Genomic DNA, 56,492 nt, shown 5'->3' on the forward strand with positions numbered 1-56,492 from the left:
CTGCCGGGTCGTGGTTGACGCCCGCGCCGCCCGCCGTCCAGAGGAACTCGTGCGTGGGCAGCCCGGACACGACCGAGTCGGCCTCGCCGTCGAGCACCTTGCGCACCGCCGCCGACAGGTCGGCCGGGTCGATGAACGCGCTGGTGCACTGCACGAGCACGACGACCTCGGGGTCCTCGCCGAGGGTGTCGAGCGCGTGCAGCAGCGCGGACTCACTGGAGGCGGTGGCGCCGCTCAGCTCGGCGGGGCGCTCCACGACCAGCGCGCCCGCCTCGCGCGCGGTCTCGGCGATCCCGTCGTGATCGGTGCTGACCACGACCTCGTCGATCAGCTCGGCGCGCCGGCACGCCCGCACCGCCCGGGTGACCAGCGGAACGCCCCCGACCAGGGCGAGGTTCTTCAGGGGTACGCCCGCCGAACCTCCGCGGGCGGGAACTACGGCCAGGACTCGCAAGGTGTCTCCTCAGTGCATCGGATTGCACCCAGAAGCTAGAAGGCCGGATTGAACGCCCAGCGTCACCCTCATTAACTTTCCATGGGGATCCGGTAGAGCAACTCTGGCCGGCCCACGCCGCCGTACTGCGGGATGCGGACCGCCACCCCCAGCTCCACCAGGTATTCCAGGTAACGCCGCGCCGTCACTCTGGACACGCCGACCGCGTCGGCCACGGCCTGCGCGCCGGCCCCGCCGGGGTGCTCGCGCAGCCGGGCGACCACGCTGTCGAGGGTGTCGCGGGCCATGCCCTTGGGCAGCTCGGACGAGCCGCGCAGGGTGCCGAGGACGCGGTCCACGTCGCCCTGCCCGACCGCGGTGGCGCCGCCGCCCGCCTCCTGCTTGAACCGGGCGTAACGGGTCAGCTTCTCGGCGAGTGTCGCGTACGTGAACGGCTTGAGCAGGTACTGGGAGATCCCCAGCGACACCGCCGAGCGCACCATGGCCAGGTCGCGCGCGGAGGTGACGGCGATGACGTCGCACATGAGGCCGCCGGCCCGGATCGCCCGGCACACCTCCAGCCCGTGCATGTCGGGCAGGTAGAGGTCGAGCAGCACGAGGTCCACCGGCCGCCCGCGCAGGAAGCGCAGCGCCTCCCCGCCGGACCTGACCACGCCGGCCACCGCGAACCCGGGCACCCGCTCCACGTAGATGCGGTTGGCCTCGGCGGTGATCTCCTCGTCCTCGACCACCAGCACGGAGATCGTCATGGGACCGGCAGCCTCACCGTGAACTCCGAGCCGGCCACCTCGATGGAGCCGCCCAGCCGCCGCACCGCCTGCCCGACCAGCGCCAGGCCGAGCCCGTGCCCGTCGCCCTTGGTGGTCCAGCCCTTCTCGAACGCGGCCTGGTCGGCCAGCCCGGGCCCGTCGTCGGCCACCCTGATCACGACCTCATCCTCCCCGCCGCGCAGCCGCACCTCGACCCGTCCGGCCGCGTCGAGCGCGTTGTCGATCAGGTTGCCCACGATCGTCACCAGCTCGCGCGGGTCGAGGCCCGGGTCGTCCAGCTCGCTGTCCTGGCTGATCACCAGCTCGGCGCCGCGCTCGGCGGCCTCGGCGCTCTTGCCCAGCAGCAGCGCGGCCAGCACCGGCTCGCGTACCGAGCCCACCACCCGGTCGGTCAGCTCCTGCGCCGCCCGCAGCTCCGCCGTGCCGAGCGCCACCGCCTGCTCCGTGCGGCCCAGCTCGACCAGCGTGATCACCGTGTGCAGCCGGTTGGCCGCCTCGTGCGCGGCCGAGCGCAGCGAGTCGGCGAAGCCGCGCTCGGCGTCGAGCTGGCCGGTCAGCGCCTGCAGCTCCGTGTGGTCGCGTACGGTGACGACCGTGCCCAGCCTGCTGGCGGCGCCGTTGACGGCCAGCACCCGGTCGCCGACCAGGTGGACCCGCTCCTCCGCGCCGGTGAGCAGCTCGCCCAGCCCCAGCTCGCCCACGTGACGGCCCTCGGCGTCGGCGGGCAGGCCCAGCAGCTGCCTGGCCGCGTCGTTGCACAGCGTCAGCGTGCCGTCCTTGCCGACCAGCAGCAGGCCCTCCCTGACCGCGTGCAGGACGGCGTCGTGGTGCTCGTGGATGCGGCCCAGCTCGACCGGTCCGAGCCCGTGCGTCTGGCGGCGCAGCCGCGCGGTGACCAGCCAGGTGCCGGCCGCGCCCAGCGACAGCGCGAGCGCGATGACGAGCGCTCCCCACGCGAACTGGTCGCGCAGCCTCGCGCTGATCTTGTCGATCGTGATGCCGGCGCTGACCAGGGCTCGCACCCGGCCGCCCGCCACGACCGGCGTCACGGCCCTCCTGGACGCGCCGAGCGTGCCGGTGTAGGTCTCGGTGAACGTCTCGCCCGCCAGCGCCCTGCCGGTGTGCCCGAGGAAGCGCTTGCCGATCTCGGCCGGGTTGGGGTGGGTGTAGCGGGTGCCGTCCGGCCGCATGATGGTGATGAAGTCGACCCCCGTCACCAGGCGCACCCGTTCGGCGTACGGCTGCAGCCGCACGCTCGGGTCCGGCTCGTCCAGGGCGGCCAGCACGTCGGGCGAGACCGCGACGCTGAGCGCCACGGCGCTCGCCGTGCGACCCGCGTCCTCGGTCAGCACCTGCCTGGCCTGCACGAGCGCGAGCACCGCGCCGCCCGCCACCGTGACGGCGACCACGAGCAGCTGCAGGACGAGCATCTGCCCCGCCAGGCTCCAGCGCCGCATCTGAGCACTCTCCCGTGAACGAAACTTACGCAATGGTGACCTGCATCACTCGTGAGGCGCATATTCGCACATCAAGAAGGTCCCTCCAAAACGCCGGAGCAGCCCCCTATGCGCGATCGCACTCGTTATCTCTACCTGGCCGTCATCGTGGCGGTCCTGCTCGGGATCCTGGTCGGCTTCATCTGGCCGGACGTGGGCAAGGAACTCAAACCGCTCGGCACCGGATTCGTGGCACTGATCCAGATGGTGATCGGCCCCATCATCTTCTGCACCATCGTGCTCGGCATCGGTTCGGTGCGTCAGGCCGCCCAGGTGGGCAAGGTCGGCGGCCTCGCCCTCGGTTACTTCATCGTCATGTCCACGGTAGCGCTGGTCATCGGCCTGGCCGTCGGCAACGTCATCGACCCGGGCTCCGGCCTGCAGCTCACCGACACCGCCAGGCAGGCGGCCGAGGCCGAGGCGGCCAAGGGCGCGGACGCGAGCACGGTCGACTTCCTGCTCGGCATCATCCCCAAGACGGTGGTGTCGGCGCTGACCGACGGCTCCGTGCTGCAGGCGCTGCTGGTCGCGCTGCTGACCGGGTTCGCGCTGCAGGCCATGGGCCCCAAGGGCGCGCCCATCCTGCGCGGGGTCGAGCACTTCCAGCGGCTCGTGTTCCGCGTCCTCGCCATGATCATGTGGGCCGCGCCGGTGGGCGCGTTCGGCGCGATGGCGGCCGTCGTGGGCGCCACCGGCATCGAGGCGCTCAAGAGCCTGGCCATCATCATGATCGCCTTCTACGTGACCTGCGTGCTGTTCGTCGGCGTGGTGCTGGGCGCGCTCCTCTGGGCCGTCGCGCGGATCAACCTGTGGTCGCTGCTCAGCTACCTGGGCCGCGAGTTCCTGCTGATCCTGTCCACCTCGTCGTCGGAGACCGCCCTGCCCCGCCTCATCGCCAAGATGGAGCACCTGGGCGTGAGCAAGACCGTGGCCGGCATCACGGTGCCGACCGGCTACTCCTTCAACCTCGACGGCACCGCGATCTACCTGACCATGGCCACGCTGTTCATCGCCTCGGCGACCGGCTCGCCGCTGGAGTTCGGGGAGCAGGTGGCGCTGCTGCTGTTCATGATGATCGCCTCCAAGGGCGCGGCGGGCGTGACCGGCGCGGGCCTGGCCACGCTGGCCGGCGGCCTCCAGGCGCACCGGCCCGAGCTGGTGGACGGCGTGGGTCTCATCGTGGGCATCGACCGGTTCATGTCCGAGGCCAGGGCGCTGACGAACTTCGCCGGCAACGCCGTGGCCACCGTGCTCGTCGGCACCTGGACCGGGGAGTTCGACCGGGAGCGCGCCGGACGGGTGCTGGCCGGGCAGGCGCCGTTCGACGAGGCCACGCTGCTGGACGACCACGACGACACGCCCGCCGCCGAAGGTCCGCGCGGGGAGCCCGAGAAGGAGATGTCGCCCGCCTAGCCGTACCGGGATCCCGGACGGGACACCGGGACGGGACATCTAACGCGGCTGCCGGTTCACGGCCGGCAGCCGCAGCACGAATCTCGCGCCTCCCGCGAAGTCCTCCACGCAGATCTGGCCGCGGTGGGCCAGCGCCACGTCCCTGGCGATGGCCAGGCCCAGCCCCGTGCCGCCCGAGTCGCGGTCGCGGGCGGCGTCCAGGCGGGTGAAACGCTCGAAGATGCGCTCGCGGTCGGCCACGGGGATCTCCACGCCGTCGTTCTCGACCGCCAGCACGGCGGTCCCCGCCCCTGGGCCCGGCTGGTGGCCGACCTCCACCCGTACCGTGTGCTCGGCGTGCCGCTGGGCGTTGTCCAGCAGGTTCGTCAGGACCCTGGCGAGCTGGAGGCGTACGCCCTCGACCGTGACCCCCTCGGCCAGGTCCGTCTGGACGGGCAGTTTGTCGCTGCGCACGGCCAGCTCCTGGCGCACCAGATCGGCCAGGTCGACGCGCTCCTTGACCAGGTCCACCCGGGAGCCGATCCTGGCCAGCAGCAGCAGGTCGCTGATGATGGCCTCCAGCCGGTCGGTGTCGCGCAGCGCGCTGTCCACCAGCGCCTCGATGTCGGTGTCGTCCGGATAGAGCTGGGCGCTCTCCAGCTGGGCGCGCAGCCCGGCGATGGGGGTGCGCAGCTCGTGGGAGGCGTCGGAGGCGAACTGGCGCTGCTGCTCGGCCGAGTGTTCCAGGCGGGCCAGCGTGCCGTTGATGGAGCGGGCCAGTTGCGCCACCTCGTCGTCGCCCGGCGGCTCGGTCACGCGGTGGCTGAGGTCTCCCGCGTGCACGGCGTCCAGCTCGGTCCGCATGGTCGCCACCGGCCGCAGCGCCTTGCCGGTGACCAGCCACGTCGCCCATCCCGTCAGCGCGATGAGCAGGGCGACCTCGCCGAGCACGACGATCTCGAGTATCCGGCTCGACAGCACCTCGGGCGTGCTGCGGCCGGCGTAGACGACAGGGGAGTCGGAGAACAGGCTCACCCGCACCGCCGTCACGTGCACGCATTCCGTCGGCAGGCAGGTGGTGGTGTTGATGATCCGGTTCTGGGGGGTGGGGCGCACGTCGCTGAGCGGCGGCAGGTTCCTGGCCGCGTCGCTGGTGGCCATCAGCTCCCCTTCCGGCCCGACGATCTGGATCAGGTCGACGGACGGGTTGGGCACGGGGATGGCGGCGCCGGTGGGCAGGGTGCCGCCGCGCATCTCGAACGCGATCCGCTCGGCGGCGTCCCTGGTCTGGCCGAACACGCTGGCGGCGACCAGGGAACGGGCCGCGACGACGCCGACCATGCCCACGGGAATGAGCACGAGGGCGGCTACGGCCGTCGCGATGAGGGTGACGCGTGCGCGCAGGGACCTGGCCCACCAGGGTGCCATCCCCCGAGGCTACCGAGAGTGATTGCTCCGCTATGTCGGGTATATACCGTGAAAAGGGAAAGATTGCGCCAACCGTCAGCGTCGGAGCTTGAGCCGGGCCGGTTCCTCGGCGCCGGAGCTTGAGCAGGGGCGCATCCTCGGCGCCGGAGCAGCGCCGAGGTGAAACCGAGGCGGCATCTTCAGCGCTGGAGCCAGACCGTCGTGTCCGGCGGGAGCGATCCGTCGGCGGCCAGCGGGCCGCTGGACAGCAGCACCTCGCCGGACACGGCGAGCCGCACCGGCGTCTCGCCGGTGTTGAGCGCCACGACCAGCCCCGGATCGCGCTCGATGACCAGCACGTCCTTGGGGGAGTCGAGCCACGTCAGCGTGCCGTCGCCGAGCGCGGGATGCGTCTTGCGCAGCTTCAGCGCGGCCCGGTAGAGGTTCAGCGTCGAGGCGGGGTCGTCCTCCTGGGCCTCGGCCGACAGCGCAGCCCACCCGGCCGGGATCGGCAGCCACGGGTCGCGCCAGCCCAGGTCGCCCGTGGAGATCCACGGGATCGGCACCCGGCAGCCGTCGCGGCTCTCGCCGCGCCGCAGGAACGCCGGGTCCTGGCGCAGCTCGTCCGGCAGGTCGAGCACCTCCGGCAGGCCCAGCTCCTCGCCGTTGTAGAGGTAGGCCGAGCCTGGCAGCGCCAGCATGAGCAGCGTCGCCGCGCGGGCGCGGGCGAGCCCGCCGTGGCGGGTGACGTGCCGCGGCTTGTCGTGGTTGGACAGCACCCACGTGGTGGGCGCGCCGACCAGGTCGGCCTCCTTCAGCGACTTCTCGATGACGGTACGGAACGACTTCGCGTGGAAGTCCGCCATCATGAACTCGAAGTTGAACGCCTGGTGCAGCTCGTCGGGCCCCACGTAGCGGGCCAGCCGCTCAGGGGAGGAAACCCACGCCTCGGCCACCGCCATCCGTCCGCCGGGGTAGGAGTCGAGGATCGGCCGCCACTCGCGGTAGATGTCGTGCACGCCGTCCTGGTCGAAGTAGGGCACCTGCTCGTCGCCCAGCATCTCGGCCTGCGGCCCGTCCTTCTGCCCCACGTCGGGCAGGCCCTCGGCCTTGATCATGCCGTGCGCCACGTCGACGCGGAATCCGTCCACGCCCCGGTCGAGCCAGAAGCGCAGGATGTCGCGGAACTCGGCCCGTACGTCCGGGTTGTCCCAGTTGAGGTCGGGCTGCTCGGGGGCGAACAGGTGCAGGTACCACGAGCCGTCCTCGACCTGCGTCCACGCCGGGCCGCCGAAGATCGACTCCCAGTCGTTGGGGCGGTCGCGGAAGACGTACCGCTCGCGCAGCCCCTCCTTGAACCAGGGGTGCTGGTCGGAGGAGTGGTTGGGCACCAGGTCCACGATGACCCTGATGCCCCGGCCGTGGGCGTCGGCGACCAGCGCGTCGAAGTCGGCGAGCGTGCCGAACATGGGGTCCACGTCCCGGTAGTCGGCCACGTCGTAGCCGCCGTCGGCCATGGGGGAGGTGTAGAAGGGGCTCAGCCAGATGGCGTCCACGCCCAGCTTCGACAGGTATCCCAGGCGCTCGCGTACGCCGGCGAGGTCTCCCATGCCGTCGCCGTCGGAGTCGGCGAAGCTGCGGGGGTAGACCTGGTACACGACGGCATCACGCCACCAGTCGTCATTGCCGAGCATGTTTGTCCTTCTTCTGGGATGACCCGGATGCCGGGGGATTTTCTGGTCAACGATGTCGCGATCACCTGCGAGTGGTCAAGTGTAAGTTGCGGAAAGTTGCAGATCTCCCCATGAGGGCCGGCGGGGAGGCTGAGCAGGTCAGATGAGCGCTCGGTGAGGACCTTCTTTCGCAAGTTCTTCCACAGCTTTCGCCTACGTGTTCGTCATGTGTACGGAGAGTGTGTGCACCATGCACACCCCGTACCGGCGGAGCCGCCCTTCCGTCCCCGCGTCCACAGGGGCTCCCGCCGTCTCTCACGACTGCGTCATGCCAAGTGAACACCTTCGTAACGTCTGTGGCGCCTCCCACACCCATCACGCTACGGTGGCGTCTGCTGATCCTCCGTGTCCCCCAACTAGATAGTGGTGTGCCTGTTATGAGGTTGCTGTCCGTAGCCGTGATGGCCACGCTCCTGCCTGCCGTTCCGTCCGCGGCCCTCGCAGCACAGGCGGGCACCACCTACTACGTCGACTCCCGCGCGGGCGACGACGGCGCGGCCGGCACCAGCGCGTCGAGCGCCTGGAAGTCGCTGGACAAGGTCAACGCGGCCGAGTTCAAGCCCGGCGACACCGTCCTGTTCAAGCGCGGCGGCAAGTTCACCGGGCCGCTCACGCTGGAGGCCAGCGGCACCGCCGGGCAGCCCATCACCGTCAAGGCGTACGGCAAGGGCGCCCTGGCCACGATCACCGGCACCGAGGCCGACTGCGTCAGCGTCAAGGGCAACCACTGGCGGATCAGCGGCCTGCGCGCCTCCGGCTGCCGCTGGGCCGGCTTCGCGATCGGCGGCGACTCCAACGAACTGATCGGCGTACAGGCCGACCGCAACATCACCGGCGTCTACGTCCCGGCGTCCGGCTCGCGCAACACCATCCGCGACAGCGTCCTGACCGACAACAACCGGATGAGCGTCAACGACGAGGGCGGCGACAACGACTCCGGCGCCTTCGGCGTGCTCCTCAACGGCGACGACAACGTGGTGACCGGCAACACCATCTCCGGGAGCTTCGCCAAGAGCAAGGACTACGGCACCGACGGGGCCGCCGTCGAGATCTTCAACGGCGACCGCAACCGCATCACCCACAACGTCTCCAGGAACAACGAGACCTTCACCGAGCTCGGCGCCCAGAAGGGCAAGACCGCCACCGGCAACGTCTTCGCCTTCAACGTCGTCACCTCCTCCCGCAGCCGCGGCTCCTTCCTCATCACCCGCGGCCCCCGCCACATCGTCGGCCCGGTCAAGGGCACGGTCGCCGTGCACAACTCGGTCTACCTGCCGGCCAGGGACACCATCGGCTGGTCCTGCCACGACGGGTGCGCGCCGTCGATACTCAAGCTGCGCAACAACGTGATCGCGGTGGGCGGGGAGGCCGGCTGGGAGGACGGCTCGGGCGCCGACGAGGACGGCGGCGTCTACAAGGGCCGCAGCGCCAGGTTCAAGCTCGGGCCGAAGTCGGTCATGGCCGACCCGAAGTTCGTCTCCCGCACCGACCTGCGCCTGCGTCCCGGCTCGCCGGCGCTCGGCCGCGGCCTGGTGCTCACCCCGAGGTGGTACGGCGGCAAGGCGTTCGGCAAGGACGTCAAGGGCAAGGCCCTGCCCGCCGCGCCCGACGCCGGCGCCTACCAGCGCTGAGGCCCGCTCCCGGTCGCTCTGCCGCCCCCTCGTTCTGCCGCACCGTCGTCCTCTCGTCCTGTCGTCCTGTCGTCCTGTCGTTCTAGAGTGGGCCCCGTGGTTCCAGATCTTCGCCAGCCGCTCGTGCGGCAGCTCGCCGAGTCCGACAATCCCCGCCGCTACTGGCACATGGGCGACGAGGACGGGCGCGCCTGGCTGTTCGAGAGCGTCGAGGGCGACGGCGAGCAGTGGGCGGTGCGCCAGGTCGAGGTGGGCACCGACCGCGGCGCCCGCCGTTACTGGTGGCGGCATCTGCAGGACGAGGCCGGATTCCTCACCGATCAGCCGCTGGAGATCTGGGAGCTGACCGAGATCCCGCGCGAGGCGTTCGAAGCGGTCTGGGAAGCGACGGGCTGACCCAGGCGGTCGGTCAGGGGCCGAGGTCGTGGCTGTCGCGGGCGTCGTGGGCCAGGATCGCGAGCTGGGTGCGGTTGGTCAGCCCGAGCTTGGTGAGCGCGCTGGAGATGTGCGCCTTGACCGCTCCGACCGACAGGTGCAGGCGTGCGGCGATCTCGGCGTTGCCGGCCCCCTCGGCCACGGCGAGCGCGACCTCGCGCTCCCGCCCGGTGAGCCGGGCCAGATGGTCGCGGGCCTGCACGGTGCGGCGATCCGCGCCGCCGGTCACGTGCGCGATCAGCGTACGGGCCACGCCGGGTGACAGGACGGGCTCACCCGCGGCGGCACGGCGGACGGCCTCGACGATCTGCTCGGGCGGCGTGTGCTTGACCAGGAACCCCGACGCGCCCGCCCGCAGCGCTTCGATCACCGTCGCCTCCGTGTCGAACGTCGTCAGCACGATCACCCGCGGGGCGCGGCCCGTACGGGCGGCCACGGCCCGGGTGGCGGCGATGCCGTCCACGTACGGCATGCGGATGTCCATCAGCACCACGTCGGGGGCCAGCCGCTCGACCGCCCCCGGCACGTCGGCCCCGTCGGCCGCCTCCCCGACCACGTCCACGCCGGGCGCGCCACGTAACATCATCCGCAGCCCGGCGCACACCAGCGGATCATCGTCCACCAGCAGGACCCGGATCGGCGGCTCATCCATCGGGCCTCCAACGGCTCGTCACACCTGCCACGGCAGGCGGGCCGACAGCACGAACACGCCGTCGCGTACTCCATGCTCCAGACTGCCACCGTCGAGCGCCACCCGCTCACCGAGCCCGGCCAGCCCTTTGCCCGCTCCGCCCCCCTCTCCCCGCACGCCACCCGCCCCGCCGGCGGGGTTGCCCACGGTGACGATCAGGTCGGAGCCGGGCCTGCCCTCGATCCGCACCCGCACCGGTGCCCCGGGGGCGTGCCTGCGCGCGTTCGTCAGCCCTTCCTGAACCGTCCGGTACGCGGTGCGCTGCACCTGCGCCCGCACCGACCCACTCGGGCCCGCTCCACCCTGCCTCGCCCCTGTCCGCCCTGAGTCCGCCCGTTCGGATACGGCCCCCTCAGACCCATCCTCCTCAGGTCCGGACTCGTTCAACCCGGCCCGAGCGCGTCCGGTCCCCTCCGCGGCGCCGGTCAGTGCCGCCACCTCGTCCCCGACCGAGTAGTCGACCCGCTGGCCCGCCGCCTCGGCCTCCGCGACGAGGCGGGGCAGGTCGGCCAGGCCGGGCTGGGGCCGGGTGGCGGCGGGCTCGCCGTCGCGCAGGACCGCCAGGACCTCGCGCAGCTCGTCCAGGGCCAGCCGGGCGTTGTCCTGGATGACCTGTACCGCCCCGCCCACCTCGGACGCGTCCACCGGCGGGCCCGTCCCGGCCGCGGCCTGCGACGTGCGGTAGGCCAGCGCGCCCGCGTGCACGCTCAGCAGTGACACCCGGTGGGCCAGCACGTCGTGCATCTCCCGGGCCAACCGCTCTCGCTCGGCCCGGCGCGCCTCCCGCAACGCGAGCCGGTGCTCCCGTTCGGCCCGCTGCGCCTCCGCCAGTTCCAGCCGGCGTTCGCGTTCCGCTCGTTGCGCTTCGGCCAGCTCCAGGCGGTGTTCGCGGGACCGTACCTCGGCCTCCCGTCGCAGGCCGAGGAGCAGGAGGCGGCGGGCGCGGACCGCCATGCCCAGGCAGAGGGGCCCGCCGAACATGATCAGCAGCGAGGCGATCAGCACCGGCCGCTCCACCCCGGGCGGTTCGGCGAAAAGGCCGTAGTAACCGCATATCGCCAGGTACGAGCCGGAGACCGCCGCCGCCCGGCCCCACGGCCGGTGTATCGCCACGGTGAGGCCCGCCACCATCGCCGCGCCCACAGAAGAGGCCGAGAAGGACAGCGCGACCATCATCACGACGCCCAGCACCAGGGGGAAGCGCCGCCGCCACCACAGGGCCAGGCACGCGGGCCCCGCCACCCAGAGGTTGATCGCGACGAGCCAGCCGGGCACGAACTCGGCGCCGGGCGGCGGATAGGCGGCGGCCTGCTCGATCGCCATGATCACCGCGAACGCGAACAGCCCCGCGTCGGCCGCCCAGTCGCGGGCCGTACGGCGCCCGGCGGGCCGGCCGTCCAGCGCCGCGAGCTGGGCCGGCAGCAGCCAGCGGGGCACGACCGTCATGCCGGGGAGCCTAATCGAGCACAGGCCCGCCTATCCCTGGCCGATCGGCCACGGATCGTGTCCGTCCGGCCAGTGCGCGACCCCGATCGGCTCTGCTGGGCTGACAACCCCGGCCACCATCGCCGCCCGGATCCGTCTGAGACCCAGGACCCCGGCCACCATCCCCGCCCGAGGCTCAGAACCCGGCCACCATCCCCGCCCGATCCGCCCGATCCGCAGGAGAGATTCGATGACCACCAGAAGGCTGCTGTTCTGTGGTGCGGCAGGCGCGCCGCTGTTCGTGATCGTGCTGCTCGTCGAGGGGGCCCTGCGCCCCGGCTACGACCCCTTCTACCACTCGGGCAGCCAGCTCAGCCTCGGTGAGCGCGGCTGGATCCAGATCGCCAGCTTCGTCGTCAGCGGCCTGCTCATCACGGCCTTCGCGGCGGGCGTGCGCCGCAGCCTGGCGTCGTGGTGGGCGGCCGTGCCGATCGGGCTGATCGGTGCGGGCCTGATCGGCGCCGGCGTGTTCGTGATGGACCCGATGCAGGGCTATCCGCCCGGAGCCCCGGAAGGGGTCGTCCTGACCGGCAGCTGGCACCACACCGCGCACGACCTGGCGTCCCTGCCGGTCTTCTTCGGACTGCCCGTCGCGTGCGTGGCGGTCGCGATCCGGCTCAAGGGCTGGTGGCGGCTCTACTCGGCGGTCACGGCGGTGGCGACGCTCGTCCTCTTCCCGGTGTACGGGCAGGCGTTCACGGACGACGCCGCCAACGCGGGCCTGCTGCAGCGGGTGCTCATCGTGACCGGCTGGACCTGGCTCACCCTGCTCGCCGTACACCTGATCCGCCGGGAAGACACAGCGGATCAGGCGGGCCCGGTCAGCGACCGGGTCGGGCGGGAGCGTCCTGAGGGGGAGTGACGAGCTCCGGATACAGCAGCTCCAGGCCGCCCGACAGGCCGGCCCTGACGTTGCGGCTGACGTCGTCGGCGAGCACCTCGTACGCGCCCGCCTCCAGCCCGTCGAGCGCCTGCACCACCACGTCCTCCGGGCTGATCTTGGGCCCGGTGATGCCGGCGGCCATGTCGGTGTCGATGTAGCCGGCGTGCACGCCGAGCACGTGGGTGCCCTGCTCGCGCAGCTCCAGCCGCAGCGCGTTCGTCAGCGACCACGCCGCCGCCTTCGACGCCGCGTACGTCTTGGGCCTCGGGAACGTCACCCACGACAGCACCGACAGGACGTTCACCAGCGCGCCGCCGCCGTTGGCGGCCAGCACGGGGGCGAAGGCGCGGCTCATGGCGAGCGGGCCGAAGTAGTTGACCTCCATCTCCGCGCGGGCCGCCTCCGGGTCGGAGCCGCCGATGGACACGCCCGCGTTGTTGATCAGAAGGTCGACGTCGGCGTAGCGTTCGGCGGCGGCCACCACGGAGACGGGGTCGGTGACGTCGAGCGCGATCGGGGTCAGGCCCGGGCCGGTGATCGTGGCCGGGTTTCTGGCGGCGGCGTAGACCGTGCGGGCTCCGCGCTCCAGGAGGGCGCGGGCGAAGACGGCGCCGAGGCCGCGGTTCGCGCCGGTGACGAGGGCGACACTGCCGGAGATCTTCATGAGGTTCGCTCCAATATGAGGGCATTTGCCAGACCGCCCGCCTCGCACATGGTCTGCAGGGCGTAGCGGGCGCCATGCTCACGCATGGCATGGACGAGAGTGGTGGTGATGCGGGCGCCGCTGGCGCCCAGAGGATGGCCGAGGGCGATGGCGCCGCCCTTGACGTTGACCTTGGCCGGGTCCGCGCCGGTCTCCTGCTCCCAGGCCAGGACGACGCTCGCGAACGCCTCGTTGACCTCGAACAGGTCGATGTCGGCCAGCCGCAGCCCCGCCCGGCGCAGGACCTTCTCCGTGGCCGGGATGACGCCGGTGAGCATGAGAATCGGGTCGGACCCGGTGACGGCGAAGCTGTGCAGCCTGGCCAGCGGCTTGAGACCGAGGCGGGCCGCCGTCTCCGAGGTGGTGATGAGCACGGCCGCCGCCCCGTCGTTGATCGGGCTGGAGTTGCCCGCGGTGACCGACCAGTCGATCTGCGGGAACCGCTCGGCGTAGCCGGGGTCGGCGAACGCGGGCTTCAGCCCGGCCAGGATCTCCTCCGTGGTGGAGGGGCGTACCGACTCGTCCCGGTCGAGGCCCGCCAGCGGGACGAGCTCGGCCGAGAAGGAGGCGGCGGCGGCCTTGGCGTGCGAGCGGGCCGAGAACGCGTCGAGCCGCTCGCGGCCGAGCGACCACTTGGCGGCGATCAGCTCGGCGCTGATGCCCTGCGGCACCAGGCCCTCGGGGTAGCGGGCGGCCAGGGCGGCGCCGAACGGATCGGCTCCCGGGGGCACGTTCGACCACATCGGGACGCGGCTCATCGACTCCACCCCGCAGGCCACGACCAGGTCGTATGCACCGGACAGCACCCCCTGTGCGGCGAAGTGCACCGCCTGCTGGGACGAGCCGCACTGGCGGTCCACGGTGACCGCCGGCACGGACTCCGGCAGGCCGGCGGCCAGCCAGGCGTTGCGGGTGGTGTTCATGGCCTGCTCGCCCACCTGGTCGACGCAGCCGCCGATCACGTCGTCCACCAGGGACGGATCGATTCCGCCGCGCTCGATCAGGGCGCGCAGGGTGTGGGCGAGCAGGTCCACCGGATGCACCCCGGCCAGGGCGCCGCCGGGCTTGCCTTTGCCGATCGGGGTGCGTACGGCCTCCACGATGACGGCGTCGCGCATCGCGCCCTCCTTGTCAGTTGGAAAACCAGACCCACTCTAGGTGGGTTGGATTTTCCAACGCAACTCCGGAGCCTGGAGAGCCGCGTCACACCGTGCCGCGCCGGGCGGACGGGTTCGCGCGGTTGTGGGGTCGGTCGGTGTCCTGGCGTAAGGGCTCGGCATGGGGGATGACCACCCGTTGGCCTGCGAAAACCACAACTGCCCTTTATCGACAATACGGACTTAACGCTTCATCCTGGGATATAAGCGCATCATGTGCGACATATGCATGGAACATCCTGGAAACCTTTGCGCGGCAATCTGGGAGCCTTCGGAGGGGAGGCGGGAATGCTGCTGCGACTGAGGGTGTCGTTGCCGGACCGGCCGGGCGGTCTCGGTCAGGTCGCGAAGGCGCTGGGCGCGTTGGGGGCGGACATCCTCCAGGTCACCGTGCTGGAACGGGAGGCCGGCCGGGCCGTGGACGACTTCACCGTCTCCTGGCCTGGGCAGGTGAGCGCGGCCGAGGTGCGCGAGCGGATGTCCGCCATGCCGGGCGTGCGCGTCGAGGGAGTCTGGCCCACCAAGGAGATGCCCGGCTCGGCGCCCGACTACGACCTGCTCATGCACGTCGCGGCCGAACCCGCCAGGGGATACGCCACGCTGGTCGACGCGCTGCCGGGGCTCTGCGGCGCCGAATGGTCGCTGGCGGTGGCCGACGGCGCCGTACAGCATGCCTCCATGACCGCGCCCGCCGAGTTCGAGCTGCCCGAGCAGCCCCCGCGGGCGATCACCGTGGACGCCAAGGAGATGCAGTTGCTGCTGCTGCCCGTCGTCACGGCCGGGATGCACGTGGTGGTCGCCCGCGCCGACGGGCCGGTGTTCCACCGGGCCGAGGTGGAACGTGCCGCCCGCATCGTGGACGTGGTGGCGAAGCTCGCGGCCCGCACCTGAGGGCTCGCCACCGACGTGCGGGGTGATTGACCGAACAATCATCTGGTCACTAACGTGAACGGTCTGATCGTGGTGAACAGGAGCCGCCCGTGACCGTCCACGAGCCCAGCATCGGCCGCTACTACGAGGACTTCACCATAGGGGACGTCTACCAGCACCCCATGGGGCGGACGATCGGCGAGTCGGACAACACCTGGTTCACGCTGCTGACCATGAACACCAACCAGAACCACTTCAACGCGCACTTCGCCGCCAGGGCCCCCACCGGCAAGATCATCGTGAACTCCGGGCTGAGCGTGGCCATCGTGCTCGGCCTGTCGGTCATCGACGTCAGCCAGACAGCGATCATGAACCTGGGCTGGGACGGCATCAAACTCACCCATCCCGTCTTCGTGGGCGACACCCTCTACGCCGAGTCGAAGGTGACCGGCAAGCGGGAGTCCAAGTCGCGGCCGTACGCAGGGATCGTCACCTGCTACACGCGCGGGCTCAACCAGGACGGCGACGAGGTCATGTCGTGGACGCGGACCGTCATGGTCTACAAACGCGATGCCCCGTACGACAAGGGCTATTTCCCCCAGGCCAAGACCGGCCCGCTCTGAGAAGAGGCACATGGACTTCGAGCTGACCGACGAGCAGAAGGCGTTCCGCGAGACCCTGCGCGCGTTCGTGGACAAGGAGATCGTGCCGGTGGCCACCGAGTGGGAGCACTCCGGCCGCTATCCCACCGAGATCGTCGACAAGATGAAGCAGATGGGACTGTTCGGGCTGTCCGTGCCGGAGGAGTACGGCGGCATGGCGGCCGACATGGTCTCCTTCGCGCTGGTCTTCGAGGAGATCGCGCGCGGCTGGATGGGCGTGGCCGGCACGATCGGCTCCCACTCGCTGGCCTGCTGGATGATCGCCCGCCACGGCACCGAGGAGCAGAAGCGGCTGCACCTCGCCGACCTGGCGAGCGGCGCCCGCCGTACCGGGATCGCGCTGACCGAGCCCGGAGCGGGCACCGACCTGCAGGGCATCCAGACCAGGGCGGTACGCGACGGCGACCACTACATCGTCACCGGCACCAAGACGTGGATCACCAACGCCCGCCACGCCGACCCGCTGCCCGTGCTGGTCAAGACCTCCGTCGCCGAACCCGCGCACAAGGGCATGTCGGTGCTGCTCGTCGACCCCTCGTCGGCCGGCTTCGGCGTCAGCCGCGACCTGCCCAAGCTCGGCTACAAGGGCACCGAGACGTGCGAGGTGGTGCTCGACGAGGTACGCGTGCCGGTGTCGTGCCTGCTCGGCGGCGTCGAGGGGCGCGGCATGCAGCAGGTGCTCGGCGGGCTGGAGATCGGGCGGATCAACATCGCCGCCCGCGCCGTCGGCGTGGCCCAGGCCGCATACGACGCCGCGCTGGCCTACTCGCGCGAACGCACCGCCTTCGGCCGGCCGATCGCCGACTTCCAGGCCGTCCAGCTCAAACTCGCCGACCTGGCCACGGAGATCCAGGCCGCCCGGCTGCTCACGTACTGGGCCGCCTCTCAGGCCGACGGCGGCAAGCGGGTGGACATGGAGGCGGGCATGGCCAAGTACTTCGCCTCGGAGGTGGCGCTCAAGGCGTCCCTGGAGGCGATGCGCATCCACGGGGGGTACGGGTACTCGCAGGAGTTCGTCGTCGAACGGCTCTACCGGGACGCGCCGCTGATGGCGATCGGCGAGGGCACCAACGACGTGCAGCGGCTGGTCATCGCCCGCGCGCTGATCTCCGGGAAGGGGAAGGTGGGCTGGTAGGGGACGTACGCGGGTCCTTCCGTTGGTACGCGGACATGGCTGCATATCCTGCTCGAAGGGATGAGGTGCGTTAGCGGGGGATGCCATGGGTGACCAGCGGGACTCCGACCCGTCGAAGCACCACGACCACGACCACGACCACGACCACGGGCATGGGCATGGGCACGGTCATCAGCGAGGGCGGGGGATCAGGGCGGTGCTGGGGTGGGTCGCCCACGCCGTGACCCCGCACAGCCACGACTCCGCCCGCAAGACGGACACCGCGCTGGAGTCCAGCAGTCGCGGCATGCGCGTGCTGGCCGTCTCGTTCGCCGCCCTCATGCTCACCGCCGCCGTCCAGGCGGTCGTCGTCGTCGCCTCCGGCTCGGTCGCGCTGCTCGGCGACACCCTGCACAACCTGGCCGACGCGCTCACCGCCGTACCGCTGGCCATCGCGTTCTCGCTCGGCCGCCGCGCCGCCACCCGCCGCTACACCTACGGTTACGGCCGGGCGGAGGACCTGGCGGGCATCGTCATCGTGCTGCTCATCACCGCGTCGGCCGCCCTGGCCGGGTACGAGGCCGTCCGGCGGCTGCTGGACCCCCAGGAGATCAGGGCCGTGGGCTGGGTGGCCGCGGCGGCGGTGATCGGGTTCGCCGGGAACGAGTGGGTGGCCCGTTACCGCATCAAGGTGGGCAGGGAGATCGGCTCGGCAGCGCTGGTCGCCGACGGCCTGCACGCCAGGACGGACGGTTTCACCTCGCTGGCCGTCCTGCTGGGCGCGGGCGGCGCCGCGCTCGGGTTCCCGCTCGCCGACCCCGTCGTGGGGCTGCTCATCACGGTCGCCATCTGTTACGTCCTGCGCGACGCGGCGCGCGAGATCTACCACCGGCTCATGGACGCCGTTGACCCCGCGCTCGTGGACGCCGCGGAAGACGTACTGGCCGGGGTGGAAGGAGTGCGGCGGGTGGAGTCGGTGCGACTGCGCTGGATCGGGCACGCGCTGCACGCCGAGGTGGAGATCCTCGTCGATCACGACATGTCGGTTATACGCGCGCACGAGGTGGCGGTGGGGGCCGAGCACCGGCTCATCCACGGCGTGCCGCGCCTGAGGGCCGCCACCGTTCACACCGACCCCGATGGCCCCGACGGCGCCGACCACCACGCGCCCCTGGCCGACCATCAGTCCCCGTAGCCGGTCGAGGGCCGGAATCCGGCGCCGGCCAGGGAAAGACGCCCGCATCACTCACCCCGTTACGGGTAGGTTGGGCCGGGTGTCCGCAGCCGCCCCGCATCCCGATTCCACCCATCCGCGCGCTCCCGCGTCCGCCCCTGCCCCGGCCTCCGCGCCTTCCCGCACCGCCACATCCGCACCTGCCACGGCACCCACCCAGACCGACGCGTCCACCTCCGCCACGAGGCTCGCCTGGCTGGACGCCCTGCGCGGCATCGGCGCGATGGCGGTGGTGGCCGAGCACCTCCTGCCCTGGTTCCTGCCCGGCCTGCGCCCTTACTGGTTCAACCTGGGCGTCTACGGCATCCTGGTGTTCTTCCTGGTCAGCGGCTACATCATCCCGACGTCCCTGGAACGCCACGGCGACGTACGCGCCTTCTGGATCAGCCGTTTCTTCCGCCTCTACCCCCTCTACTTGGGCGTCATCGTCGCGGTGCTGGCGCTGTCCTGGTGGGTGCCGGTGCGGGAGGCCGTCCCCCGTGACGGGAGCGCGGTGGCGGCGCACGCGACCATGCTGCTCGACGTCGTCAGCGTGGGCGGCGTGGCCGACACGATGTGGACGCTCTCGTACGAGATGGTGTTCTACCTGCTGGTCACGGCGCTGTTCCTGACGCGCGGGCACGATCGCAGCGGGCTGCTGTCGGTGCTCTTCGCGGTGGCCGCGGTCGTGGTCGGGCTGATCGTGTCGGGGGCGGTGCTGAAGGGGGCGTGGCCGGCGTACGTGTCGTGTGCGGTGTTCGTCGTCGGGCTGACGGGCGTGGTGGCGGGCCGGTTCCGTACCGCCTCGGCCTGCGTGCTGGGCGTCATGGCGGTGGTGCTGCTGCTGATGAGCAGCCGGGTGCCGTGGCTGGGCGCGGCGGTGCTGGCGGTGATGTTCGCGGGTACGGCCGTGCACCGGTGGGAGCGCGGCACCGGCCGGCTGTGGCCGGTGGCGGTCACCGTCGTCCTGGTCGGCATCGCGCCGCTGTGGGCCATCGAGAGCGGCTGGTGGTGGGTGCAGGCCGACGTGTGGTTCACCACGATCGCGCTGGCCGGGGCCACGTTCGCGGGCGGGATGGCGCTGCGCGGCAGGCGGCTGCCCCGGGTGCTGGTCTGGTTCGGGCTGATCAGCTACTCGCTCTACCTGGTGCACCATCCGGTGCTGAAGTACTTCGTGCAGGTCAGCGGGGATCTGCGGCGGGCCGAGCCGGCGTACCAGATAGCCATGACCGCCCTGGCCCTGGCGCTGCTCGTCGGCGTCAGCGCGCTGACCTACCGGTACGTCGAACGGCCCATGCAGGACCTCGGCCGGCGGATCTCACGCCGGTGCCGTGACCGGCTCCAGGGCGGGGCCGATGCGCGGGTGACGGGACAGGGCGCGGGCGACGACGGGGTCCTCGGCCAGGAGGAAGGCCAGATGCCTGACCGCGTGCGCGACCACGTTGGCCAGGGTGACGCCCTGCGGTGACGGCGTCGCCGGCGCCCGCCCTCTGGCGATCTCCAGCGCCGGCACCTCGGTCGCGGGCAGCCAGGGCGACGGATCGGGGCAGACCGCGTACGTCAGGACGATCTCGCCGTCCGGTTCGTAGCGCCAGCTGGTGGAATGCAGCACCGTGTCGGGGTCGCCGGGCGCGACCCCGCTCAGCCGGCGCGCTGTCTCGTCGGGGCTCTCCCCACGTAGCGGCCGGGTAAGGGCATGCCTGTACGCCCAGCGATTGTCGGTGCCCACCCGTAGCATGAGCGTTTCAACCGAGACCACGTGTCTTCCCGTCACCACCCACAACTTACTGCCCATCATGTGCAGGTGCGTCTCATAGGCATGTCGTCGGCGCTCTTGCACCAGCGTGGTGAGCCGGGTTGTAGTCGATGGCGTGGGAGAGAGAGGCCGACGTTCATGCCCGGTGTGCTGGTGCTGATGGGGTCGGGCGAGACGAGCCCGACCATGGTCGAGATTCACCGCGCCGCGGCGCGGACCCTGCGCGCGGGGGCGCGGGCCGTGCTGCTCGACACTCCCTACGCCTTCCAGGAAAATCGCGCCGACATCTCCGCCCGCGCCTGCGGATACTTCTCCCACAGCGTCGGCCTCGACGTCGAGGTGGCTCCCGCGATCACCGGCGCCGACTGGGTGTTCTCCGGCCCCGGCAGCCCCACCTACGCCCTCGACCGATGGGCCGGCTCCGGCGTGGCCGGCGACCTGCGGGCCAGGATCCGGGCCCGCGAAGGGGTGACCGTGCTGGCCTCGGCGGCGGCCTGCACGGCGGGCCTGGCCACCGTGCCGGTCTACGAGATCTACAAGGTGGGCGCCGAGCCCCACTGGCGCGAGGGCATCGACCTGCTGGAGCCGCTGGGGCTGCAGGCCGTGCTGATCCCCCACTACGACAACGCCGAGGGCGGCACCCACGACACCCGCTACTGCTACCTGGGCGAGCGCCGGCTGTCACGCATGGAGCGCGAGCTGCCGCCCGGCACCGCCGTGCTCGGGCTCGACGAGCACACGGCGCTGGTCATCGACCTGGAGAGTGAGTCCGTACGGATCGCGGGGCGGGGCGGCCTGACCGTGCGCAGGCCCGGCACGCAGACGGTCCTGCCCACTGGCACTCGCCTCGACCTGGCCGAGCTGCGCCGCCTGGCCGAAGGCGGCTCGGGCGGTCCCGTCCCCGCCCCGCCCGAGCCGGAGACGCAGCCCGCCGAGGTGACGCTGGAGGAGTCGATCCGGTCCTGCGAAGAGCTGTTCAAGGCCGCCGCCGACCGGACCGACATGGTGGCGGCGGCGCAGGCCGTGCTCGACCTGGAGGCGGAGATGGTCAAGTGGGCCGCCGACACGGAGGAGGACTCCGGCGGGGTCGAGCAGGCCAGAGAGCTGATGCGGCTGCTGATCGCCCGCCTCGGCGAGCTCGCCTCGACCGCCGCCCAGCGCTCCCAGGCTCTCCCGTCCTTGGTGGAGCCCCTGCTCGCGCTACGGGCCGAGCTGCGCGGCCAGGGCAGCTACGACGTCGCCGACGCCCTGCGCACGGCATTGACCCGCGGCGGCGTCACCATCGAGGACACCCCTGACAGCTCCCGCTGGACGATCTCCTGATGGCCTGCGGATGACTGCGCACCTCGGCAAAGGCAGGGCAATGTGGTGTCGCCACTCTAGGTAGTTGAATTGCTACCCTTCGCCTAGGAGTGGTGCACTCCCCTTTCTTCGACCGTGCCACGTCTGCGCCGGGCGGGGGTTTGGGGGGTGCGCCGACGCCTCTCTTAAGGGAAAGGATGTACACCATCATGTACACTGGCGCTATGAAGGTGATGACCATGTCTGAATCGCGGGCCAACTATGCGGCAACTCTCGATGCCGTCATCGACGACCAGGAAGAGGTCCTCATCACGCGCCCGGGCGGGGAAGGAGTGGTCATGGTGTCTCAGCGCGAGTACGAGTCGATGCGCGAGACGCTCTACCTGATGGCTTCTCCCGAGAATCGCAGGCGGCTGTCGGAGGCGATCGCCAGCCTGGAGGCTGGCGGCGGCACCATCCGTGAACTGGCTGATGAGGACCTCGCTTCGTGAAGATCCTCTTCGCCGAGCTCGGCTGGGAAGATTACTGCTACTGGCAGCGGGAAGACCGGCGCATCCTCAAGAGGGTCAACCAGCTGATCGCCGACATAACCCGGCACGAGAACGAAGGCATCGGCAAGCCGGAACCGCTGAAGTATGAATGGTCCGGCTATTGGTCCCGGCGCATCACCTCGGAACACCGGCTCGTCTACCGCGTCACCGACGACACCATCATGATCGCCGCCTGCCGCTTTCACTACGAGAAGTAGCGTCCGTCTGGCCGAGGACGTCCCGTGCGGAGTGTGTTTCGGTCAGCGGCGCGGGGGGTCGATGCGGGCGCCGTCCGAGGTGAAGATCATGATGCGGGAGAGGTCCACCGCCACCTTGGCGGCGTCGCCGGTGCGCCAGACGGGGCGGTTGCCGAGGCGGACGATCAGGTCGGAGCGGCGGTGGATGCCGCTGTTGCCGTGCGCGCCCACCTGCTCCTGGTCCTGCGGTTCCGGCACGCGCGGCGAGAAGAGCCGCCGCATCATGCCCGACACCTTCCCCGACCCGTTCCTGGCGCCGTTGACGCGCCGGCGCGGGTCCGGCGGCTCGGGCACCGGTACGGCGGGCATCCCGCACTCCAGGTACGCCAGCCACTCGTGCCCGTGATACTCAAGAGCCCGCACCCGTCCGTAGAAGGACGGCCCCTCGTACGACTCCGGCACCGGAGCCAGCCCGTCAGGGCGCAGCCCGACCAGGACCTGCCCGCCGGTGTGCTGCGAGATCGCGTACGCCCTGGGATCGCTCCACGGCAACGTGAGACGGTGCGGGCCGAAGTCGAGCAGCACGTACTGGTTCTGTGGCGTCCTGACGCCCGCCGTCAAGAGGTTCAGCTGCTGGGAGTTGAGGAAGGCCGCCACGAACGCCGTCGCTGGATCGTTGTAAATCTGGGCCGGAGTGCCGACGTCCTGAAGAACGCCGCGGTTCAGGATCGCGATCCGGTCCGCCAGGGTCAGGGCCTCCACCTGGTCGTGCGTGACGTAGATCGTGGTGACGCCGAGCGACCTGACCAGCGAGGAGATCTCCATCCGCAGCTCGGTGCGCATGCCGGCGTCCAGGTTCGACAGCGGCTCGTCCATGAGGAAGAGCTTGGGCTGGCGCACGATCGCCCGGCCCATCGCGACCCGCTGGCGCTGGCCGCCGGAGAGCGTGCCGGGGCGGCGGTCGAGGGTCTCGTCGATGTGCAGCGCCTTGGACAGCTCGGTGACGCGCTCGCGGACCATCGACGGGTCTGACTTGGCGATCTCCAAGGGAAAGGCGATGTTCCCGCGTACGGTCCTGTGCGGGTAGAGCGCGCCGTTCTGGAACACCATCGCCACGTCACGGTCGCGCGGGGCCAGGTGGTTGGCCATCTCGCCGTCCAGCCACAGGTCGCCCTCGGTGATCTCCTCCAGCCCGGCGATCATGCGCAGCAGCGTGGACTTGCCGCATCCTGAGGGGCCGAGGAGGACGAGGAACTCGCCGTCATCGGCCCGAAGGCTCAGCCGGTCGACTGCGAGGTAGTCGCCCGGATACACCTTGGTCACTTTGTCGAGAACGACCGAGCTCATGGGCCCACACCTTGCGTGTCACCTGTGACGAGGCTGATTGAAGAGGTAGTACATCGCGGTTTAACGCTGCATGTCCACCCTGGAGATAAAGAATCTCATTCGGCAGTGTTTCGGTCAGGAGTTTTGGCGGCCCGTAACCGATATTTCCGTATTTCGAGTTAGAAAGGGCTTGCGTAAACTTGCGGAAAGAGATTTCATGTGGGGGACGTCCGGGGGAGGCACGCGGTGCGCGCAGGGGAGACGATGGCCGCTCGGAAGCCGAACCCGATGATCCACCAGGCCGGGAGTCTCTGCGCCACGACGTCGAAGGAGAGCTCGTGATCGCCTCCGATGTCCCCGTAGCAGCGGATTCGGCGGCCCGGCGGAAAGTAAAGTAAGGCCCATGAACGGTCACGCTCGTCTCGCCGACATCGCCGCCCAGGCCGGGGTGAGCGAGGCCACCGTCAGCCGGGTGCTCAACGGCAAGCCCGGAGTCTCGGCCGCCACCCGCCAATCGGTGATGACCGCGCTCGACCTGATGGGCTACGAACGCCCGCCCCGGCTGCGGCAGCGCAGCAACGGGCTGGTCGGTCTGGTCACGCCTGAGCTGGACAACCCGATCTTCCCCGCGTTCGCGCAGGCCATCGAGAAGGCGCTGACCCAGCACGGCTACACGCCGGTGCTCTGCACCCAGCTGCCCGGCGGCGCGCCTGAAGACGAGTTCACCGAGTTGCTCGTCGATCGCGGCGTCAGCGGCATCGTCTTCGTCTCCGGGCTGCACGCCGACACCACCGCGCGGATGGACCGCTACACCCGCCTCACCGACCGCGGCCTGCCGATCGTGCTGGTCGACGGCTACAGCGAGCACATCGACGCCCCCTTCATCTCGCCCGACGACCGCCTGTCCGCGCGGCTGGCCGTGCAGCACCTGGTCGACCTCGGCCACGAGCGGATCGGCATCGCGCTCGGGCCGCCCAGGTTCGTGCCGGTGATCAGGAAGATCGAGGGCTACCGGCAGGCCATGGCGCAGCTCCTCGGCGCGGACGACGTGGACGACCTGATCGCCCACTCGCTGTTCTCGGTCGAGGGCGGGCAGGCCGCCGCCGCGCAACTGCTCAGCCGCGGCTGCACCGGCATCGTGTGCGCGAGCGACCTGATGGCGCTGGGCGCTATCCGGGCGTGCCGGCAGAAGGGGCTGTCGGTGCCGGGCGAGGTGTCCGTGGTCGGGTTCGACGACTCGCCGCTGATCGCGTTCACCGATCCGCCGCTGACGACCGTGCGCAAGCCGATCGGGGCGATGGCGTCGGCGGCCGTGCAGACCCTGCTCGAAGAGGTCAACGGCGCCCCGGCCAAGCACGTCGAGCTGATCTTCCAGCCCGAACTGGTCGTCCGCGGCTCCACCGGCTCAGGCCCGCTGGTCAACCGGTGAACGGGTACCGGCGTCCTCGTCCACGGCCCGCTGGTCAACCGGCGGGCGGTCATGACGCCCTCATCGTCGGTTCCCCGGGCTCGCCGGCCGACCGGTGAGCGGCCACGACGTTCTCGTTCTCGGCGGGGCCGGGGTCGACACGACGGTCTACGTGCCCGAGTTGCCGCTTCCGTACCGCGACACCTATCAGGTGCCGCCGGTCACCGACCGGATCGGCAACACCGGCGCGGGCGTCGCGCTCGGCTGCCACGCGCTCGGGCTCGGCGTCGCCTTCGCCGACCTCATCGGCGACGACCCGCAGGGCGCGCTGATCCGCCACGCGCTGCGCGACGTCGACTGCCGCTGGGGCACCGCCGTGGCGGGCACCCGGCGCAGCGTCCTGCTCGTGGGTCCCGACGGCCGGCGCACGTCCTTCTACGACGCGAAGGCGACGCCCGGCGAGCTCATGCCCAGGCAGCTGTACGCGGACGTGCGCACCCCCCACGTCCACCTGTCGATCATGGACTTCTGCCGCCACCTCATCCCCGAGTTCGACGGCGTGCCGCTCTCCACCGACCTGCACGACTGGGACGGCGCCGCCGGCTACCAGAAGGACTTCGCCTACGGCTGCGACCTGGTCTTCCTGTCGGCCGCGGCCCTGTCCGACCCGATCGCCGTCATGCGCGACATCATCGCGCGCGGGCGCGCCCACACGGTCGTGTGCACGCGCGGAGCCGACGGCTGCCTCGTCCTGACCCGCGAGGCCGAGACCCGCGAGGCCGAGAGCCGCGCGGGAAAGGCGTGCGCCGGCGAGGGCGGGACGCGGGCCGGCGAGGGCGAGACGTATCCCCGCGAGGGCGGGACGCGCGTCGGCGAGGTGCGCGCGTTCCCGGCCGCGCCGCTGCCCGGCCCGGTGGCCGACAGCAACGGCGCGGGCGACGCGTTCGTCTCCGGGTTCCTGTACGGCAGCCTGCGCGGCGAGCCCCTGGAGCGATGCGTCCGCCTCGGAGCGATCGCGGGCGCCCACGCCTGCACGGTCACCGGCACTCACGAGTCCCCGATCACCGAGCCGCTCCTGCTCGCCAGAGCCGCCGGCTGAGCCCGTTCAGGCGTCGGCCGGGTGGCCGCTGTCCAGTTCCCGCCAGGTCCGCAGGACGAATGGTGGCACCGAGATCAGCACGTACACCACGGTGAAGGCGAACAGCGTGGTCCCGAGGCCGGTCAGTGTGGACAGCGTCCCGGCCAGCAGGCCGCCCACCGGCATGCCCGCGTACGCGGCGGCCGTCATCGCCCCGATCACCCGCGCCCTGAGCCGCACCGGGATCCGGCCGTACTGCAGGATGGCCAGGATCGGGTTGATCGCGCCCGCCGCGAACCCCGACAGGGCGGTGGCCGCCATCGCGACGGAGAACGGCACGTCCAGGGCCAGCACGAGCACGCGCGGCACCCCGGCGATCAGGAAGCACAGCCCGAACGTCAGCCGCATCGACAATCGGCTGCCGACGGCCCCGTACACGACCGTCCCCGCCACCGCCCCGGCGCCCACCGCCCCCGTGAGCAGGCCGAACGCACGGGGATCGCCGACCACGTCGCGCGCGTACAGCGCCAGCAGCACCTGCGTCACGCCGGTGTCGAGCAGGTTGACCACCACGATCATCGCGGTGGCGCTCAGCTGCAGCCGGTCCCGCCACAGGAAGGCCAGCCCCGCCCGCAGGCCGTCCAGATAGCCGCCGCGCTCCCGTTCGCGCCGGGCCACCCGCGGCACACCGCCCGCCACCAGCAGCGCGGACAGCAGGAACGTGACCCCGTCCAGGAACAGCGGCAGACTCGGCCCGAGCCAGAGGATCAGCACCCCGGCCAGCGGCGCCCCCACCATCGCCGACCCCCGGTACACCCCGTCGTAGGCGGCGGTCGCCCGCTCGATCGGCACGCCGGCCAGGGCCGCGAGGTCGGGCAGCATGGCCTTGCGCGCGGTCTCCCCGGGGGTGGAGGCCATCCAGCGCAGGAACAGCAGCACGAGGAGCAGCGGATAGCTCAGGCCGCCGGTCAGGAACAGGATCGGCAGCGCCAGCACGAGCAGGCCGCTGACCAGGTCGGACAGCACGCTCGTGACCCGGAACCCGAGCCAGTCCACCAGCGTGCCGCCGAAGGCGGCGGAGATGACGATGGGGAAGGTCATCGCGAACGCGGCCAGCCCGGTCAGGGCGGCGCTGCCGGTCGTGTCGAGGACGAACCACGGGACGGCGAGGATGGAGAGCATGTTGCCGGTGGTGGACAGGGCGTTGGCGGCCAGCAAGGTGATGAATGGACGCCTCACGAGTGATGCCCCCGCACTGTTCTCCTGGTTCAGCGTCACTCAGGGGCGGCTCGTGGTCAAGGGAACCGCCTGCGGGGCTGGTGACCGATAAGTCGTAATAAAGGTGATTTGATAGTACGGTTCACCGCCCCTGGTGGAGCAGAGACGATCGAGGAGCTCGAAGCGTGAGTGTCGTGGTGTGCGGTGAGGCGATGCTGCTGATGCTGGCCGAGCCGGGCATCCCGCTGGAACGCGCCACCACGTTCCGCCGCTCGGTCGCCGGAGCGGAGACCAACGTGGCCGCCGGCCTGGCCCGGCTGGGCCACGAGGTGCGCTGGCTCGGCCGGGTCGGCGCCGATCCGGCCGGCGCGTCCGTGCTGGCCATGCTGCGCGCCGAGGGCATCGACACCCGCCACGCCGTCACCGACGCGTCCGCGCCGACCGGGCTGCTGCTGCGTGACAGCCATCCGGCCAGGGCCATCGACGTGCAGTACTACCGCGCCGGCTCGGCCGCCTCCCGGCTGGAGCCTGAGGAGCTGACGCCGGAGACGGTGAACGGGGCGCGGCTCGTCCACGTCACCGGGATCACGCCCATGCTGTCCGATTCGGCGCACCAGGCCACGCTCCGGCTGCTCGACCTGGCCCGGGAGGCGGGCGCGGTGGTCTCGTTCGACCCGAACATCCGGCTCAAGCTGGGCACGCCCGCGCTGTGGCGCGAGCGGGTCGCGCCGCTGCTCGGCCGCGCCGACGTGGTGCTGGCCGGGGCGGACGAGCTGGAGCTGCTGCAGGTGGATCCGGCGAGCCTGGACGGGCTGGTCGTGGTCAAGCACCGCGACAAGTCGGCCATGTGCGGGGCGTTACGGCAGGAGGCGTTCCCGGTGCCCGTGACCGATCCGGTCGGCGCGGGGGACGCCTTCGCCGCCGGGTTCCTGTCCGGGCTGCTGCGGGGGATGCCGTACGAGGTGTGCCTGCGCGAGGCGGCGGCCGTGGCCGCGCTGGTGGTGCAGTGCGCCACCGACACCGACGGTCTGCCCGACCGAGCGGGGCTGGACCGCGCGCTGGCCGCTTTCACCGAGGCAGGAGAGACCGTGCACCGCTAGCCACCACCTGCTACCCGGGGAGACTGTTTACGGCTGGCCGCCACCTGCACCGGGGAGACCGTTACCGCAAGCCGCCACCTTCACCGGGGCGCGATCGAAGGGGAGTCATGTACCGCTGGGAGATCGTCGAGGCCGTCACCGCGCAGCGGGTGTTCGGGATCGTCAGGAGCGCGGGGCCGCAGGAGGCGGTCGCCGCCGCCGAGGCGGTGCTCGACGCCGGGCTGCGCGCGGTGGAGGTGGCGCTCACCACGCCCCGCGCGCTCACCGCCGTCGCGCGGCTCACCGAGCAGCGGCCCGAGGCGCTGATCGGGGCCGGCACCGTGCTCGACGCCGCCGCCGCCCGTGCCGCCGTCGAGGCGGGAGCGCGGTTCCTGGTCTCGCCCAACCTTCACCCCGAGGTGATCCGCGCGGGCCACCGCTACGGCGTGCCCGTCTTCCCCGGCGTGGCCACGCCGAGCGAGATCGTCCGGGCTCTGGAGGAGGGGGCGGACGCGGTCAAGATCTTCCCGGCGTCCGCCGTGTCGCCGTCCTGGCTGCGTGACGTACGCGCCGCGCTGCCGCAGACGCCCGCGATCCCCACCGGCGGCGTGACGATCGACAACGCGCCCGACTGGATCGCGGCCGGCGCCGTCGCCTGTGGCATGGGCTCGGCGCTGACCTCGGGCGGCGCCCAGGCGGCGGGCGAGCGCGTGACCGCCCTTCTCACCCGCCTCGCCCAGGCCCGCTGAACACCCGCGCCGGGGCCGTCGAGGTGTGCGATATATGCTCACCCGTGATCAATGAGTTACGACCGGAAGGCCGCCCTCGATGACCGTCGCCGTTCACGTCGGGCCCGAGCCCGTGCCCGCGCTCATCGACGCCGTACGCCGCGCCGGCGGGCGCGTCGTCCCCCTGGAGGAGGCCGAGGCGATCGTCTACTACGGCAGCGACGACCCGGCCGAGCTGCGCTCGATGATCCACGAGGGCATCTCCTGGGTGCAGCTGCCGCACGCGGGCGTCGAGCGCTGGGCCACCGCCGGGGTCATCACCGACGACCCCGTCTTCACCGCCGCCACCGGCTCGTACGGCCCGCAGGTCGCCGAGCACGCGCTGGCCATGATGCTGGCGGCGGCCAAGGGGCTCTACCGGTCGGCCAGGATGAAGAGCTGGGGACCGAACGAATCCACGGAGCTCGCTCGCGCGACGGTCGCGATCGTCGGCAGCGGCGGCATCGGCCAGTCGCTGATCCGGCTGCTGGAGCCGTTCGGCTGCACGGTGGTGGCGGTCAGCGACCGCGGCGAGGTGCCCGGCGCGGCCAAGGTCGTGCCGCGCGCCCGGTACCGCGAGGTGCTGCCCGAGGCCGACTACGTCGTCGTCGCCGCTCCGGCCACCCCGCAGACCGCCGGCATGTTCGGGGCGGGCGAGTTCGAGCTCATGCGCGGGGACGCGTGGCTGGTGAACGTGGCCAGAGGCAGCCTCGTCGTCACCGACGACCTCGTACGGGCGCTGCGCGCCGGTCTGATCGGCGGGGCGGCGCTGGACGTCACCGACCCCGAGCCGCTGCCGGACGGGCATCCGCTGTGGGAGCTGGACAACGTGCTCATCACGCCGCACAGCGCGAACCCGCGCCCCGCCTACTGGCGCGGCCTGACCGAACGCGTCATCTCCAACGTCCGCCGCTTCGGCACGGGCGCGCCGCTGGAGGGCGTGGTCTCCCCGAAGCAGGGCTTCTAGCCTGACCACCGCCTCCGCCGGTCAGTGGGTCCGGCGGCGTTGGGGTTCGGTGGTGCCGGCACCGTCGCCCTCGGCCGGGCGGTTATGTGCCCAGGTTGACCCTGGCTCCGGCGCTCAGCCCCGAGTCGTGCACTTCGAGGCTGGTCACCTCCAGGCCCTTCGGCAGCTCGAAGATCAGGGTGCCGGCGAACGACTGGCCCGCCTCGATGCGGATCGGCGTGATCTGCTTGCCGTCCTTGTCGAGCAGCTCGGTGCCGCCGTGCTGCGCGTCGTCCTCGTCGATCAGCTTCTGCTGGCCGGGGTAGAGCACCCTGGCCTCCTGGCCGACGTTCCTGACCTGTACGCCGACCCGGCACGTGCGCTTGGCCGCCGTCTTGGCCGGCTTGGGGCAGGTGGTGCCCGTCACGGTGAAGCGCAGCTTGCCGTCCTGCACGGGCCCGTCGTCCCCGGCGGCCGGCGAACGGAACACCCACGCCAGCACGGCCAGCACCACCACCATCAGCACGACCGCGATCACCAGGGCGGTCAGACAGCCGGCGAACAGCCCCCGTTTGCGCTTGGCGGGCGGATAGCCGGGCAACCGTCCCGAGCCGGTGGTCGAGTGGTGCGGCGGCACCTGCCCCGTCTGGTGGGGGAGCGGCACCTGCCCGGTCTGGTGCATCGGCACAGGCCCGCGCGACGACCCGGCCGTGGGCCCGGTACGTTCGGCGGGAGGCGGCTGCTGTGGCCCGCCCGGCACCCTCGGCATGGGCCCGGTGCGCTCGATGAGCGGCGGCTGGTGCGGCATCCGCGATGACCCGGGCGTCGGTCCGGTTCGCTCGGCCGGCGGGGGCTGGTGCGGCGCCCGCGATGACCCGGGCGTGGGTCCGGTGCGTTCAGCGGGTGGTTGCTGGTGGGGCATGCGCGGCGACCCCGTCGGCGATCCGGGGGTCGGTCCGGTGCGTTCGGCGGGCGACGGTTGGTGCGGCCCATGCGAAGAGCCCGGCGTCGGTCCCGTACGTTCGGCAGGCGGCGGCTGAAGGGGTGCCCGCGAAGACCCGGGTGTGGGCCCGGTGCGCTCGGCCGGCGGGGGCTGCTGCAAGCGCGCCTCGGGAGCCAGCGGCGGCTGGCCGGAGGCGGGGCCGTGGCTCGGCCCGGCATGGCCCGGTGCGCCCGGACCAGGGACGGCGTGGCCCGGGACGGCCTGGCCTGGCGCCGCGTGGCCGGGGGTGGGGCCGTGGCCTGGGGCGGCGCTGTGGGTTGGCGCGGGGCCCGGCGCGTGGCCCGGTGGCGGGCCGGGGAGTTGGCCGGTGCGGTCGGGAGGGGTCAGGGGGCCGAACTCCGACGGGTTCCACGCGCTGGTCAGATGCTTGGTCGCGGCGAGCTGGGCGGCCGGCTCGTCGGCGGCACCCACCAGTTCGAGCAGCAGCTGCTTGGCCGCCGGTCGGCGCGCCGGGTCGGGGTGGATGGCCGCGGCGACCAGCCGGTCGAGCGGCGCGGGCAGCCCCCGCAGGTCCGGTGGCGCCTGGCGGGCCCTGGCCGCCATTACGTACGCGTCGCCCTCGCCGAACGGATGCCCGCCCAGCCCCGCGTACGCGATCAGCGACCCCCACGCGAACACGTCGCCCGCCGGGCTGGTGCGCCCCTCGAAGACCTGCTCGGGAGCGATCCAGCCGGGCGTGCCCATGACCATGCCGGCGTTGGTGTGGCGGGAGTTGACGTGGGTCGAGCGGGCCAGCCCGAAGTCGATCACCCGGGGCCCGGCCAGCGTCAGCATCACGTTGGCCGGCTTGAGGTCGCGGTGCACGAGCCCGGCCGCGTGGATCGCGGTCAGCGCGGCGGCCACGCCCACGGCCGCGGCGTGCAGCACGGACGGCGACAGGGCGCCGTGCTCGATGAGGTGGTCTTCGAGCGAGATGCCGTCGATGTACTCGGTGACGAGGTAGAGGACGCCGCGGTCCTCGCCGTGGTCGAGCACGCGGGCGGTGCAGAACGAGGCCACCTTGCGCGCGTTGGACACCTCTTCGTGGAACCGCGCCCGGTAGACGGGGTCGGCGGTGTAGTCGCGCCGGATGGCCTTGAGCGCCACCCGGGCGCCGTCGGCCGCCTTGGCGAGGTAGACCACGCCCATGCCGCCGGAGCCGAGGCGGCTGATCAGCTCATAGGGGCCGATCGCCGGCGGATCTTCCGGCTGCAGAGGAGTGCCTCCCGAGCGCCCCAACGTCGCCGTCCTCTCGCCGTCGTCATCCCGTCGCAAACCGAACCGTTCCTCCCGCCGGTTCGTCCCTGTGACAACCCGAACCGTTCCGCCGCCCGGCATCCCGTTTGTACCCCAGACTCTAACGGAGGAAGAAGCCGCCCGTTGGCCACTAGCCCTGAGCAGGGTCGCGTCGCAGCGGGCGCATCGAGACGCGCAGCCGCGTGAGGTCGATCGCGTGCGGGAGCGGGCGATGCGGCGACAGCAGCCGCCCGATCGGCTTGGGGCGGGAGGTGCGCAGGATCCCGCCGAGGAAGGCCGTGCCGACGGCGAGCATCAGGCGCAGCCCGTCGCAGCCGGACATGGCCCACCACTCGTCCGCGGCGGTGCCGTCGATCCAGATCTCGGGCGCGAACGTGTTCGCGTACGGCAGGCGCGGGCTGCGCTGGTGGGCCGCGACCGGGACGAGCACGGTGGTGCCCGTCGGCAGGGTGGTGCCGTACCAGTCGGTCTCGGTCGTGGTGACCCGCGACAGCACCGGCACGGGCGGCCACAGGCGCAGCCCCTCGCGCAGGCAGGCGCGCAGGTGGTCGTGGTCGGCGCGGGCGGCCTTGCGGTGGGCCGGGTGGGCGGCGAGCAGCGCCAGGGTCTGCGTCAGGCCGGGCGCGGTCGAGCCCAGACCCATCAGCCAGTACGCGGCCTGCATGAGCCCGCGCGACTCGTTCTCCGGCGTCTCGGCGATCAGCCCGGCCAGGCTGCCCGGCTCGGCTCGGCGCAGGTGGTCGATGACGCGGGTGTCGTAGCGGCCGGAGAGGATCTCCTGGCGCCGCCTGGCCCGCCAGCGGCCGGCCCGCGTGAGGTCCTCCAGCAGCCGGGTCAGCTCCTCGTCCCTGGCCGCGCCGTCGCCGTACACGCAGCGCCTGGCCACGCGCCGCCAGCAGGCGTCGAGGCGGGCGTGGTCCACCACGCCGCCACTCAGCTCGGCCGCCTCCTGCGCGGCGATCTCGATGAAGCGCGGGCGCAGCACGTCGATGGGCAGCTCGAAGGCGTGCTGCTCCAGCACGGGGGTGTAGGCGGGGTCGTCGCGGGCCAGCACCCGCAGCACGTCCCGCTTGGACATGATGAGCAGGACCCGGCCGCGCAGGCCGCGCACCAGCACGGGCCGGCCGCCGTAGCGGGACTCCAGCGCGGCCAGCAGCGCCCGGCAGTGCAGCGGGTCGCGGCCGTGGGTCAGGTGCGCCGAGCCGGGCGGTACGAGCGTCGCGGCCAGACGCAGGTTCTCCAGCACCGTGGCTCTGGGCAGCCCCCTAGGCACGGGTGACCTCCCGCGATCCGGCCCGCGCCCGCGCATCCTGGGCTCTGCGGTCCAGGACCCGGCGGGCCTCAAGCGCCTTCTCGGTGGCCGGAGCGAGGGGGACGTTCATATGCCGATGTGATCGTCCCGGGCCCGCGTCCGCAATCGAGGGTTTCGGTCAGTGGAACACTTCCGGCCTCAAGATCTGCCGCCGTTCCGGTGGCCGGAACGGCGCCTCACGCCGAGGAAGGCGGAGGCGATGGCGCGTCGGAACGGGGTCACGCGCCGAGGAAGGCGGCGGAGATGGCCTGGGCCGCGCCGCGTACGGACATGCCCAGCTTGGCCAGCGGCGCCGCGTGGGCAGGCGCCGCCACGCCGACCGCCATGCGGATGCGCCCGCAGGGGCCGAACACCGGCGCGGCCACGCAGGCCACGCCCTCGGTGAACTCCTCCTGGCTGTAGGCGACGCCGTGCCTGCGGACCTGGGCCAGCTCGCGTTCGAGCCCGGCCAAAGTGGTGATCGTGCGGCGGGTCATCCGTTCGAACGAGCCGCGCGCCAGCACCTCCCTGCGCAGCCTCGGGTCGTAGGCCAGCAGCGCCTTGCCGGTCGCCGTGCAGTGCAGCGGCGCCCGGTCGGAGCAGTCGGAGCGCGAGCGCACCCGGTCGTGGCCGTAGAGGCGCTCGACGTAGCGGGCCTCCAGGCCCCAGGGAACGGCCAGGTTGACCGTCTGCCTGGTGGTCTCGTACAGGTAGAGCAGGTAGGGGAGCACCACCGTGCGGGTGCCGGGGACGCGGGCGCGCGTGATGCCCGCCATCGACTCCAGCAGCTCGCCCGGCAGGTACGCGTTGCCCACCCGCCGCGCCAGCTCCCGCGAGCACAGCACGCCCAGGATGCGGTGCGCCGTCGACTTGGGCAGGCCGGTGCTCCGGCACAGCTGCGACAGCGTGACCGGCCGCGAGGCCGCGCTGAGCGCGAGCAGGAGGTCGATCCCCCGCTCCAGGCTGCCCGGCTGGGACCGGACTTGGTCCGCGGCGGGGCGTAGGTCCGTCACCTGAAGTGCTTGACCGGCCGTTTCCGTCGGCATCGACATCCTTTCGGTCGCCGAGGAGCGGCAGGGAGCTTCCCGGGGCTGCGTTTTACCTTGCATGACGTACCCGGACCGTCACGCGCTGATACCACCGCTCAGCGAAGTGCGATGACCTCCGCGTACACGGAGACCGCCACCTCCCCTGGCGTTCTCGCCCCGATGTCCAGACCGGCGGGAACGTGCACCCGCTCGCCTCCCTCCACCCGCGCCAGCACCGCCGCGCCGCGCCTGCGGCTGGCGATCAGCCCGACGTACGGCACGCCGCGCGCCAGCGCCTCGCGCAGCACCGGCTCCTCGCCCACGCCGTGCGAGGCCACCAGCACGGCCGAGGTGTCGGCGGCGATCGGTCCAGCGACGGACCCGCCGGCGGACCCGGTGGTGGACTCGACGGTGTAGCCGAGCGCCGCGCCGACCGCGGCGAGAGCTCGCGCGATGGGTCCTTCGCCGTGCACCCGCACCAGTACGGGCGGCAGCACGGCCTCCAGGAAGATCTCCAGCGTGCCGCCGGACAGGCACGGCTGGCCCACCGCGACCAGGCCCTCCTCCTCGTGCGGCGCCTCGGCCTCGGGCGTGATGCGCAGCAGCGTGGAGTCGCCGGTGCGCAGCAGCCGCAGGCCCTGGGCGCGGACGGTGTCGGTGGCGCAGATCCCGCCGACGAACCCCTCGATGGTCCCGTCGGACAGCACCAGCGCGCGATCTCCCGCCTTCGCGCTCGTCGGCCGCTGCGCCCGCACGACCGTGGCCAGCACGTACGGCTCCCGCCCCGACCGCAACGAGGCCACCCTGGCCTCCAGATCCCGGGCCCGGCCGGCCCCGGTGCCCGGGGACTGAGCGGCGTGCGGGCCCGGGGAACCGGCCGCCTCCGGGCCCGGCGCCCGGCCGGAGGGGCGGGGCGCCGGCATGCCCAGGAACTCGCTCACGGCTTCTCCTCCACGGGGCCGCCGCGCGCGCGGGCCCGCCCGCTCACGGGATCGCCAGGTCCGTACGGAAGGGATCGCCGTTGACGACCCGCCACACGTTCGCCGGAGTGAGCGGCATGTCCGCGTGCCGCACCCCGTACGGCCCCAGCGCGTCCACCACGGCGTTGACCACGGCCGCCGGCGACCCGACCGTGGCCGACTCCCCGACGCCCTTGGCCCCGATCGGATGGGTCGGCGAGGGCGTCACGGTCTCGCCCAGCTCCCACGACGGGCACTCCATCGCGGTCGGCAGCAGGTAGTCCATGAACGAGGCGCCCAGGTGGTTGCCGTCCTCGTCGAACGCCATCACCTGCATGAGCGCCATGCCCACGCCGTCGGCAAGACCGCCGTGGATCTGCCCCTCGACGATCATCGGGTTGATCCGCACCCCGCAGTCGTCCACCGCGACGAACCTGCGCACCTTCACCTGCCCCGTGCCGGGGTCGACGTCCACGACGCAGATGTAGGCCCCGAACGGATAGGTCAGGTTGGGCGGGTTGTAGACGGTGACCGCGTCCAGGTGGCCCTCGACGCCCTCGGGCAGTTCCAGGCTGGAGTGCGCGGCCAGCGCGATCTCGGCCATCGACCGGCCGGCGGACGGGTCGCCCACCACCGACCACTTCCCGTCGGCCCACTCCAGGTCGTCGGGCGACGCCTCCAGCATGGCCGCCGCCACGATCTTGGCGCGGTCGCGCACCTTCCGCGACACCAGGGCCGCGGCGGCGCCGGAGACGGGGGTGGAGCGCGAGCCGTAGGTGCCGAGGCCGAACGGCGTCTGGTCGGTGTCGCCGTGCACGACCTCCACGTCGTCGGCCGGGATGCCCAGCTCCTGCCCCACGATCTGCGCGAACGTGGTCTCGTGCCCCTGGCCCTGCGACTGGCACGACACCCGCAGCACCGCCTTGCCCGTCGGGTGCACGCGCAGCTCGGCGCCGTCGGCCATGCCGAGGCCGAGGATGTCCATGTGCTTGCGCGGGCCCGCCCCGACGGCCTCGGTGAAGAAGCTGACGCCGATGCCCATCAGCTCGCCCCTGGCCCGCTTGTCGGCCTGCTCGGCACGGAGCTTGTCGTAGCCCGCCATGTCCATGGCCAGGCGCAGCGCCTTGGGGTAGTCGCCGGAGTCGTACTCCCAGCCGGTGGGCGAGGTGTAGGGGAACTGGTCGGGTTTGAGCAGGTTGCGCATGCGTAGCTCGGCCGGGTCCGCGCCGAGCTCGGCGGCCAGCACGTCCACCATGCGCTCGACCAGGTAGACGGCCTCGGTGACGCGGAAGGAGCAGGCGTAGGCGACGCCGCCGGGGGCCTTGTTGGTGTAGACGCCGGTGACCTCGCAGTGGGCGGCCTCGACGTCGTACGAGCCGGAGAAGACGTGGAAGAAGCCGGCCGGGAACTTGGTCGGCTGCGCGGTGCCGTTGAACGCGCCGTGGTCGGCCAGCACCTTCACCCTGATCGCCTGGATGCGGCCGTCGCGGGTCGCGGCGACCTCGCCGCGCATGTGGTAGTCGCGGGCGAAGGCGGTGCTCATGAGGTTCTCGGAGCGGTCCTCCATCCACTTGACCGGCTTGCCGGTGACGATCGAGCCGACGATCGCACAGACATATCCTGGATAAATCCCGACCTTTCCGCCGAAGCCGCCGCCGATGTCCGGCGAGATCACCCGGATCTTGTGCTCGGGCAGCCCGGCCACCATCGCGTACAGCGTGCGGTGCGCGTGCGGCGCCTGCGTCGGGCACCAGACCGTGAGCTTGCCGGTGACCTTGTCGAAGTCGGCGAGCGCGCCGCACGTCTCCAGCGGCGCCGGATGCACGCGCGGGTAGATCATGTCCTGCGCGACCGTCACCTCCGCCCGCTCGAAGATCGCGTCGGTCCGCGCCTTGTCCCCGGCCTCCCAGTCGAAGATGTGGTTGTCGGTACGCCCTTCGAGATCGTCCCTGATCACCGGGGCGCCGGGGTCGAGGGCGTGCCTGGCGTCGATGACCGCGTCGAGGGGCTCGTACTCGACGTCGATCAGCTCCAGGGCGTCGCGCGCCGAGTAGGCGTCCTCCGCCACCACGAACGCGACCTCCTGCCCCTGGAAGCGCACCTTGTCCGTGGCCAGCACGGCCTGCGTGTCCTGCGACAGCGTGGGCATCCAGGCCAGGTTCAGCCCCGCCAGGGTCTGGCCGGTGATGACCGCCCTGACCTTCGGATGCGCCTCAGCCGCGCTCGTGTCGACGGAGACGATGCGGGCGTGGGCATGAGGGCTGCGCAGGATGGCGCCGTACAACATGCCGGGCAGCCGCACGTCGTCGGTGTAGTTGCCGCGCCCCCTGATGAAGCGCGCGTCCTCCTTGCGGTGCATGGGTCCGTAGCTCATCTGCCCGCCTCCGCCGCCCATCGGATCGACCGCACGATGTTCTCGTAGCCCGTGCACCGGCACAGCTGACCCGAGATCGCCTCGCGGATCTGCCCCTCGTCCGGGTCCGGGTTCTTGTCCAGCAGCCAGCGCGCGGTCAGCAGCATGCCCGGCGTGCAGAACCCGCACTGCAGCCCGTGGCACTCCACGAACCCCTTCTGCACCGCGTCCAGTTCGCCGTCCCGCTCCAGGCCCTCGACCGTGGTCACCTCGTGCCCGTCGGCCATGACGGCCAGCACCGTGCACGACTTGACCGGCACGCCGTCGAGCTGGATGGTGCAGACGCCGCAGTTGGAGGTGTCGCAGCCCCAGTGGGTGCCGGTCAGGTCCAGCTCGTCGCGCAGGAAGTGCACGAGCAGCAGCCTCGGCTCGACGTCCCTGGTGTACGGCTGCCCGTTCACCGTGACCGTGATCCGCATGTCAGATCCTCCCCGCTGCCGTGGCCAGCGCGCGCCGGGTCAGCTCGGCGGCCAGGTGACGCTTGTAGTCGGCGGGCCCGCGCTGGTCGGCGCTGGGCGCGCAGTGCTCGGCGGCGATGCGGCCCGCCTCCCCGAACGCCTCCGCGCCCGGGGGCCGGCCGACGAGGTGCTGCTCGGCCTCGGGGGCGCAGAAGTGCGCGGCGCCGACCGCCGTCAGCCCGATGCCGGCCTGAGCGATCACGCCGTCCTCGACCCTGAGCACCGCGCCCGCCGCCGCGACCGGCCAGTCGCCGACGCGCCGCTCGACCTTCTCGTACGCGCTGCCCGTCCCGGGTGCGACGGGCACGCGGAGCTGGATCAGCAGCTCGCCCGGCCCGACGGCGGTCTCGTAAGGACCCTCGTGGAATTGTCTGACCGGCACCGTACGAGTGCCGCCCTGGCCCTGAATGACGGCGGTCGCGTGCAATGCCGCGAACACCGCCGACAAATCCTCGGACGGATCTCCTTGGCACAAGGAGCCGCCAACGGTCCCCCGATTTCGCACAATCGGGTCGGCGATAACTCGCTCCGCATCACGAAATATCGGGAAAAGATCGGTGGCGGTCGTGCTCTCCAGCAACTCGGCGTGGCGCACCAGCGCCCCGATCGCCAGCTCACCGCCCTCGACGATGATCCGCCCCAGCTCGGCGGCCAGGCCGTTGATGTCGATCAGCGCTTCCGGCTGGGCCAGGCGGAGCTTCATCATCGGGATGAGACTGTGCCCGCCCGCCACGACCCTGGCCTCGGGGCCGTACCGTTCCAGGAGTTCGAGGGCGTGCGTGACGCTGTCGGCCCTCTCGTATTCGAACGTCGCGGGAACCTGCATGACTGCACATTGCTGTTACCGATTTATCACGACAATCGGTAAATAAGGCTTTCCTTAATGAGGGGCGGCGAACTATGAAGGGTGGGTGACCCTCAGCCAGCTCGGCGCGTTCGTCTTCGTGGCCCGGCTCGGATCCGTCAAGGCCGCGGCACGGGCGCTCGGCGTCAGCGAGCCCGCGGTCTCCCAGTCGCTGGCCCAGCTCCGCAGGCACCTCGGGGACCCGCTGGTGACCCGCTCGGGCGACCGGATGGTGCTCACCGAGGGTGGCAGCCGGCTACTCGGCATCGCCTCCCAGATCGTCGCGCTCGGAGCCGAGGCGGTCGCCGCCGTCCAGCCCGGCCGCCCCGCCCGCCTGCACGTGGTGATGGACGCGGGACTGGCCGAGTACGTGGCGGGCCCGCTGCTCTGCCTCTTCACCCAGCGCAAGCAGGTGGACGCCACCACCGGCGTGGCCGCGACCGCCGAGACCCCGCTGCTGCTGTCCAGCCGCCTGGCCGACGTCGCGCTCGGGGCCCAGCTGACGGGGGACGGCCTGGTGAGCCGGCCGGTCCTGCGCTGCCGCCTCATCGTGGTCGGCTCGCCGCGCGGGCGCAGGGACCACTGGCTGGTCGGCCCGTCCGGCACCGACCCGGCCAGCGACACCAGCCGCCTGCTGCGCCTGTTACGGGTCCAGGAACCGCAGGTACGGGTCTTCGCCAACCAGACGGCGGCCTGGAAGGCGGCGGCCGAGGGCGCCGGCCTCGCGCCGGCCACTGCCCATCTGGTGGCCTCCCAACTGCGCAGGGGCGAACTGGTGCCCATCGAGACCGCGGCGACCCCGCTGGCCTCCTACTGGTATGCCACCACCCTCGAACCGGCGGCGCGCTCGGGGGCGGCGGGCACGTTCATGGACTTCCTCACGACGCCCGCGGCCACCCAGGTCATGCGTACCCCGGACGAGGGCGTCCCACGCAGCCGCTTCCGCCCCACGGTCCACGTGTCGATCTGGAGCTGACGCCTGGCGCCGGTCCCGGATTCGGAACCGGCGTCGTTCATCGATCGGGCCCCGTCTCGCCGGCCGCGGGGGCTGTACGGGCGCGTCAGCGGAGTGCGGCGGCCTCCGCGGCCAGCTTCTCCACGCGCGCCCAGTCGCCCGCGGCGAGCGCGTCCGCCGGGGTCAGCCACGTCCCGCCGACGCAGCCCACGTTCGGCAGCGCCAGGTAGTCGGGCGCGGTGTCCACGCGGATGCCCCCGGTCGGGCAGAAGCGCACGTCGGGCAGCGGCCCGCCGAGCGACTTCAGGTACGTGACGCCGCCCGCGGCCTCGGCGGGGAAGAACTTCAGCTCCTTGATCCCCCGCTCGGCCAGCGCCATGGCCTCGGACACGGTGACCGCCCCCGGCAGGAACGGCACGCCACTGGCCTCCAGCGCCTCGACGAGCGACGGGGTCGTCCCGGGAGAGACCAGGAACGTGGCCCCGGCCGCCACGGACGCGGAGATGTCGTCGGCGGTCCTGACCGTCCCGGCGCCCACGGTCGCCTCGGGGACCTCGGCGGCGATCCTGGCGATGGCCTCGCGCGCGGCCGGCGTGCGCAGGGTCACCTCGATGGCCGGCAGCCCACCGGCCACCAGCGCTCGGGCCAGCGGCACCGCGGTCTCCACGTCATCGATCACCACGACGGGAATCACCGGGGCGAGATCGAGCAGGCTCATGAATGCGTCTCTCCTCATCGGCCACCACCACGGGGCCGCTTCTAGTTCAGGTCGTGCAGTCCGGGTCGTCCAAGATCCGGCCGTTCGGTCCAGGTCGTCCGAGATCAGGCAGTTCAGTTCGGGTCGTTCATGGGGGCAGGCGGCCCCGTGGTGGGGCCGCCGTCAGCTCACGAGCTCCTTGCGGGCCCGCCGGCTCAGCCAGGCCGCCGCGCCCGTCAGCGCCGGTTGCGGCGCGACGATCAGCACGGTCCCGATGCCCGCCAGGTAGGCGGCCATGTCGGGGTTGTCCTCGAACCGGGCACGGAAGCCGCTGGCCCGCACCCGTTCCACGATACGGGGCAGCACCCCGCCCCCCAGATACACCCCGCCTCTGGCGCCCAGGGTCAGGGCCACGTTGCCGGCGAAGCCGCCGAGCAGCCCGCAGAACACCTCGACGGTCTCCGCGCACAGCGAGTCGTCCACCCTGGCCACGATGTCGGAGGCGGTCAGGTCGGGCGCGCCGACGCCGTTCACCGCCGCCAGCGCCCGGTGCAGCCGGACGAGCCCGGGGCCGGACAGCAGGTGCTCGGCCACCACGTGCGGCAGGCCCTGCGCGCGCAGCGCCCGCACCACCTCGAACTCCCGCGGCTCCACCACCGGCACCGTGACGTGCCCGCCCTCGCCGGGGATCGGGGTCCAGCCGTCGTCGCACGGCACCAGGCCGCCCACGCCGAGCCCGGTCCCCGGCCCGAGCACCGCCTTGACGCCGTGGCCGGGCGCGGGCCCGCCCAGGGAGACCAGGTCGGCGCCCTCCAGGTGGGGGAGCGAGACGGCCAGGGCCTCGAAGTCGTTCAGCAGCCGGGCGTAGGGGATGCCGAGATCGCGTACGGAGCCGGCCCAGGAGGAGTTCGTGAGCCGGTAGTCGTCGCCGTCGATCGGCCCGGCCAGAGCCAGGCAGGCCGCTCCCGGCCGCGCCCCGCCCGCGTGGGTCGCGAGGTAGGCGGCGACGGCGTCCGCGAGGGTCGGGTGGTCGGCCCCTGGCAGCACCGCGACGTTCGACGGGGGCGCCCCGAGCGAGGTGACCAGGCCGAACCGGGCGTTGGTCCCCCCGATGTCGGCCACCAGCCAGGGAAGGTCAAAGGCACTCACGCATACCTCCGGCGTCCGGGGCGGCGGCAAGATCGCTCGCCGTACTCCGAAGGATCCCACGACCGCCCGCGACACCCCAGAGGGGACGGCGAGTACGTACGGGCTCAGTCAGGTCGCGAACCCCCCGAACCGGCACGGCTCGCCGGACAGACGTGGGACCGGTCACCGGGCCAGCCCGGCCGCTCGTGCGCCCACCGGCGCGTTCGTCTCCAGGTGCGAGGAGCCCGCCTCGGCCGGGAAGCCCAGGCCGGGGCCGTGGTGCGGCGACTCGGCGCCGCTCACCCCGAAGATGCCCGCGCCCTGCTCGGCGTGCCCCGCCATCCGGCGGAAGGCGGCGAACAGCTCGCGCCCGGTGCCGACCCACTGCGCGTCGCTCAGCGGCCGGCCCTCGGGCGCGCGCCGGGCCAGCTCCTCGGCGGGCACCAGCAGCTCCAGCGTCCCCGCCGCGGAGTCGAGTCTGATCACGTCGCCCTCGCGCACCAGCGCGATCGGCCCGCCGTCGGCGGCCTCGGGCGACAGGTGGATGGCGGCCGGCACCTTGCCGGACGCGCCCGACATGCGGCCGTCGGTGACGATCGCCACCCGCTGCCCCCTGTCGAGCAGCACGGCCAGCGGCGAGGTGAGCTTGTGCAGCTCGGGCATGCCGTTCGCGCTCGGGCCCTGGTAGCGGATGACGGCCACGAAGTCCTGCCCGTCCAGCTCGCCCGCCTCGAACGCCTTCAGCAGGTCGAGCTGGTCGTGGAAGACCTTGGCCGGCGCCTCGATGACCAGGTGCTCCGGCTTGACTGCCGACACCTTGCTGACTGCGCGGCCCAGGTTGCCCTCGACCATGTGGATGCCGCCGTCGGCCGAGAACGGCTTGGCGACCGGCCGCAGCACGTCCAGGTCGGAGCTGCCGCCGGTGACGGGCGACCAGACCAGCTCGCCGTCCACCAGCTCCGGCGCCTCGCGGTAGCGGTCGAGGCCGGGGCCCGCGACCGTCAGCACGTCGGCGTGCAGCAGCCCCTCGTCGAGCAGGTCGCCGATGAGCACCTGCATGCCGCCGGCCTCGCGGAAGTGGTTCACGTCCGCCTGGCCGTTGGGGTAGATCTTGGTGAGGGACGGCACCACCCGCGACAGCTGGGCCAGATCGTCCCAGGTCAGCACGATGCCCGCGGCGGCGGCCATGGCCACCAGGTGCAGCGTGTGGTTCGTGGAGCCGCCGGTGGCCAGCAGCGCGACGCAGGCGTTCACGATCGACTTCTCGTTCACCAGCTCGCCGATCGGCGTGTACTCGGCGCCGTGCGCGGTGATCTCCACCGCCCTGCGCCCGGCGGCCTCGGTGAGGGCGTGGCGCAGCTCGGTGTGCGGGTTGACGAAGGTCGAGCCGGGCAGGTGCAGGCCCATGACCTCCATCAGCGCCTGGTTGGAGTTCGCGGTGCCGTAGAAGGTGCAGGTGCCGGGCGAGTGGTACGACTTCGCCTCGGCGTCCAGCAGCTCGACCCTGCCGACCTTGCCCTCGGCGAAGAGCTGGCGGGTACGCGCCTTGACCTTGTTCGGCAGGCCCGACGTCATGGGCCCGGCGGGCACGAAGATCGCGGGCAGGTGCCCGAAGTGCAGCGCCCCGATGAACAGGCCCGGCACGATCTTGTCGCACACGCCCAGCAGCAGCGTGGAGTCGAACATGTCGTGCGACAGCGCGATGGCGGTGGCCATGGCGATCACGTCGCGGCTGTAGAGCGACAGCTCCATGCCCGCCCGGCCCTGGGTGATGCCGTCGCACATCGCCGGCACGCCGCCCGCCACCTGGGCCACGCCGCCGGCCTTGCGCACGGCCGCCTTCAGCTCCGGCGGGTACGTCTCGTACGGCTGGTGCGCGGACAGCATGTCGTTGTAGCTGGTCACGATGGCCACGCCCGGCTTGGCGGCGGCGCGCAGGGCCGGCTTGTCCTCACCCGTGACGCCCGCGAAGCCGTGTGCGAGGTTCGCGCAGCCGAGGTGCGCCCGCGCCGGGCCCTTGGCCCTGGCCTGCTCGCCGTCCCGGCGGATCCGATCGAGGTAGGCGGCCCGGCTGACGGCGCTGCGCTCGGCGATGCGGTCGGTGACCTCCTGGATGAGGGTGTTCACGGGGTTCCCTTCGCCGGATCGGTTGGTTCGCTCGTTCACGCTTCCTCCTCGTGCCAGGCGCGACCGCTGCGGCCGAGCAGCTCATGCGCGCCGGCGGGGCCGGTGGTGCCGGCGGGATACGGCTCGGGCAGGCCGGCGGCGGCCTTCCAGGCGTCCAGGATCGGATCGATCCAGCGCCAGGCCGCCTCGACCTCGTCGCGGCGCATGAACAGCGTCGGGTTCCCGGCCAGCACGTCGCCCAGCAGCCGCTCGTACGCCTCGGGCACCCGCGCCGTGAACGTCTCGCCGAAGCTCAGCGACATCGGCACCGGCTTCAGCGCCACCTCGCCCGCGCCCGGTTCCTTGGCCATGATGTGCAGCCGGATGCCCTCGTCCGGCTGCAGCCGCAGGACCAGCCGGTTCGGTGTGCCGCCGGGGAAGATGGCGTGGGGCACGTCCTTGAACTGCACCACGATCTCCGAGCGCCGGTACGGCATCCGCTTGCCGGTGCGCAGGTAGAACGGCACCCCCGCCCACCGCCAGTTCCTGATCTCGGCCCGGATCGCGGTGAACGTCTCCACCCGGCTCGACATCTCGGTCGGCGGCGTGGAGCCGGGCTCGTCGAGGTAGCCGGGCAGGTCCCCGGCCCCGGTGTACTGGCCGCGCACGGTGAAGCGATCCACTTCGCCGCCCGCGATCGGCCGCAGCGCCTGCAGCACCTTGACCTTCTCGTCGCGGATGGCCTCGCGGTCGTTGCGGGCCGGCGGCTCCATCGCGGTCAGGGTGAGCAGTTGCAGCAGATGGTTCTGCACCATGTCGCGCAGCGCGCCCGCGTGGTCGTAGTAGCCACGGCGGCCGGGTGTGCCGACGGTCTCCGCGGCGGTGATCTGGACGTGGTCGATCCACAGGGAGTTCCAGATCGGCTCAAGGAAGGCGTTGGCGAAGCGCAGGACCAGCAGGTTCTGCACCGTCTCCTTGCCCAGGTAGTGGTCGATGCGGAAGATCTGGCGCTCGTCGAAGATGGCGCCGACCTCGTCGTTGATGCGCTGCGCACTGGCCAGGTCGTTGCCCAGCGGCTTCTCCAGCACCACGCGCGAGCGGGGCGTCACCAGGCCGGCCTCGTGCGCCTCGCGGCAGAAGGGGCCGAACGTCCTGGGCGGGCTGGCCAGGTAGAAGATCCGGTCGCGGTCCTCGTGGCCGGCCAGCAGGCCGGCGAGCGTGCTCCAGCCAGAGTTCCCGTCTGCGCCCCCGTAGATGCCACTGCCGACGTCCACCGAGACGTGGTGCAGGCGGCCGAGGAAGCGCTGCCACATGGCGGGGGCGTCCACCGGGACGCTGTCGCGTACCTCGGCGTCCACCTTGCCGCGGAAGTCGGCATCGGTCAGCCCGCCCCTGGACAGGGCGATGACGCGGGTCTCCGGGGAGAGTCTTCCGTCCCTGTCGCTGTGGTAGAGCGCCGGCAGCAGTTTGCGCATGGACAGGTCGCCCGTGCCGCCGAAGACGACGAGGTCGGCAGTGTGCATGCCGGGGTGCACGTCGGAGTGCACGTCGGGGTGCATGTCGGGGTGCATGTCGGGGTGCATGTCGGGCTGGGTGGGGGCGTTCGGTGGTGCGGTCGACACGGTTCCGGGCTCCGGGGGATCTACCAAGCAGGGACAGAACGGACACTAACGAGAGTTTGGGTCGTACACAAGCGGAGTTTTGGCATTTGAGATGAAAAAGTGGTGACTTTTCATTACACAACCCCATGTGGTTCACTTAGCCGATGTCTCGACGTACCGCAGCCGCGCTCGCCACGAGTGGCGAGGTGCTCCGCCTCATCCGCACCGGAGAGGCCGTGACGCGGGCCGAGCTGGGCCGGGTCACCGGCCTGTCGCGTCCCGCCGTGCAGTTGCGCGTCGGTGAACTGCTCGAACGCGGGCTCGTCGTGGAGCGGACCGACGCCCCGTCCACGGGCGGGCGCCCGCCGGTCCGGCTGGAGTTCAACGCCTCGGGCGGCGTGGTGCTCGTGGCGGCGCTCGGCGCCAGCCGCACCAGGGTGGCCGTGTGCGACCTGGCCGGCCACGAGCTGGCCGGGCGCGAGTTCGCGATGGACGTCGAGCAGGGGCCTGACACCGTGCTGCCGCTGCTCATGGACACCTGGGACGACCTGCTCGGCGACCGGCCGCGCACCATGATCAGGGGCGTCGGGATGGGCGTGCCGGCCACGGTCGAGTTCGCGCAGGGCCGTACGGAGAGCGCCCGCGTCATGGCCTCGTGGACCGGCGTGGTGATCCCGCCGATCATCCGCGCGCGCTTCCCCGTGCCCGTCCTGGTGGACAACGACGTCAACGTGCTGGCCATCGGCGAGCACCGAGGCGTCTACCCCGAGCTGGACGACCTGATGTTCGTGAAGATCTCGACCCGCATCGGCGCCGGCGTGATCGCCGGGGGCGGCATCCTGCGCGGCGCGATGGGCGCGGCCGGCGAGATCGGGCACATCCCGGTGATCGACGGCGGCGGCGTGCTGTGCCGCTGCGGCAACTTGGACTGCGTCGACTCCGTCGCCAGCGGCACCGCGCTGCTGCGCGAGCTGTGCGGCAGGGGCAAGGACGTGCGCACGATCGCCGACGTGACGGCGCTGGTGCGCGCGGGCGACGCCGAGACGATGGCCACGGTCCGCGAGGCCGGGCGGCGCATCGGGGAGGTGCTGGCCGGGGCGGTCAACATCCTCAATCCGTCGGTGGTGGTGCTCGGCGGCGACGTGGCGGAGGCGTTCGGGCCGCTGGTGTCGAGCATCCGCGAGGTCGTCTACCGCCGCTCCACCGCCCTCGCGACCCGCCGCCTGCGCATCGAGCCGAGCCGGCTCGGGGCGGGGGCGGGCATCAGCGGCTGCGCGGTCATGGTGCTGGACCACGTGCTGTCGCCGGAGGCCGTGGACGAGACCATGACCCTCACCGCCCTGCGCCGCGACCGCGCCCCGGCCCTGCCGGCCCCGGTCGAGGCCGGCCAGTCCTGACCTCCCGCCGCACGTTCAGCCCGTGCGCGGGTGAGAACGCGCTGGGGTCAGAACGCGCTGCATCATGCGCGGGTCAGCAGGTGCACAGCAGGCCGCGCAGCGCGGTCTCCAGGCACACGCTGGAGCGGGCCGGCGTCGGCCAGGGGAAGCGGATGAGCGTCTCGTCCACCCGTACCGTCGCCCCGAACCGGTCCAGCTCCCACAGCCACACCTCCGCCGCCGGTTCCCCGAGCTGCCTGGTCACCCCGGCGGTGAGCTGCGCCCGGTGGGAGGAGTTGACGTGCGCGAGCACTCGCTCGGCCGTCTCCGACAGCGGGTCGGGCGCCGCCCCGAGGTAGTCGTCGGCGTCCAGCAGCCCGGACTCCTGCCCGGTCAGGTACACGACCTGCCCCACGTCCAGCCGCAGCAGCCGCGGCGCGTCCGGCCGGCCGAACCGCTCCAGCGCCTCGAACAGGCTCTCGTCGGCGCTGTGCGCGGCCACCGCCACCGCCGCGGCGCGGGCCTCGGCCTCCGGTACGGCCTCCGCCCAGCCCTGCACCTCCAGCAGTCCGCGCGGATGCGTCACCGGGCCGAGCTGCCGCATCGACGTCAGGTTGACCGCCACGACGGCGTCCGCGCGCAGGCCGTGCAGCGTCTCGCCGGGCCGTACCAGCAGCACGGGCCGGCCGCGCTCGTCCACTCCGCCGCGGGCGGGGGAGGGGGCGCCGTCAACGGTGAGTTTGGCGACGTCGGCGGTCGCGGCGAGGGTGCGGACCCGCTCGGGGATCGGCAGCATGACGCCTCCTAGGAGAACAATGGTGTAGGTTAGGCTTGCCTAAGTAAGGATTACCTAATCACATCGAGGTGAACGTGCGCTACACCGGCCCGAAGGTGCGACTGTCGCGTCGCGCGGGCGTCCCGCTGACCAGGAAAGCCGTCCGCTACTTCGAGACGCGCCCGTACCCGCCGGGCGAGCACGGGCGCAAGACCAACCGCCGCAACACCGGCGACTACGGGCTGCGGCTGATGGAGAAGCAGAAGCTGCGCTGGTACTACGACGTGTCGGAGCGCCAGCTGCGCCGCTACTGGGACCTCGCCGTACGCAAGCCGGGCGCCTCGGGCGCCGAGCTCGTCACCCTGCTGGAGACCCGCCTGGCCTCCCTCGTGCTGCGCTCGGGGCTGGCTCCCTCGATCTACGCGGCCCGCCAGTACATCGCCCACGGCCACATCGCCGTGGACGGCCGCAAGGTCGACATCCCCAGCTATCTGGTCAAGCCAGGACAGGTCATCTCCGTACGGGCCCGCTCGCGCCAGATGCAGCCCTTCGTGGCGGCGGCCGAGGGCGTGCACGCCGACGAGCGCACGGCCGCGTATCTCTCGGTGGACCTCAAGGAGCTGCGCTTCACCCTGGTCAGCCGGCCCGAGCGCGAGCAGATCGTGGTCCCCGTGGACGAGCAGCTCGTGGTGGAGTTCTATTCTCGTTAGCCGTGAGTGGAGCGGAAGAGCGTCACGCGAGCTGGCTGGAGCTGTTCTTCGACCTGGTGGTCGTGGTGGCGGTGATCCAGCTCGCCCACCGGCTGGCCCACCCGACCTGGCCGGACGTGGCGCTCTTCGTCGTCCTGTACTACGCGATCTGGAGCGTGTGGACCGCCCTGACCCTCTACTCCAACGTGCGGGGCGAGCGCACCCGCATGCTCAGCATGCTGATCGGCATGTTCGGCATCGCCGTGATGGCCGCCGCCGCGCCCGACGTCGCCCGCGAGATGGGCACGGGCGGCACGCACGAGGGCTGGTTCATCGTCGCGTACATCATCTCCAGGACGAGCGCTTCCAGAAGCCTGCAGCGGGCCGGCGCGATCATGACGGCGTGGCCCGCGGCTCAGCTGGGCGCGGGGCTGACGCCGTGGATCGCGTCCAGCTGGGTGGAGGGCCCCTGGCGCTATGTGCTGTGGGGCATCGGCGTCCTGCTCGACCTCGGCTTCTCCATGGCCCGCGGCCGCCGGCCCGAGCGCATGATCGAGGAGCTGAACGAGCAGATCCGGCGCCGGCTCAAGCGCGATCGGCGCCTCCACGTCTCCCGGCGCCCCCTGCCCGATCCCGACCACTACGCCCCCGCCGTGCTGGAACCCGCCCACCTGGGGGAGCGGCTGGGACTGTTCGTGATCATCGTGCTCGGCGAGGCCGTCATGCAGGTCGTGCTGGCCGCCTCCGGGCAGTCCTGGGGTCCGGAGCTCGGGCTGGCCGCCCTGGCGGGGTTCGGGCTGATCGTCTCGCTGTGGTGGATCACCCTCCAGTACGGCCTCAGCGCCGTCCCCGGCGCCACGGAACGCGGCCTCAAGGCGTACATCGCCTTACCCGCGCACTTCGCCATGACGGCGGGCCTCACCGCCACGGCGGCCGGGCTGGGCGTGGTCGCCGCCGAGCCCGGCGCCCACCTGCACGCCGGCTCCGGCTGGGTGCTGGGCGGCGGGCTGGCGGTGTACTTCGCCGCCTCCGCGGCCCTGGGGGTGGCCATGCGGGCCTCGCGGCGCTGGATCTGGGGCTGGGCCGTGCCCTCCGTCCTCGTGCCGCCGATCGTGGCCGCGGTGTCCGGGCTGCTGCCCGGCTGGCTCGTGGTCGTGCTGCTGCTCCTCGTGGCCCTGTGGCGGGTCGCCTACCGCCACCGCGGCGGCCCAGTCACCGACACAGCCCCCGACGCTGGCCCCGGCACAGCCCCCGACACAGCCCCCGACACAGCCTCTGCCTAGCACCAGGGCGGCGGCTAGTTGCGGCCGGCTTTGGCGCGGCGGGAGCGCCTGGGTTGCGGCTCGGATCGCTCCGATGCCCCGTTCGGCCACTGCTTGCGCAGGTGGGCGACCTCGTCGCGCAGCGCGGCCAGCTCGTCCAGGATCCGTTGCGTGTGCGCCGTGGTGTCCTCGATCGCCGCCAGCTCCTCGGCCCGCTCCGCCCGCTCCTCGGCGCGTTCCTCCTCGTTCTCCTCGTCCATGGCGCTCACCACGACCGCCAGGAAGAGGTTCAGCACGACGAACGTGCACACGAGGATGAAGATGGTGAAGAAGATCCACGCCGTCGGGTGCCGGCTCATCACCTCCCTGGCGATGTTGCCCCAGTCGTCGCCCGTCATCGTCTGGTAGAGGGTGAACAGCGAGGTCGGCAGGTCGCCGAAGCGGTCGGGCGCGGTCTGGCCGTACAGCTTCGTGGCCATGACGGCGGCGACGTACAGCACCAGCGACAGCAGCACCACGATCGAGCTCATCCCCGGCATCGCGCGCAGCAGCGCCGAGACGACGCGGCGCAGGCTGGGCACGACCGACAGCAGCCGCAGCACCCGCAGGATGCGCAGCGCGCGCAGCACCGACAGGCCGCCGGCCGTGGAGGCGAAGGCGATGCCGACGATGATCGTGTCGAAGATGTTCCACGGATCGCGCACGAAGGCGGCGCGCTCGACGTAGATCTTGGCGATCAGCTCGGCGGCGAAGATGTAGAGCGCGAGGTGATCGACCACGGTGAGCAGGGTGCCGTACCGCTCGACCAGGGGAGGGAAGGTCTCCATGCCGAGAGTGGCCGCGTTCAGCACGATGAGGCCGATGATGAACCGCTGGAAATGCCGATGGGCGAGCAGAGCTCGAGTGCGTTCGCGCACGGGTGCAGGCTCCTCAAGATGGATCAGGTCCGCACCATGATGACGCAAGATGATCAACCCAGAGACTGTGGTATAAAGCCCCCCTGACTTGTCCATGTGGGGGATCAAACGATCATGTCCTATCCCGACTACGGCGCCGGTTCCTACGGCCCCGTGCCGCAGAGCCACCCCAACGGCACCACCATCCTCGTCCTGGGCATCCTGAGCCTGGTGGTGTGCACGTTCATCGGCCCCTTCGCCTGGTCGATGGGCAACAAGGCGCTGCGTGAGATCGACGACAGCGGCTATTTCTACGAAAATCGCGGCCACGTCCAGGCCGGCCGCATCTGCGGCATGATCAGCAGCGCGCTGCTGATCTTCACCCTGGGCCTGGTGGCCATCGGCCTGCTCTTCGGCCTGCTCGGCGCGCTGTCCGACGCGTAGCCCTACAGGTCGCCCAGCCCCTGCTCCAGCAGGTCGAACGCCTGGTGGGCCTGGGCCGTCAGCGGCGGCCCGATCTTCTCCCACGGCTCGCCGGCCAGCATCATGGCCAGGGCGCGCTCGCTCAGGAGCCGCGTGACGGCCAGGATCTGCGCTGCCGCGACCCGGGGCACGACGTCGTCGGGGCCGGCGCCGAGCTCGCCGGCCAGCGCCCGCGCCAGGCCCTGCTCCCGCTGGAGATGCACGTCGCGGAGCCGGGCCGTCAGCGCGGGGCTGTCGTTGATCACGCGGGAGAAGGCGTCGTTGCCCGCGTTGAGCCCGTAGCGCCAGTCGCGCGTCTCGATCGCGCCGAGGTAGTCGCGCCTGAACGCGCGCACCACGCCCTCGCCCGGCAGGCGCTCGCGCAGCACCTGCTGCGGCAGGTCCACCACCAGGTCGTAGCGGTCGGCGAACAGGTCCTCCTTCGTACTGAAGTAGTTGAAGACCGTGTTGACCGACACGTCGGCGGCCTGCGCCACCTCCGCCACCGTCACGTTGTCGAACCCCCGGGCCAGGAACAGGCCCGTCGCGACGTCGGAGATGCGCTCCCGCGTCTCGCGCTTCTTCCGCTCCCGCAGCCCTTCCGCCATGCCCTCATCCTATCCAACTTGCAGTGACTCCAAAATTGTGATTACTTAAATTTTGGAGGCGATGAAATGATCAAGACCAAGGGTCTGAGCAAGATCTTCAAGGGCGGCAACGAGGCCGTCAGAGGCGTCGACATCTCCGTGGAACCGGGGGAGATCGTCGGCTTCCTCGGCCCGAACGGCGCCGGCAAGACCACGACGATGCGCCTGCTGACCACGCTGCTGCGCCCCACGGCCGGCACCGCGACGGTGGCCGGCCACGACCTGATCGGCGCGCCGAAGCAGGTGCGCCGGCGCATCGGATACGTCGCGCAGAGCGGCGCCATGCCCCCCGTCTCGCCGGTGAAAGGCGAGCTGGAGCTGCAGGGCATGCTGTACGGCCTGAGCCGGCGCGAGGTCGCCGCCAGGGCGCAGGAGGTGCTGGCCCGGCTGGAGCTCACCGGGCTGGAGACCACGTTCCCCGCCGCCCTGTCGGGCGGGCAGCGCCGCCGCTTCGACCTCGCGTTCGCCCTGCTGCACGACCCGGCGCTGCTCTTCCTCGACGAGCCGACCACCGGCCTGGACCCGCAGAGCCGGGCCGGCCTGTGGGACCTCATCCGCTCGCTGCGCGCCGGCCAGGGCATGACGGTGTTCCTGAGCACCCATTACCTGGACGAGGCCGACGCGCTCTGCGACCGGGTGCTGATCATCGACCACGGCCGCATCGTGGCCGAGGGCGCTCCCGCCGAGCTCAAGACCGGCGGGCGCACGCTCGACGAGGTGTTCCTCGACATCACCGGCAGATCGCTGCGCGAGCAGGGCGGCGCGCTGACCGGGAAGGAGGCGTGATGCCGCGCGAGACCTGGGTGCTGTTCCGCCACGGCCTGAGCGTCACCCTGCGGCAGAAGGTCGGCATCGCGTTCGGCGCGATCCAGCCGCTGCTGTTCCTGGTGCTGTTCGGGCCCATCTTCGCCACGTTCGGCACGTGGGAGACGCTGGTGCCCGGCCTGATCCTCCAGCTCGGGCTGCTGAGCACGGGCATGGCCGGGTTCGGGGTGGTCTTCGACAAGCGCATGGGCGTGCTGGAGCGGATGCGCGTCACCCCGGCCAGCCGGCTGGCGCTGCTGCTCGGGCGGGTGCTCAACAACGTGGTCACGCTGATCCTGCAGACGGCGCTGCTGCTCGCGGTGGCCTTCGCCCTCGGCCTGCGGGCCCCGGTGGGCGGGCTCGCGGCCGGGTTCGTGCTGGTCGTCGTGCTGGGGGCGAGCCTGGCCGCGCTGTCGTACGCGATCGCGCTGACGATCGACGAGCACCTCTTCCCGCCGGTGATGAGCACCGCCGTGATGCCGCTGATCCTGCTGTCCGGCGCGCTGCTGCCGATGTCGATGGCGCCGGGCTGGCTCGACGGCCTGTCCTACCTCAGCCCGTTCCGGTACGTGCTGGAGGCACTGCGCGACCTGTTCGCCGGCCGGTACACGACCGGCACCGTGGCTGTCGGCGTGGCGGTCACCGTCGTCTTCGCCGCGATCAGCCTGACGATCGGCACCCGGGTGTTCGGCCGCGAACAGGAGTGAGGAAGGGGCGAGCGCCCCCACTCACCGTGCGCGACCGGCATTTCTTCCGGAGCGTCGGACTTCCTTGTTCTCCGTCCGTTCACTACGGTGAGACATCATGACGCTCCAGGCGCAGAAGCCGGTCGACGACGGAGAAAAAGCACACTGGCTGGCCGTGCGGCCGAGGCTCATCCTCGCCAGTGCCTTCATGCTCTTCCTGGAGCTGGCGCTGATCAGGTGGACCGGGTCCAACATCGTCCACCTCAGCTATTTCACCAATTTCGTGCTGCTCGGGTCGTTTCTCGGCATCGGGCTCGGCTTCCTGCGCGTGGGGCGCTCGCGGCGGCAGCCCTACTACTCGCCCGTCGTGCTCGCCGTGCTCGTCATCGTCGTGCTGACCTTCCCCGTCACCGTCGACCGCAACACCGAGGGCGTCCTCTACTGGACGAGCCTGTCCACCAGCGGGCCGCCCGCCTGGGCGATCCTGCCGGTGATCTTCTGCGCCGCCGCCGTGGTGCTGATGGGGCCCGCCGAACTGGTCGGGCGCTGCTTCCCCGAGCTGCCCCGCCTGGAGGCCTACCGCTACGACCTCATCGGCAGCCTCACCGGCATCGTGGCGTTCACGGCGCTGTCGTTCCTGAGCGCGCCGCCGGTGTTCTGGGGGCTGATCGCGGCCGCCTGCTACGGCGTGCTCCTGGTGCCCCGGCCGCGCACGCTCTACGTGCTGCTGGTGAGCGTGCCGTCCGTGGCCGTGGTCGGGCTGCTGCTGGCCGAGACGCTCACCGCCGGGGCCATCTGGTCGCCGTACTACAAGGTCACCACCCGGCAGTTGCAGCAGCTCGGCATCCCCGTCACCGACATCGCGGTCAACGGCATCCCGCACCAGCAGGCCGTGCCCGCCGCCGCGCGCCTGCAGTGGGAGGCCCAGTACGGCCTGCCGTACGAGCGCACCACCAAGCCCCCGAAGGACGTGCTCATCGTCGGCGCGGGCAGCGGCACCGACGTGGCCATCGCCCTGTCCAAGGGCGCGGGCAAGGTCGACGCCGTGGAGATCGACCCGAAGCTGCGCGAGCTCGGCGGCTCCGTCCACCCCGACCGGCCCTACGACGACCCGCGCGTCACCACCCACGTCACCGACGGCCGCGCCTTCCTTGAGCGCACCGGCGACAAGTACGACCTGATCCTCTTCGCCCTGCCCGACTCGCTCACCCTCGTCTCCGGCGCCAGCTCGCTGCGCCTGGAGAGCTACCTGTTCACCGAGGAGGCCATGCGGGCCGCCCGCGCCCACCTGCGGCCCGGCGGCACCTTCTCGATGTACAACTACTACCGGGAGAGCTGGCTGGTCGACCGGCTCGCCTCGACCATGCAGCGCGCGTTCGGCCACAAGCCGTGCGTGGACGTGGTCAGCACCGCCGGGCAGCAGGCCGTGATCACCGCCGGCCTGGCCGCCACCGACCAGCGCTGCGCCACCGAATGGCCGGGCGCCGCCGCGGGCACTCCCGAGCCGGCCGGTGACGACCGGCCCTTCCTCTACCTCAAGGACGCCACGATCCCGCCGATCTACATCATCACGCTCGGCCTGATCCTCATCGTCAGCCTGCTCGCCGTGCGCGTGGTGGCGGGCCCCTACCAGCGGATGCGCCCGTACGCGGACCTGTTCCTGCTGGGCGTCGGGTTCATGCTGCTGGAGACCAAGAGCGTGACCGGGTTCGCGCTGCTGTTCGGCACGACGTGGGTGGTCAACGCGATCGTCTTCGCCGGCGTGCTCGTCGCGGTGCTCGCCGCCGTCGAGGTGACCCGCCGCTTCCGCGTCCCGCCCCTGCCGGTCATGTACGGCGTGCTCTTCGCCGGGCTGCTGCTGGCCTGGCTCGTGCCGAACGAATGGCTGCTCGGCCTGCCGCTCCCGGTGCGGGCGGTGGCCGCCGTGACGGTGGCGTTCCTGCCGATCTTCGCCGCCAACGTGATCTTCGCCAAGCGCTTCGCCGAGACGGCCGACGCCACCACCTCCTTCGGCGCGAACCTGCTGGGCGCCATGGTCGGCGGCTGCCTGGAGTACGTGGCGCTGGTGATCGGCTACAAGGGCCTGCTCATCGTGGCGGCCCTGCTCTACGTCGGCGCGCTCGTCCTGCTGCCGAAGAAGGATTCCGCCCTGGTGTGACCGGCCGTTCGAGAATGATGGAATTGACTTCGACAATTGATTGACCACCGGTCAGGAGATTTGTTCTTCCGGAGGTTGATTTGTCGCCGGTCGCGAGGTGAGGTAGAGATATCGGGTACGCTCCGATAACGGTGATCGTCCGTTGAAAAAGGGGAAATTCCTCTTCCCCGTCGCCGGGGGCACGGCCGGCCCGGCGACACCCGTGCGATTCCCGGAACTCCTGGCTCGGCCGGGTGAGCGCCGCACTCGCCGCGGGAATTTCGGGACGGCTCGGCGAACAGCCGGGGAATCGGCCCGCGGGTTGCCGCGCCGCCCCGCGGGCCGCTTTCATGACATGACCGGATTCCGCGCGACCCCGTTCCGAAATCGAATCGACTCACCCGGAGAGGACGCATGCTGGAGGAGATGCTGCCCGGCCACGAAGGGCTGCTCGCCGACCCCTATCCCGCCTACGCCCGGCTGCGCGAGTCGGGCGCCCCGTATTTCGTGAAACTCCGCGGCGGCCTGTACGGCTGGCTGGTGACCCGCTACGACGACGCCAGGGCCGCGCTCGCCGACCCGAGGCTGAGCAAGGACCCGCGGCACGCGCCCGCCGACTGGCAGGAGGCGGGGCGCGGCCGGCCGCTGGAGGACCGGGCCGGCCTCGGCACCCACCTGCTCACCACCGACCCGCCCGAGCACACCCGGCTGCGCCGCCTGGTCTCCGGCTTCTTCACCGCGCGCCGGCTGGCGGAGCTGCGGCCCGGGATCGAGGAGGCGGCCCGCGCGCTCGCCGCCGGGCTGACCCCGGGCGACGACCTGGTGGCGGGGTTCGCGGCGCCGCTGCAGTCGGGGGTGCTGTGCGACGTGCTGGGCGTGCCGGTGGCCGACCGTACGGACTTCCAGCGGTGGACCACGGCGGTGGTGTCGTCGGAGGCGGTGACGGGGGAGAGCCGGCCCGAGGCGCTGCGGGCGCTGGCCGGTTACGTGCGCGGGCTGGTCGAAGGCAGGCGGCACGCGCCGGGCGACGACCTCATCAGCACGATCACCGCCGCCGCGCTCGACGGTGACCGGCTCAGTGAGGACGAGCTGCTGTCGATGATCTTCCTGCTGCTCGTCGCCGGGCACGAGACGACCGTGGGGCTGATCGGGCTGGGCACGTACACGCTGTTGCGCCACCCCGGGCAGCTGGAGCTGCTGCGGGCCAGGCCCGAGCTGATCGAGCAGGCCGTGGAGGAGTTGCTGCGCCACGACGGCCCGGTCGAGCTGGCCACCTGGCGCTTCCCGCTGGAGCCGGTGGAGCTGGGCGGGGTGCTCCTTCCCGCCGGGCAGCCGA

52 protein-coding genes (2 of these 52 running past the window's edge) are annotated in these 56,492 nt (G+C 71.8%); 27 read left to right on the forward strand and 25 right to left on the reverse strand.

What is annotated here, in order from left to right:
- From AB0C27_RS10900 to AB0C27_RS10910, 3 genes are all read right to left on the reverse strand, one after another.
- On the reverse strand, positions 1-454 hold the start of the coding sequence (locus AB0C27_RS10900) for an N-acetylneuraminate synthase family protein (RefSeq protein ID WP_357841120.1). 1,583 nt of this gene lie to the left of the window's left edge; 454 of the gene's 2,037 nt are visible here — the first part of the coding sequence; the start codon lies at positions 452-454; the stop codon falls past the left edge of the window.
- 71 nt (positions 455-525) lie between these two features.
- Positions 526-1,203, reverse strand: a complete 678-nt coding sequence (locus AB0C27_RS10905) for a response regulator (protein WP_357841123.1) — start codon at positions 1,201-1,203, stop codon at positions 526-528.
- Positions 1,200-2,681, reverse strand: coding sequence for a sensor histidine kinase (locus AB0C27_RS10910; RefSeq protein ID WP_357841126.1), 1,482 nt, complete (start codon positions 2,679-2,681; stop codon positions 1,200-1,202). The genes AB0C27_RS10905 and AB0C27_RS10910 overlap by 4 nt, the downstream gene beginning before the upstream one ends.
- Positions 2,682-2,789: 108 nt before the next feature.
- Between AB0C27_RS10910 and AB0C27_RS10915 the strand changes: the two genes are divergently transcribed.
- Positions 2,790-4,133, forward strand: coding sequence for a cation:dicarboxylase symporter family transporter (locus tag AB0C27_RS10915; protein ID WP_357841129.1), 1,344 nt, complete (start codon positions 2,790-2,792; stop codon positions 4,131-4,133).
- Positions 4,134-4,172: 39 nt separating this feature from the next.
- Here the strand turns inward: AB0C27_RS10915 and AB0C27_RS10920 are convergent, their stop codons facing one another.
- Both AB0C27_RS10920 and AB0C27_RS10925 read right to left on the reverse strand, forming a co-directional pair.
- The gene (locus AB0C27_RS10920; RefSeq protein ID WP_357841132.1) at positions 4,173-5,540 is read right to left on the reverse strand and encodes a HAMP domain-containing sensor histidine kinase; all 1,368 of its coding nucleotides are present in this window, start codon (positions 5,538-5,540) and stop codon (positions 4,173-4,175) included.
- A 179-nt stretch (positions 5,541-5,719) separates the two neighbouring features.
- Entirely contained in the window at positions 5,720-7,213 is a 1,494-nt protein-coding gene (locus AB0C27_RS10925; RefSeq protein WP_357841135.1) for a glycoside hydrolase family 13 protein, read from the reverse strand.
- Positions 7,214-7,629: 416 nt separating this feature from the next.
- On the opposite strand from AB0C27_RS10925, the gene AB0C27_RS10930 reads away from it, so the two are divergent.
- Together AB0C27_RS10930 and AB0C27_RS10935 are read left to right on the forward strand one after the other, a co-directional pair.
- Positions 7,630-8,883 (forward strand): right-handed parallel beta-helix repeat-containing protein, encoded by a 1,254-nt coding sequence (locus AB0C27_RS10930; RefSeq protein ID WP_357841138.1) that lies wholly within the window; start codon positions 7,630-7,632, stop codon positions 8,881-8,883.
- A gap of 96 nt (positions 8,884-8,979) precedes the next feature.
- Positions 8,980-9,279 (forward strand): hypothetical protein, encoded by a 300-nt coding sequence (locus tag AB0C27_RS10935; RefSeq protein WP_357841141.1) that lies wholly within the window; start codon positions 8,980-8,982, stop codon positions 9,277-9,279.
- A 13-nt stretch (positions 9,280-9,292) separates the two neighbouring features.
- On the opposite strand, the gene AB0C27_RS10940 is transcribed toward AB0C27_RS10935, so the two are convergent.
- The gene (locus AB0C27_RS10940) at positions 9,293-9,970 is read right to left on the reverse strand and encodes a response regulator transcription factor (protein WP_357841144.1); all 678 of its coding nucleotides are present in this window, start codon (positions 9,968-9,970) and stop codon (positions 9,293-9,295) included.
- Between the two features lie 18 nt (positions 9,971-9,988).
- Positions 9,989-11,455 (reverse strand): histidine kinase, encoded by a 1,467-nt coding sequence (locus AB0C27_RS10945; protein ID WP_357841147.1) that lies wholly within the window; start codon positions 11,453-11,455, stop codon positions 9,989-9,991.
- A gap of 229 nt (positions 11,456-11,684) precedes the next feature.
- Between AB0C27_RS10945 and AB0C27_RS10950 the strand changes: the two genes are divergently transcribed.
- Positions 11,685-12,356, forward strand: coding sequence for a DUF998 domain-containing protein (locus AB0C27_RS10950; RefSeq protein ID WP_357841150.1), 672 nt, complete (start codon positions 11,685-11,687; stop codon positions 12,354-12,356).
- Here AB0C27_RS10950 and AB0C27_RS10955 read toward each other — a convergent pair.
- Positions 12,316-13,041, reverse strand: a complete 726-nt coding sequence (locus AB0C27_RS10955; RefSeq protein ID WP_357841153.1) for an SDR family oxidoreductase — start codon at positions 13,039-13,041, stop codon at positions 12,316-12,318. The two genes, AB0C27_RS10950 and AB0C27_RS10955, sit on opposite strands and share 41 nt — an antisense overlap.
- Positions 13,038-14,198 (reverse strand): thiolase family protein, encoded by a 1,161-nt coding sequence (locus tag AB0C27_RS10960; protein WP_357841156.1) that lies wholly within the window; start codon positions 14,196-14,198, stop codon positions 13,038-13,040. Before AB0C27_RS10960 ends, AB0C27_RS10955 begins: the two co-directional genes overlap by 4 nt.
- A 327-nt stretch (positions 14,199-14,525) precedes the next feature.
- Between AB0C27_RS10960 and AB0C27_RS10965 the strand changes: the two genes are divergently transcribed.
- From AB0C27_RS10965 to AB0C27_RS11005, 9 genes are all read left to right on the forward strand, one after another.
- Positions 14,526-15,128, forward strand: a complete 603-nt coding sequence (locus AB0C27_RS10965) for an ACT domain-containing protein (RefSeq protein WP_357841158.1) — start codon at positions 14,526-14,528, stop codon at positions 15,126-15,128.
- 89 nt (positions 15,129-15,217) lie between these two features.
- On the forward strand, positions 15,218-15,730 hold the full coding sequence (locus AB0C27_RS10970) for a MaoC family dehydratase (protein WP_357841161.1): 513 nt from the start codon (positions 15,218-15,220) through the stop codon (positions 15,728-15,730).
- A 10-nt stretch (positions 15,731-15,740) separates the two neighbouring features.
- Positions 15,741-16,904, forward strand: coding sequence for an acyl-CoA dehydrogenase family protein (locus AB0C27_RS10975; RefSeq protein WP_357841164.1), 1,164 nt, complete (start codon positions 15,741-15,743; stop codon positions 16,902-16,904).
- Positions 16,905-16,989: 85 nt separating this feature from the next.
- Complete coding sequence (locus tag AB0C27_RS10980) at positions 16,990-18,078, forward strand: cation diffusion facilitator family transporter (protein ID WP_357841167.1); 1,089 nt, start codon at positions 16,990-16,992, stop codon at positions 18,076-18,078.
- A 79-nt stretch (positions 18,079-18,157) separates the two neighbouring features.
- Positions 18,158-19,564 carry an acyltransferase gene (locus tag AB0C27_RS10985; RefSeq protein ID WP_357841170.1) on the forward strand — a complete coding sequence of 469 codons (1,407 nt, stop codon included), beginning with the start codon at positions 18,158-18,160 and terminating at the stop codon, positions 19,562-19,564.
- Positions 19,548-19,685, forward strand: a complete 138-nt coding sequence (locus AB0C27_RS10990) for a hypothetical protein (protein ID WP_357841173.1) — start codon at positions 19,548-19,550, stop codon at positions 19,683-19,685. The genes AB0C27_RS10985 and AB0C27_RS10990 overlap by 17 nt, the downstream gene beginning before the upstream one ends.
- A 305-nt stretch (positions 19,686-19,990) precedes the next feature.
- Entirely contained in the window at positions 19,991-21,175 is a 1,185-nt protein-coding gene (locus AB0C27_RS10995) for a hypothetical protein (RefSeq protein WP_357841176.1), read from the forward strand.
- A 203-nt stretch (positions 21,176-21,378) separates the two neighbouring features.
- On the forward strand, positions 21,379-21,645 hold the full coding sequence (locus AB0C27_RS11000) for a type II toxin-antitoxin system prevent-host-death family antitoxin (protein ID WP_357841179.1): 267 nt from the start codon (positions 21,379-21,381) through the stop codon (positions 21,643-21,645).
- Positions 21,642-21,902, forward strand: a complete 261-nt coding sequence (locus AB0C27_RS11005) for a Txe/YoeB family addiction module toxin (protein WP_357841182.1) — start codon at positions 21,642-21,644, stop codon at positions 21,900-21,902. The genes AB0C27_RS11000 and AB0C27_RS11005 overlap by 4 nt, the downstream gene beginning before the upstream one ends.
- Positions 21,903-21,944: 42 nt before the next feature.
- Here the strand turns inward: AB0C27_RS11005 and AB0C27_RS11010 are convergent, their stop codons facing one another.
- Positions 21,945-23,228, reverse strand: a complete 1,284-nt coding sequence (locus AB0C27_RS11010; protein WP_357841185.1) for an ATP-binding cassette domain-containing protein — start codon at positions 23,226-23,228, stop codon at positions 21,945-21,947.
- A 382-nt stretch (positions 23,229-23,610) separates the two neighbouring features.
- Here AB0C27_RS11010 and AB0C27_RS11015 point away from each other — a divergent pair, with 382 nt between their 5' ends.
- Both AB0C27_RS11015 and AB0C27_RS11020 read left to right on the forward strand, forming a co-directional pair.
- The gene (locus tag AB0C27_RS11015; RefSeq protein WP_357841188.1) at positions 23,611-24,636 is read left to right on the forward strand and encodes a LacI family DNA-binding transcriptional regulator; all 1,026 of its coding nucleotides are present in this window, start codon (positions 23,611-23,613) and stop codon (positions 24,634-24,636) included.
- Between the two features lie 94 nt (positions 24,637-24,730).
- On the forward strand, positions 24,731-25,714 hold the full coding sequence (locus AB0C27_RS11020) for a PfkB family carbohydrate kinase (RefSeq protein WP_357841191.1): 984 nt from the start codon (positions 24,731-24,733) through the stop codon (positions 25,712-25,714).
- Between the two features lie 6 nt (positions 25,715-25,720).
- Here the strand turns inward: AB0C27_RS11020 and AB0C27_RS11025 are convergent, their stop codons facing one another.
- On the reverse strand, positions 25,721-26,932 hold the full coding sequence (locus tag AB0C27_RS11025; RefSeq protein WP_357841194.1) for an MFS transporter: 1,212 nt from the start codon (positions 26,930-26,932) through the stop codon (positions 25,721-25,723).
- Between the two features lie 164 nt (positions 26,933-27,096).
- Here AB0C27_RS11025 and AB0C27_RS11030 point away from each other — a divergent pair, with 164 nt between their 5' ends.
- The 3 genes from AB0C27_RS11030 (at position 27,097) to AB0C27_RS11040 (ending at position 29,724) form a co-directional block, all read left to right on the forward strand.
- Positions 27,097-28,011 carry a sugar kinase gene (locus AB0C27_RS11030; RefSeq protein ID WP_357841197.1) on the forward strand — a complete coding sequence of 305 codons (915 nt, stop codon included), beginning with the start codon at positions 27,097-27,099 and terminating at the stop codon, positions 28,009-28,011.
- 107 nt (positions 28,012-28,118) lie between these two features.
- The gene (locus AB0C27_RS11035; protein WP_357841200.1) at positions 28,119-28,739 is read left to right on the forward strand and encodes a bifunctional 4-hydroxy-2-oxoglutarate aldolase/2-dehydro-3-deoxy-phosphogluconate aldolase; all 621 of its coding nucleotides are present in this window, start codon (positions 28,119-28,121) and stop codon (positions 28,737-28,739) included.
- A gap of 79 nt (positions 28,740-28,818) precedes the next feature.
- Positions 28,819-29,724: a D-isomer specific 2-hydroxyacid dehydrogenase family protein gene (locus AB0C27_RS11040; protein ID WP_357841203.1), complete on the forward strand. Its 906-nt coding sequence runs from the start codon at positions 28,819-28,821 to the stop codon at positions 29,722-29,724.
- A gap of 82 nt (positions 29,725-29,806) precedes the next feature.
- Here AB0C27_RS11040 and AB0C27_RS11045 read toward each other — a convergent pair whose 3' ends face one another.
- From AB0C27_RS11045 to AB0C27_RS11075, 7 genes are all read right to left on the reverse strand, one after another.
- Positions 29,807-31,924: a protein kinase gene (locus tag AB0C27_RS11045; RefSeq protein ID WP_357841206.1), complete on the reverse strand. Its 2,118-nt coding sequence runs from the start codon at positions 31,922-31,924 to the stop codon at positions 29,807-29,809.
- 148 nt (positions 31,925-32,072) lie between these two features.
- Positions 32,073-33,215 (reverse strand): cytochrome P450, encoded by a 1,143-nt coding sequence (locus AB0C27_RS11050; protein ID WP_357841209.1) that lies wholly within the window; start codon positions 33,213-33,215, stop codon positions 32,073-32,075.
- A gap of 257 nt (positions 33,216-33,472) precedes the next feature.
- Entirely contained in the window at positions 33,473-34,246 is a 774-nt protein-coding gene (locus tag AB0C27_RS11055; protein ID WP_357841212.1) for an IclR family transcriptional regulator, read from the reverse strand.
- A gap of 131 nt (positions 34,247-34,377) precedes the next feature.
- A complete protein-coding gene (locus AB0C27_RS11060; RefSeq protein ID WP_357841215.1) occupies positions 34,378-35,202 on the reverse strand; it encodes an XdhC family protein in 825 nt (274 codons plus the stop codon).
- A 43-nt stretch (positions 35,203-35,245) separates the two neighbouring features.
- Entirely contained in the window at positions 35,246-37,594 is a 2,349-nt protein-coding gene (locus AB0C27_RS11065) for an aerobic carbon-monoxide dehydrogenase large subunit (protein WP_357841218.1), read from the reverse strand.
- On the reverse strand, positions 37,591-38,052 hold the full coding sequence (locus tag AB0C27_RS11070; protein ID WP_357841221.1) for a (2Fe-2S)-binding protein: 462 nt from the start codon (positions 38,050-38,052) through the stop codon (positions 37,591-37,593). The genes AB0C27_RS11065 and AB0C27_RS11070 overlap by 4 nt, the downstream gene beginning before the upstream one ends.
- A gap of 1 nt (position 38,053) precedes the next feature.
- On the reverse strand, positions 38,054-38,917 hold the full coding sequence (locus AB0C27_RS11075) for a xanthine dehydrogenase family protein subunit M (protein WP_357841224.1): 864 nt from the start codon (positions 38,915-38,917) through the stop codon (positions 38,054-38,056).
- 85 nt (positions 38,918-39,002) lie between these two features.
- On the opposite strand from AB0C27_RS11075, the gene AB0C27_RS11080 reads away from it, so the two are divergent.
- Entirely contained in the window at positions 39,003-39,911 is a 909-nt protein-coding gene (locus tag AB0C27_RS11080; RefSeq protein ID WP_357841227.1) for a LysR family transcriptional regulator, read from the forward strand.
- Positions 39,912-39,996: 85 nt separating this feature from the next.
- Here AB0C27_RS11080 and eda read toward each other — a convergent pair whose 3' ends face one another.
- The 4 genes from eda to zwf all read right to left on the reverse strand — a co-directional run bounded on the left by eda (position 39,997) and on the right by zwf (position 45,344).
- Positions 39,997-40,608: a bifunctional 4-hydroxy-2-oxoglutarate aldolase/2-dehydro-3-deoxy-phosphogluconate aldolase gene (gene eda, locus AB0C27_RS11085; RefSeq protein ID WP_357841230.1), complete on the reverse strand. Its 612-nt coding sequence runs from the start codon at positions 40,606-40,608 to the stop codon at positions 39,997-39,999.
- A gap of 162 nt (positions 40,609-40,770) precedes the next feature.
- A complete protein-coding gene (gene glk, locus AB0C27_RS11090; protein ID WP_357841233.1) occupies positions 40,771-41,736 on the reverse strand; it encodes a glucokinase in 966 nt (321 codons plus the stop codon).
- A gap of 162 nt (positions 41,737-41,898) precedes the next feature.
- The gene (gene edd / locus AB0C27_RS11095) at positions 41,899-43,881 is read right to left on the reverse strand and encodes a phosphogluconate dehydratase (RefSeq protein ID WP_357841236.1); all 1,983 of its coding nucleotides are present in this window, start codon (positions 43,879-43,881) and stop codon (positions 41,899-41,901) included.
- The gene (gene zwf / locus AB0C27_RS11100; protein WP_357843061.1) at positions 43,878-45,344 is read right to left on the reverse strand and encodes a glucose-6-phosphate dehydrogenase; all 1,467 of its coding nucleotides are present in this window, start codon (positions 45,342-45,344) and stop codon (positions 43,878-43,880) included. Before zwf ends, edd begins: the two co-directional genes overlap by 4 nt.
- A 242-nt stretch (positions 45,345-45,586) precedes the next feature.
- On the opposite strand from zwf, the gene AB0C27_RS11105 reads away from it, so the two are divergent.
- Positions 45,587-46,819 (forward strand): ROK family transcriptional regulator, encoded by a 1,233-nt coding sequence (locus AB0C27_RS11105; protein WP_357841239.1) that lies wholly within the window; start codon positions 45,587-45,589, stop codon positions 46,817-46,819.
- 73 nt (positions 46,820-46,892) lie between these two features.
- Here the strand turns inward: AB0C27_RS11105 and AB0C27_RS11110 are convergent, their stop codons facing one another.
- Positions 46,893-47,594, reverse strand: a complete 702-nt coding sequence (locus AB0C27_RS11110; RefSeq protein WP_357841242.1) for a DUF2470 domain-containing protein — start codon at positions 47,592-47,594, stop codon at positions 46,893-46,895.
- Between the two features lie 74 nt (positions 47,595-47,668).
- On the opposite strand from AB0C27_RS11110, the gene rpsD reads away from it, so the two are divergent.
- Both rpsD and AB0C27_RS11120 read left to right on the forward strand, forming a co-directional pair.
- Complete coding sequence (gene rpsD, locus AB0C27_RS11115) at positions 47,669-48,283, forward strand: 30S ribosomal protein S4 (RefSeq protein WP_357843064.1); 615 nt, start codon at positions 47,669-47,671, stop codon at positions 48,281-48,283.
- Positions 48,284-48,285: 2 nt separating this feature from the next.
- Positions 48,286-49,545, forward strand: a complete 1,260-nt coding sequence (locus tag AB0C27_RS11120; RefSeq protein WP_357841244.1) for a low temperature requirement protein A — start codon at positions 48,286-48,288, stop codon at positions 49,543-49,545.
- Between the two features lie 14 nt (positions 49,546-49,559).
- Here the strand turns inward: AB0C27_RS11120 and AB0C27_RS11125 are convergent, their stop codons facing one another.
- Positions 49,560-50,441, reverse strand: a complete 882-nt coding sequence (locus AB0C27_RS11125) for an ion transporter (RefSeq protein WP_357841247.1) — start codon at positions 50,439-50,441, stop codon at positions 49,560-49,562.
- Between the two features lie 114 nt (positions 50,442-50,555).
- Here AB0C27_RS11125 and AB0C27_RS11130 point away from each other — a divergent pair, with 114 nt between their 5' ends.
- A complete protein-coding gene (locus AB0C27_RS11130) occupies positions 50,556-50,864 on the forward strand; it encodes a DUF4190 domain-containing protein (protein ID WP_357841250.1) in 309 nt (102 codons plus the stop codon).
- A gap of 2 nt (positions 50,865-50,866) precedes the next feature.
- Here AB0C27_RS11130 and AB0C27_RS11135 read toward each other — a convergent pair whose 3' ends face one another.
- Entirely contained in the window at positions 50,867-51,490 is a 624-nt protein-coding gene (locus AB0C27_RS11135; protein WP_357841253.1) for a TetR/AcrR family transcriptional regulator, read from the reverse strand.
- 66 nt (positions 51,491-51,556) lie between these two features.
- On the opposite strand from AB0C27_RS11135, the gene AB0C27_RS11140 reads away from it, so the two are divergent.
- The 4 genes from AB0C27_RS11140 to AB0C27_RS11155 form a co-directional block, all read left to right on the forward strand.
- A complete protein-coding gene (locus AB0C27_RS11140) occupies positions 51,557-52,315 on the forward strand; it encodes an ATP-binding cassette domain-containing protein (RefSeq protein ID WP_357841256.1) in 759 nt (252 codons plus the stop codon).
- The gene (locus AB0C27_RS11145) at positions 52,315-53,040 is read left to right on the forward strand and encodes an ABC transporter permease (RefSeq protein ID WP_357841259.1); all 726 of its coding nucleotides are present in this window, start codon (positions 52,315-52,317) and stop codon (positions 53,038-53,040) included. Before AB0C27_RS11140 ends, AB0C27_RS11145 begins: the two co-directional genes overlap by 1 nt.
- A 97-nt stretch (positions 53,041-53,137) precedes the next feature.
- A complete protein-coding gene (locus AB0C27_RS11150; RefSeq protein ID WP_357841262.1) occupies positions 53,138-55,177 on the forward strand; it encodes a spermidine synthase in 2,040 nt (679 codons plus the stop codon).
- Between the two features lie 393 nt (positions 55,178-55,570).
- Positions 55,571-56,492, forward strand: the 5' portion of a protein-coding gene (locus tag AB0C27_RS11155; protein WP_357841264.1) for a cytochrome P450. 275 nt of this gene lie beyond the right edge of the window; 922 of the gene's 1,197 nt are visible here — the first part of the coding sequence; it begins with the start codon at positions 55,571-55,573; its stop codon lies off the right edge, out of view.

Origin of the sequence: Nonomuraea sp. NPDC048882, assembly GCF_040649755.1 — a bacterium.
Lineage (GTDB): Bacteria > Actinomycetota > Actinomycetes > Streptosporangiales > Streptosporangiaceae > Nonomuraea > Nonomuraea maheshkhaliensis.

Bases quoted from the DNA above. Each gene is read 5' to 3' on its own strand.
- AB0C27_RS10975 (WP_357841164.1), top strand. From the start codon at position 15,741: ATGGACTTCGAGCTGACCGACGAGCAGAAGGCGTTCCGCGAGACCCTG.
- AB0C27_RS10925 (WP_357841135.1), bottom strand. From the start codon at position 7,213: ATGCTCGGCAATGACGACTGGTGGCGTGATGCCGTCGTGTACCAGGTC.
- AB0C27_RS10915 (WP_357841129.1), top strand. From the start codon at position 2,790: ATGCGCGATCGCACTCGTTATCTCTACCTGGCCGTCATCGTGGCGGTC.
- AB0C27_RS10955 (WP_357841153.1), bottom strand. From the start codon at position 13,041: ATGAAGATCTCCGGCAGTGTCGCCCTCGTCACCGGCGCGAACCGCGGC.
- AB0C27_RS10960 (WP_357841156.1), bottom strand. From the start codon at position 14,198: ATGCGCGACGCCGTCATCGTGGAGGCCGTACGCACCCCGATCGGCAAA.
- AB0C27_RS11010 (WP_357841185.1), bottom strand. From the start codon at position 23,228: ATGAGCTCGGTCGTTCTCGACAAAGTGACCAAGGTGTATCCGGGCGAC.
- AB0C27_RS11150 (WP_357841262.1), top strand. From the start codon at position 53,138: ATGACGCTCCAGGCGCAGAAGCCGGTCGACGACGGAGAAAAAGCACAC.
- AB0C27_RS10930 (WP_357841138.1), top strand. From the start codon at position 7,630: ATGAGGTTGCTGTCCGTAGCCGTGATGGCCACGCTCCTGCCTGCCGTT.
- AB0C27_RS10995 (WP_357841176.1), top strand. From the start codon at position 19,991: ATGCCCGGTGTGCTGGTGCTGATGGGGTCGGGCGAGACGAGCCCGACC.
- AB0C27_RS11145 (WP_357841259.1), top strand. From the start codon at position 52,315: ATGCCGCGCGAGACCTGGGTGCTGTTCCGCCACGGCCTGAGCGTCACC.
- AB0C27_RS10905 (WP_357841123.1), bottom strand. From the start codon at position 1,203: ATGACGATCTCCGTGCTGGTGGTCGAGGACGAGGAGATCACCGCCGAG.
- zwf (WP_357843061.1), bottom strand. From the start codon at position 45,344: ATGCACACTGCCGACCTCGTCGTCTTCGGCGGCACGGGCGACCTGTCC.
- AB0C27_RS11035 (WP_357841200.1), top strand. From the start codon at position 28,119: ATGTACCGCTGGGAGATCGTCGAGGCCGTCACCGCGCAGCGGGTGTTC.
- AB0C27_RS11110 (WP_357841242.1), bottom strand. From the start codon at position 47,594: ATGCTGCCGATCCCCGAGCGGGTCCGCACCCTCGCCGCGACCGCCGAC.
- AB0C27_RS11130 (WP_357841250.1), top strand. From the start codon at position 50,556: ATGTCCTATCCCGACTACGGCGCCGGTTCCTACGGCCCCGTGCCGCAG.
- AB0C27_RS10980 (WP_357841167.1), top strand. From the start codon at position 16,990: ATGGGTGACCAGCGGGACTCCGACCCGTCGAAGCACCACGACCACGAC.
- AB0C27_RS10965 (WP_357841158.1), top strand. From the start codon at position 14,526: ATGCTGCTGCGACTGAGGGTGTCGTTGCCGGACCGGCCGGGCGGTCTC.
- AB0C27_RS11000 (WP_357841179.1), top strand. From the start codon at position 21,379: ATGAAGGTGATGACCATGTCTGAATCGCGGGCCAACTATGCGGCAACT.
- AB0C27_RS10950 (WP_357841150.1), top strand. From the start codon at position 11,685: ATGACCACCAGAAGGCTGCTGTTCTGTGGTGCGGCAGGCGCGCCGCTG.
- AB0C27_RS10945 (WP_357841147.1), bottom strand. From the start codon at position 11,455: ATGACGGTCGTGCCCCGCTGGCTGCTGCCGGCCCAGCTCGCGGCGCTG.
- AB0C27_RS11070 (WP_357841221.1), bottom strand. From the start codon at position 38,052: ATGCGGATCACGGTCACGGTGAACGGGCAGCCGTACACCAGGGACGTC.
- AB0C27_RS10910 (WP_357841126.1), bottom strand. From the start codon at position 2,681: ATGCGGCGCTGGAGCCTGGCGGGGCAGATGCTCGTCCTGCAGCTGCTC.
- AB0C27_RS11015 (WP_357841188.1), top strand. From the start codon at position 23,611: ATGAACGGTCACGCTCGTCTCGCCGACATCGCCGCCCAGGCCGGGGTG.
- AB0C27_RS11075 (WP_357841224.1), bottom strand. From the start codon at position 38,917: ATGCAGGTTCCCGCGACGTTCGAATACGAGAGGGCCGACAGCGTCACG.
- AB0C27_RS10920 (WP_357841132.1), bottom strand. From the start codon at position 5,540: ATGGCACCCTGGTGGGCCAGGTCCCTGCGCGCACGCGTCACCCTCATC.
- AB0C27_RS11135 (WP_357841253.1), bottom strand. From the start codon at position 51,490: ATGGCGGAAGGGCTGCGGGAGCGGAAGAAGCGCGAGACGCGGGAGCGC.
- AB0C27_RS11140 (WP_357841256.1), top strand. From the start codon at position 51,557: ATGATCAAGACCAAGGGTCTGAGCAAGATCTTCAAGGGCGGCAACGAG.
- AB0C27_RS11105 (WP_357841239.1), top strand. From the start codon at position 45,587: ATGTCTCGACGTACCGCAGCCGCGCTCGCCACGAGTGGCGAGGTGCTC.
- AB0C27_RS11065 (WP_357841218.1), bottom strand. From the start codon at position 37,594: ATGAGCTACGGACCCATGCACCGCAAGGAGGACGCGCGCTTCATCAGG.
- AB0C27_RS11040 (WP_357841203.1), top strand. From the start codon at position 28,819: ATGACCGTCGCCGTTCACGTCGGGCCCGAGCCCGTGCCCGCGCTCATC.
- eda (WP_357841230.1), bottom strand. From the start codon at position 40,608: ATGAGCCTGCTCGATCTCGCCCCGGTGATTCCCGTCGTGGTGATCGAT.
- AB0C27_RS10940 (WP_357841144.1), bottom strand. From the start codon at position 9,970: ATGGATGAGCCGCCGATCCGGGTCCTGCTGGTGGACGATGATCCGCTG.